Origin of the sequence: uncultured Cetobacterium sp., assembly GCF_945952365.1 — a bacterium.
Lineage (GTDB): Bacteria > Fusobacteriota > Fusobacteriia > Fusobacteriales > Fusobacteriaceae > Cetobacterium_A.
Genome location: NZ_CAMFHX010000001.1, coordinates 1 through 57,671 on the forward strand (window position 1 = coordinate 1; position 57,671 = coordinate 57,671).

55 protein-coding genes, 3 tRNA genes, 1 other RNA gene and 1 riboswitch (1 of these 60 running past the window's edge) are annotated in these 57,671 nt (G+C 30.3%); of the genes, 13 read left to right on the forward strand and 46 right to left on the reverse strand.

Going from position 1 to position 57,671, the window contains the following annotated elements:
- The 4 genes from phnX to Q0O83_RS00020 form a co-directional block, all read left to right on the forward strand.
- On the forward strand, positions 1 to 707 hold a 707-nt coding region (gene phnX, locus Q0O83_RS00005), incomplete at its 5' end, for a phosphonoacetaldehyde hydrolase (RefSeq protein WP_294092813.1).
- Positions 707 to 2,062 (forward strand): aspartate aminotransferase family protein, encoded by a 1,356-nt coding sequence (locus tag Q0O83_RS00010; RefSeq protein WP_294092815.1) that lies wholly within the window; start codon positions 707 to 709, stop codon positions 2,060 to 2,062. The genes phnX and Q0O83_RS00010, both read left to right, overlap by 1 nt.
- Positions 2,055 to 3,167, forward strand: coding sequence for a 2-aminoethylphosphonate--pyruvate transaminase (locus Q0O83_RS00015; protein ID WP_294092816.1), 1,113 nt, complete (start codon positions 2,055 to 2,057; stop codon positions 3,165 to 3,167). Before Q0O83_RS00010 ends, Q0O83_RS00015 begins: the two co-directional genes overlap by 8 nt.
- Entirely contained in the window at positions 3,133 to 3,939 is an 807-nt protein-coding gene (locus tag Q0O83_RS00020) for a DeoR/GlpR family DNA-binding transcription regulator (protein ID WP_294092817.1), read from the forward strand. Before Q0O83_RS00015 ends, Q0O83_RS00020 begins: the two co-directional genes overlap by 35 nt.
- Before the next feature lie 96 nt (positions 3,940 to 4,035).
- On the opposite strand, the gene Q0O83_RS00025 is transcribed toward Q0O83_RS00020, so the two are convergent.
- The 5 genes from Q0O83_RS00025 to proC all read right to left on the reverse strand — a co-directional run bounded on the left by Q0O83_RS00025 (position 4,036) and on the right by proC (position 6,648).
- Positions 4,036 to 4,111, reverse strand: a tRNA-Lys gene (locus tag Q0O83_RS00025).
- A 12-nt stretch (positions 4,112 to 4,123) separates the two neighbouring features.
- Positions 4,124 to 4,199, reverse strand: a tRNA-Met gene (locus Q0O83_RS00030).
- Between the two features lie 17 nt (positions 4,200 to 4,216).
- Positions 4,217 to 4,304 (reverse strand) — tRNA-Leu (locus Q0O83_RS00035).
- Positions 4,305 to 4,415: 111 nt separating this feature from the next.
- Positions 4,416 to 5,351 carry an SAM-dependent methyltransferase gene (locus tag Q0O83_RS00040; protein WP_294092821.1) on the reverse strand — a complete coding sequence of 312 codons (936 nt, stop codon included), beginning with the start codon at positions 5,349 to 5,351 and terminating at the stop codon, positions 4,416 to 4,418.
- Positions 5,352 to 5,847: 496 nt separating this feature from the next.
- Entirely contained in the window at positions 5,848 to 6,648 is an 801-nt protein-coding gene (gene proC / locus Q0O83_RS00045) for a pyrroline-5-carboxylate reductase (RefSeq protein ID WP_294092823.1), read from the reverse strand.
- A gap of 116 nt (positions 6,649 to 6,764) precedes the next feature.
- On the opposite strand from proC, the gene rd reads away from it, so the two are divergent.
- Positions 6,765 to 6,923 carry a rubredoxin gene (gene rd / locus Q0O83_RS00050; RefSeq protein ID WP_294092826.1) on the forward strand — a complete coding sequence of 53 codons (159 nt, stop codon included), beginning with the start codon at positions 6,765 to 6,767 and terminating at the stop codon, positions 6,921 to 6,923.
- A gap of 64 nt (positions 6,924 to 6,987) precedes the next feature.
- Positions 6,988 to 8,640: a hydroxylamine reductase gene (gene hcp / locus Q0O83_RS00055; RefSeq protein WP_294092828.1), complete on the forward strand. Its 1,653-nt coding sequence runs from the start codon at positions 6,988 to 6,990 to the stop codon at positions 8,638 to 8,640.
- Between the two features lie 75 nt (positions 8,641 to 8,715).
- Here the strand turns inward: hcp and Q0O83_RS00060 are convergent, their stop codons facing one another.
- From Q0O83_RS00060 to treR, 9 genes are all read right to left on the reverse strand, one after another.
- A complete protein-coding gene (locus Q0O83_RS00060; RefSeq protein ID WP_294092831.1) occupies positions 8,716 to 9,930 on the reverse strand; it encodes a PTS transporter subunit EIIB in 1,215 nt (404 codons plus the stop codon).
- Between the two features lie 16 nt (positions 9,931 to 9,946).
- Positions 9,947 to 10,984 (reverse strand): OmpG porin family protein, encoded by a 1,038-nt coding sequence (locus tag Q0O83_RS00065; RefSeq protein ID WP_294092834.1) that lies wholly within the window; start codon positions 10,982 to 10,984, stop codon positions 9,947 to 9,949.
- 26 nt (positions 10,985 to 11,010) lie between these two features.
- Complete coding sequence (gene pgmB / locus Q0O83_RS00070; RefSeq protein ID WP_294092837.1) at positions 11,011 to 11,664, reverse strand: beta-phosphoglucomutase; 654 nt, start codon at positions 11,662 to 11,664, stop codon at positions 11,011 to 11,013.
- A gap of 23 nt (positions 11,665 to 11,687) precedes the next feature.
- Positions 11,688 to 14,018: a glycosyl hydrolase family 65 protein gene (locus Q0O83_RS00075; RefSeq protein ID WP_294092840.1), complete on the reverse strand. Its 2,331-nt coding sequence runs from the start codon at positions 14,016 to 14,018 to the stop codon at positions 11,688 to 11,690.
- Between the two features lie 86 nt (positions 14,019 to 14,104).
- A complete protein-coding gene (locus Q0O83_RS00080; RefSeq protein WP_294092843.1) occupies positions 14,105 to 14,929 on the reverse strand; it encodes a carbohydrate ABC transporter permease in 825 nt (274 codons plus the stop codon).
- A gap of 2 nt (positions 14,930 to 14,931) precedes the next feature.
- Positions 14,932 to 15,816 (reverse strand): sugar ABC transporter permease, encoded by an 885-nt coding sequence (locus Q0O83_RS00085; RefSeq protein WP_294092846.1) that lies wholly within the window; start codon positions 15,814 to 15,816, stop codon positions 14,932 to 14,934.
- A 12-nt stretch (positions 15,817 to 15,828) separates the two neighbouring features.
- Positions 15,829 to 17,073, reverse strand: coding sequence for an ABC transporter substrate-binding protein (locus Q0O83_RS00090; RefSeq protein ID WP_294092848.1), 1,245 nt, complete (start codon positions 17,071 to 17,073; stop codon positions 15,829 to 15,831).
- Positions 17,074 to 17,144: 71 nt separating this feature from the next.
- The gene (locus Q0O83_RS00095; RefSeq protein ID WP_294092851.1) at positions 17,145 to 18,125 is read right to left on the reverse strand and encodes a LacI family DNA-binding transcriptional regulator; all 981 of its coding nucleotides are present in this window, start codon (positions 18,123 to 18,125) and stop codon (positions 17,145 to 17,147) included.
- Between the two features lie 84 nt (positions 18,126 to 18,209).
- Positions 18,210 to 18,920 (reverse strand): trehalose operon repressor, encoded by a 711-nt coding sequence (gene treR / locus Q0O83_RS00100; protein ID WP_294092854.1) that lies wholly within the window; start codon positions 18,918 to 18,920, stop codon positions 18,210 to 18,212.
- 173 nt (positions 18,921 to 19,093) lie between these two features.
- Here treR and treP point away from each other — a divergent pair, with 173 nt between their 5' ends.
- The gene (treP, locus tag Q0O83_RS00105; RefSeq protein ID WP_294092857.1) at positions 19,094 to 20,518 is read left to right on the forward strand and encodes a PTS system trehalose-specific EIIBC component; all 1,425 of its coding nucleotides are present in this window, start codon (positions 19,094 to 19,096) and stop codon (positions 20,516 to 20,518) included.
- Positions 20,519 to 20,536: 18 nt separating this feature from the next.
- Positions 20,537 to 22,210 carry an alpha,alpha-phosphotrehalase gene (treC, locus tag Q0O83_RS00110; RefSeq protein WP_294092859.1) on the forward strand — a complete coding sequence of 558 codons (1,674 nt, stop codon included), beginning with the start codon at positions 20,537 to 20,539 and terminating at the stop codon, positions 22,208 to 22,210.
- An 11-nt stretch (positions 22,211 to 22,221) separates the two neighbouring features.
- Here the strand turns inward: treC and Q0O83_RS00115 are convergent, their stop codons facing one another.
- Positions 22,222 to 22,959 carry a DUF305 domain-containing protein gene (locus tag Q0O83_RS00115; protein ID WP_294092862.1) on the reverse strand — a complete coding sequence of 246 codons (738 nt, stop codon included), beginning with the start codon at positions 22,957 to 22,959 and terminating at the stop codon, positions 22,222 to 22,224.
- 173 nt (positions 22,960 to 23,132) lie between these two features.
- On the opposite strand from Q0O83_RS00115, the gene Q0O83_RS00120 reads away from it, so the two are divergent.
- Positions 23,133 to 23,948 (forward strand): ZIP family metal transporter, encoded by an 816-nt coding sequence (locus Q0O83_RS00120; RefSeq protein ID WP_294092864.1) that lies wholly within the window; start codon positions 23,133 to 23,135, stop codon positions 23,946 to 23,948.
- Between the two features lie 33 nt (positions 23,949 to 23,981).
- Here Q0O83_RS00120 and Q0O83_RS00125 read toward each other — a convergent pair whose 3' ends face one another.
- The 4 genes from Q0O83_RS00125 to Q0O83_RS00140 all read right to left on the reverse strand — a co-directional run bounded on the left by Q0O83_RS00125 (position 23,982) and on the right by Q0O83_RS00140 (position 28,712).
- Positions 23,982 to 24,638 carry a hypothetical protein gene (locus Q0O83_RS00125; RefSeq protein WP_294092867.1) on the reverse strand — a complete coding sequence of 219 codons (657 nt, stop codon included), beginning with the start codon at positions 24,636 to 24,638 and terminating at the stop codon, positions 23,982 to 23,984.
- A 78-nt stretch (positions 24,639 to 24,716) separates the two neighbouring features.
- Entirely contained in the window at positions 24,717 to 25,886 is a 1,170-nt protein-coding gene (locus tag Q0O83_RS00130; RefSeq protein WP_294092869.1) for an amidohydrolase, read from the reverse strand.
- A 9-nt stretch (positions 25,887 to 25,895) separates the two neighbouring features.
- The gene (gene lysA / locus Q0O83_RS00135) at positions 25,896 to 27,206 is read right to left on the reverse strand and encodes a diaminopimelate decarboxylase (protein ID WP_294092871.1); all 1,311 of its coding nucleotides are present in this window, start codon (positions 27,204 to 27,206) and stop codon (positions 25,896 to 25,898) included.
- Positions 27,207 to 27,242: 36 nt separating this feature from the next.
- Positions 27,243 to 28,712, reverse strand: a complete 1,470-nt coding sequence (locus tag Q0O83_RS00140; RefSeq protein WP_294092872.1) for an amino acid carrier protein — start codon at positions 28,710 to 28,712, stop codon at positions 27,243 to 27,245.
- Between the two features lie 81 nt (positions 28,713 to 28,793).
- Positions 28,794 to 28,967, reverse strand: a riboswitch (Lysine riboswitch).
- A 130-nt stretch (positions 28,968 to 29,097) separates the two neighbouring features.
- Between Q0O83_RS00140 and Q0O83_RS00145 the strand changes: the two genes are divergently transcribed.
- The 3 genes from Q0O83_RS00145 (at position 29,098) to Q0O83_RS00155 (ending at position 33,597) form a co-directional block, all read left to right on the forward strand.
- Complete coding sequence (locus Q0O83_RS00145) at positions 29,098 to 30,234, forward strand: M20 family metallopeptidase (protein WP_294092873.1); 1,137 nt, start codon at positions 29,098 to 29,100, stop codon at positions 30,232 to 30,234.
- A 122-nt stretch (positions 30,235 to 30,356) separates the two neighbouring features.
- A complete protein-coding gene (locus Q0O83_RS00150) occupies positions 30,357 to 32,063 on the forward strand; it encodes an ABC transporter ATP-binding protein (protein WP_294092875.1) in 1,707 nt (568 codons plus the stop codon).
- Between the two features lie 31 nt (positions 32,064 to 32,094).
- Entirely contained in the window at positions 32,095 to 33,597 is a 1,503-nt protein-coding gene (locus Q0O83_RS00155; RefSeq protein WP_294092877.1) for an ABC transporter substrate-binding protein, read from the forward strand.
- A gap of 3 nt (positions 33,598 to 33,600) precedes the next feature.
- Here the strand turns inward: Q0O83_RS00155 and Q0O83_RS00160 are convergent, their stop codons facing one another.
- The 4 genes from Q0O83_RS00160 to Q0O83_RS00175 are packed head-to-tail and all read right to left on the reverse strand — an operon-like array spanning position 33,601 to position 35,462.
- Positions 33,601 to 34,092: a thioredoxin family protein gene (locus tag Q0O83_RS00160; RefSeq protein WP_294092880.1), complete on the reverse strand. Its 492-nt coding sequence runs from the start codon at positions 34,090 to 34,092 to the stop codon at positions 33,601 to 33,603.
- 28 nt (positions 34,093 to 34,120) lie between these two features.
- Positions 34,121 to 34,318, reverse strand: a complete 198-nt coding sequence (locus tag Q0O83_RS00165) for a hypothetical protein (RefSeq protein ID WP_294092882.1) — start codon at positions 34,316 to 34,318, stop codon at positions 34,121 to 34,123.
- 8 nt (positions 34,319 to 34,326) lie between these two features.
- Positions 34,327 to 34,992 carry a YoaK family protein gene (locus Q0O83_RS00170; protein WP_294092884.1) on the reverse strand — a complete coding sequence of 222 codons (666 nt, stop codon included), beginning with the start codon at positions 34,990 to 34,992 and terminating at the stop codon, positions 34,327 to 34,329.
- Between the two features lie 14 nt (positions 34,993 to 35,006).
- Positions 35,007 to 35,462, reverse strand: coding sequence for a YhcH/YjgK/YiaL family protein (locus tag Q0O83_RS00175; protein WP_294092886.1), 456 nt, complete (start codon positions 35,460 to 35,462; stop codon positions 35,007 to 35,009).
- Positions 35,463 to 35,611: 149 nt separating this feature from the next.
- On the opposite strand from Q0O83_RS00175, the gene lepA reads away from it, so the two are divergent.
- On the forward strand, positions 35,612 to 37,414 hold the full coding sequence (lepA, locus tag Q0O83_RS00180; protein ID WP_294092888.1) for a translation elongation factor 4: 1,803 nt from the start codon (positions 35,612 to 35,614) through the stop codon (positions 37,412 to 37,414).
- A 126-nt stretch (positions 37,415 to 37,540) separates the two neighbouring features.
- Here lepA and rpmA read toward each other — a convergent pair whose 3' ends face one another.
- From rpmA to smc, 23 genes are all read right to left on the reverse strand, one after another.
- The gene (gene rpmA, locus Q0O83_RS00185; RefSeq protein WP_023049937.1) at positions 37,541 to 37,831 is read right to left on the reverse strand and encodes a 50S ribosomal protein L27; all 291 of its coding nucleotides are present in this window, start codon (positions 37,829 to 37,831) and stop codon (positions 37,541 to 37,543) included.
- Positions 37,832 to 38,167 carry a ribosomal-processing cysteine protease Prp gene (locus Q0O83_RS00190; protein WP_294092891.1) on the reverse strand — a complete coding sequence of 112 codons (336 nt, stop codon included), beginning with the start codon at positions 38,165 to 38,167 and terminating at the stop codon, positions 37,832 to 37,834.
- Positions 38,168 to 38,174: 7 nt separating this feature from the next.
- Positions 38,175 to 38,486: a 50S ribosomal protein L21 gene (rplU, locus tag Q0O83_RS00195; protein WP_047381508.1), complete on the reverse strand. Its 312-nt coding sequence runs from the start codon at positions 38,484 to 38,486 to the stop codon at positions 38,175 to 38,177.
- A gap of 108 nt (positions 38,487 to 38,594) precedes the next feature.
- On the reverse strand, positions 38,595 to 39,359 hold the full coding sequence (locus tag Q0O83_RS00200; protein ID WP_294092893.1) for a hypothetical protein: 765 nt from the start codon (positions 39,357 to 39,359) through the stop codon (positions 38,595 to 38,597).
- A gap of 79 nt (positions 39,360 to 39,438) precedes the next feature.
- Positions 39,439 to 39,776: RNase P RNA component class A (rnpB, locus tag Q0O83_RS00205), an RNA gene on the reverse strand.
- Positions 39,773 to 40,336 (reverse strand): hypothetical protein, encoded by a 564-nt coding sequence (locus Q0O83_RS00210; RefSeq protein ID WP_294092895.1) that lies wholly within the window; start codon positions 40,334 to 40,336, stop codon positions 39,773 to 39,775. Before Q0O83_RS00210 ends, rnpB begins: the two co-directional genes overlap by 4 nt.
- Before the next feature lie 13 nt (positions 40,337 to 40,349).
- Complete coding sequence (locus tag Q0O83_RS00215; RefSeq protein ID WP_294092897.1) at positions 40,350 to 41,138, reverse strand: Nif3-like dinuclear metal center hexameric protein; 789 nt, start codon at positions 41,136 to 41,138, stop codon at positions 40,350 to 40,352.
- On the reverse strand, positions 41,135 to 41,971 hold the full coding sequence (locus tag Q0O83_RS00220; RefSeq protein WP_294092899.1) for a sigma-70 family RNA polymerase sigma factor: 837 nt from the start codon (positions 41,969 to 41,971) through the stop codon (positions 41,135 to 41,137). The genes Q0O83_RS00215 and Q0O83_RS00220 overlap by 4 nt, the downstream gene beginning before the upstream one ends.
- Before the next feature lie 56 nt (positions 41,972 to 42,027).
- On the reverse strand, positions 42,028 to 43,263 hold the full coding sequence (gene rpoD, locus Q0O83_RS00225; RefSeq protein WP_294092901.1) for an RNA polymerase sigma factor RpoD: 1,236 nt from the start codon (positions 43,261 to 43,263) through the stop codon (positions 42,028 to 42,030).
- A gap of 43 nt (positions 43,264 to 43,306) precedes the next feature.
- Positions 43,307 to 45,088, reverse strand: coding sequence for a DNA primase (gene dnaG / locus Q0O83_RS00230; protein ID WP_294092903.1), 1,782 nt, complete (start codon positions 45,086 to 45,088; stop codon positions 43,307 to 43,309).
- 157 nt (positions 45,089 to 45,245) lie between these two features.
- Positions 45,246 to 46,994, reverse strand: coding sequence for a peptidylprolyl isomerase (locus Q0O83_RS00235; protein WP_294092907.1), 1,749 nt, complete (start codon positions 46,992 to 46,994; stop codon positions 45,246 to 45,248).
- Between the two features lie 31 nt (positions 46,995 to 47,025).
- Positions 47,026 to 48,411: a sigma-54 dependent transcriptional regulator gene (locus tag Q0O83_RS00240; RefSeq protein WP_294092911.1), complete on the reverse strand. Its 1,386-nt coding sequence runs from the start codon at positions 48,409 to 48,411 to the stop codon at positions 47,026 to 47,028.
- A 159-nt stretch (positions 48,412 to 48,570) separates the two neighbouring features.
- Positions 48,571 to 49,179, reverse strand: coding sequence for a TetR/AcrR family transcriptional regulator (locus Q0O83_RS00245; protein ID WP_294092913.1), 609 nt, complete (start codon positions 49,177 to 49,179; stop codon positions 48,571 to 48,573).
- A gap of 21 nt (positions 49,180 to 49,200) precedes the next feature.
- Positions 49,201 to 50,229: a M50 family metallopeptidase gene (locus Q0O83_RS00250; RefSeq protein WP_294092915.1), complete on the reverse strand. Its 1,029-nt coding sequence runs from the start codon at positions 50,227 to 50,229 to the stop codon at positions 49,201 to 49,203.
- A gap of 11 nt (positions 50,230 to 50,240) precedes the next feature.
- Positions 50,241 to 50,927, reverse strand: a complete 687-nt coding sequence (locus Q0O83_RS00255) for a deoxynucleoside kinase (protein WP_294092917.1) — start codon at positions 50,925 to 50,927, stop codon at positions 50,241 to 50,243.
- Positions 50,914 to 52,068, reverse strand: a complete 1,155-nt coding sequence (dxr, locus tag Q0O83_RS00260; protein WP_294092918.1) for a 1-deoxy-D-xylulose-5-phosphate reductoisomerase — start codon at positions 52,066 to 52,068, stop codon at positions 50,914 to 50,916. Before dxr ends, Q0O83_RS00255 begins: the two co-directional genes overlap by 14 nt.
- Positions 52,069 to 52,136: 68 nt before the next feature.
- Entirely contained in the window at positions 52,137 to 52,949 is an 813-nt protein-coding gene (locus Q0O83_RS00265) for a phosphatidate cytidylyltransferase (protein WP_294092919.1), read from the reverse strand.
- A complete protein-coding gene (locus Q0O83_RS00270; RefSeq protein WP_294092920.1) occupies positions 52,950 to 53,636 on the reverse strand; it encodes an isoprenyl transferase in 687 nt (228 codons plus the stop codon).
- A gap of 111 nt (positions 53,637 to 53,747) precedes the next feature.
- The gene (gene nadD / locus Q0O83_RS00275; RefSeq protein WP_294092921.1) at positions 53,748 to 54,314 is read right to left on the reverse strand and encodes a nicotinate-nucleotide adenylyltransferase; all 567 of its coding nucleotides are present in this window, start codon (positions 54,312 to 54,314) and stop codon (positions 53,748 to 53,750) included.
- Positions 54,315 to 54,767, reverse strand: a complete 453-nt coding sequence (locus Q0O83_RS00280; RefSeq protein ID WP_294092922.1) for a PTS sugar transporter subunit IIA — start codon at positions 54,765 to 54,767, stop codon at positions 54,315 to 54,317. It abuts the gene before it with no gap.
- A 12-nt stretch (positions 54,768 to 54,779) separates the two neighbouring features.
- Positions 54,780 to 55,490, reverse strand: a complete 711-nt coding sequence (locus Q0O83_RS00285) for a hypothetical protein (protein ID WP_294092923.1) — start codon at positions 55,488 to 55,490, stop codon at positions 54,780 to 54,782.
- Positions 55,480 to 56,496, reverse strand: a complete 1,017-nt coding sequence (gene lpxK, locus Q0O83_RS00290) for a tetraacyldisaccharide 4'-kinase (protein WP_294092925.1) — start codon at positions 56,494 to 56,496, stop codon at positions 55,480 to 55,482. The genes Q0O83_RS00285 and lpxK overlap by 11 nt, the downstream gene beginning before the upstream one ends.
- Positions 56,497 to 56,511: 15 nt before the next feature.
- Positions 56,512 to 57,671 carry the end of a chromosome segregation protein SMC gene (smc, locus tag Q0O83_RS00295; RefSeq protein ID WP_294092927.1) on the reverse strand. 2,356 nt of this gene lie beyond the right edge of the window, so only the last 1,160 of its 3,516 coding nucleotides appear in the window; the start codon falls outside the window, past its right edge — the gene reads right to left on this strand; it ends in the stop codon at positions 56,512 to 56,514.

Below are 57,671 nucleotides of genomic sequence, written 5' to 3' on the forward strand. Positions count from 1 at the left end.
AAAATGGAATCGAAATCACTTACGAAGAAGCTAGAAAACCTATGGGAATGTTAAAGATAGATCATATTAAAGCACTATTAAAAATGGAGAGAATACATGCTTTATGGTTAGAGAAATTTAATAGAGAATACACAATGGATGATATCAACTCTTTATATGAAAGATTTGAAGAGGTTCTATTCGCTTCACTAGAAAACTTTGGTGAACCAGTTCCTGGAATGTTAGAACTTCAAGCTGAATTAAGAGCTAGAAAAATCAAAATTGGAAGTACTACAGGATATACAAAGGAGATGTTAGATATCGTTGCTCCAAAAGCAAAAGAGTTTGGTTACTGTCCTGACTTTAGAATCACATCAACTGAAGTTCCTGCAGGAAGACCATACCCATATATGATTTTCCAAAACATGATAACTTTAGCTATTCCAAATAGAAACTCTGTTATAAAAATTGGAGATACTACTGTTGATATGAAAGAGGGAAAAAACGCTGGGGTTTGGGCTGTTGGAATCTTAAAAGGTGGAAGTGAGTTAGGTCTTTCTAAACAAGAAGTAGAATCTATGGATAGCACTGAACTAAAAAAATTAATGGATGCTGCTGCAAAAAGATTATATGCAGCTGGAGCTGACTATATCGTTGAAGAAGTTGGAGATTTACCACATATAATTGATGTTATAAATGCTAGAATGAATGCTGAAGAGGTTATCTAATGAACAAAATTACATCTGAAGGAGATATCAATACCTCTCAGAACCGTAAAAAGTGGCAAGAAAAAAATATAGATTTTGAAACTAACAATGTTCTTAGAGATGATGAAGAGATTTTTCTTCATCAATCTCTTTCAACACCATGCTTAAATGTTTTAAAAAAATCAAAAGGGATATACTTAGAGGATATCTCTGGAAAAATATATATGGATTTTCATGGAAATAATGTCCACCAAGTTGGATTTGGAAATGAAGATGTCAAAAAGGCTATCATCGATGAGATGGAAACTCTTCCATTCTCGCCAAGAAGATATACGAATAACTCAGCTATAACCTTGGCTCAAAAGCTTGCTGATAAAACAAATGGTGTTTTAAATAAAGTTCTGTTCTCGCCAGGTGCAACATCTTCTATCGGAATGGCTATGAAACTAGCAAGACTTGTAACTAAAAAAGATGGGTTCCTTTCTTTCTGGGATTCTTTTCACGGAGCATCTATTGATGCAATCTCTTTGGGTGGAACAGCACATTTTAGAAATGGTATCGGTGGACTTTTAGCTGGATGTGAGCATCTAGTTCCATACAACTCTTACAGACCCATGTTTGATGAAGATACTTTTTTAAACATCTTAGATTACACTTTAGAAAAGCATGGAGATATAGCAGCATTTTTTATGGAAACAATCAGAAATACAGAGGTAGAGATTCCTTCATACAAACTTATGAGAGGAATAAGAGATATCTGTTCTAAGCACAACACTCTTTTAGTTTTAGATGAAACTGCTATAGCTATGGGAAGAACAGGAAAGTTCTTTGCTTTTGAGCACTACGATATCGAGCCTGATATGGTTGTTATTGGAAAAGGCCTTGGAGGAGGGATATTTCCAATCTCAGCTCTTTTGACAAAAGATGAATTCAACATTGGACAATACACATCTTTAGGACACTACACTCATGAGAAATCATCAGTTGGATGTGCTGCTGCTAATGCAGCAATTGATTTTATTGATAGTAATAAGATTTTAGAAAAAACATCTGAGATGGAGAAATTCCTTTTAGAGAGATTGAATACACTAAAAGATAGATATAAGATTATTGGTGATGTGAGAGCAATTGGATTGCTATTTGCAGTAGAGCTTGTTAGAGATAGAAGTACTAAAGAAAAAGCTGACTCTGAAGCGGATAGGATTCTTTATAGTTGCCTTCACTCTGGGCTTAGCTTTAAAGTTTCTGGTGGAATTTTAACTCTATCACCACCACTTATTATAGAAAAACCTGAATTGAAAAAAGCTCTAGAGATTCTTGAAGAGAGCATAAAAATTGAAAATACAAAACTTTTTGGAGGAAATAACAATGAATAACAACAATTTAACAGATAGACCATACATCCTTTTAACACCAGGACCTTTAACGACATCTTCTGGAGTTAGATCAGCTATGCTTAAAGACTGGTGCACTTGGGATAACGAATACAACTCTTTAGTTCAAGATATGAGAAAAAGAGTTTTAGATGTAGCTGAAGCTGGAGATGACTACACTATGATTCCTATGCAAGGAAGTGGAACTTTCTCTGTTGAGGCTGTTTTAACTTCAACTGTTGGAGATAATGAAAAGATTTTAATTCTTTCTAACGGTGCTTATGGAGACAGAATGAAAACTATCTGTGATGTAGCTAGAGTTAAAAATACTATCTATAAAATTGAGCAAACTGAAACTTATGATTTAGCACACTTAGAGGCTATTTTAAAAGAGGATTCAGAGATTACTCACGTTGCTGTTGTTCACTGTGAAACTACATCAGGAATCTTAAATCCAATTAAAGTGATTGGAGAGATTGTAAAAAAATACAATAAAACTTTTATCGTAGATGCTATGTCAAGTTTCGGTGGAATTCACTTTAACGTACCTGAGCACAAAATTGATTTCCTAATCAGTTCAGCTAATAAATGTATTCAAGGAGTTCCTGGATTTGGATTTATCGTAGCTAAGAAATCTGAACTATTAAAGTGTGAAGGAAAAGCTCGTTCTCACTCTTTAGATATCTTTGACCAATGGAAAGTTATGGAAAGTGGAAATGGGAAATGGAGATTCACTTCACCAACTCACGTTGTTAGAGCATTCTATCAAGCTCTATTAGAGTTAGAAGCAGAAGGAGGAGTAAAAGCTAGAGAGGCAAGATATAAAGAGAACCAAGATAAACTTGTTAAAGGAATGGCTAATTTAGGATTTGATGCTATTATATCTTTAGAGCAACAGTCACCTATTATAACTACATTCTATGCTCCTAATCATCCTGAGTATAAGTTTGAAACTTTCTATTCAAAGCTAAAAGAACACGGATTTGTTATCTATCCTGGGAAATTAACTAAAGAGGAAAGCTTTAGAATTGGAAATATTGGAGAGGTTTACTCAACAGATATTGAAACTTTAATTGACTCTATCAAAAAATCTATGTTCTGGAGATAAGCTTATGCTGATGAATCAACGTAGACAACATATTTTAGAGGAGTTAAATCAAAAGAATATCGTTTATGTAAAAGAGTTATCAGAAAAATACAGTGTTACTATGGAAACTATTCGAAAAGATTTAGAGGATATTGTAGCTGAAAATATGGATATACAAAAAGTTTATGGGGGAGCTATCAAAAGCTCCTCTGTAGACGAAAGTTACTCTATAAGAGAGGAGCTTTTCTCCACTGAGAAAGATCTGCTTGGAAAAAAAGCTGCTGATCTTATCCAAGATGGTGATTGTATCTTTTTAGATGCTGGAACTACTGTTACAAAACTTATTCCTCATTTAAAAACTAAAAAAAATCTAAAAATTGTAACTGTTTCCTTAGCAGCTCTTATTGAGTTTACTAAAATTTTCAGTAACACAGAAAATACTCATAGAATTTTCTTTATGGGAGGAGAAGTAAAATTTAACCTTCTTTCAACTTCTGGAACAAAAGTTGCACTATCAATTGGAGATTACTTCTTCAATAAAGCTTTTTTAACTTTAGATGGTGTATCTCTTGAAAAAGGTATCACATCTCACAACTGTGATGAAGCACATGTGACAGCAGAAGTTTTAAAACATTGTTCTGAAAATATCTTTATGATTACAGAGGAGAAGTTTAATTCTACAAAGTTTTACAAAGTTTGTAATTTAGACTCTGTTGATACAATAATTGCTAGTAATCCTGATCATGATTTTTTAAAGAAAATCTCTAAAAACTTTAATATTAAAATCTATTAAACTTCTTAATAACTTTTACATCATTTGTAGAAGTTATTTTTTATTATATTTTTAAGTAAAAAAAAAGATGTATCTCTACATCTTAAAATTTTCTATTGGTGCGTCATACTGGGCTCGAACCAGTGACAACACGATTAAAAGTCGTGTGCTCTACCATCTGAGCTAATGACGCATCTGTGTGTTTTGGTGGCGGGGGCTGGATTCGAACCAACGACCTTCGGGTTATGAGCCCGACGAGCTGCCAACTGCTCTACCCCGCGATATTTGTAAGTTTAAGTGGTGCCTGGGGCCGGAATCGAACCGGCACGCTATCAGATAGCTCGGGATTTTAAGTCCCGTGCGTCTACCTATTCCGCCACCCAGGCTTCATAGTTAAGGTTGTTTTTCAACTTCCTCTGCGCTACATAAATATATTACCACAACTTATAAAAAAAGTCAACAAGTTTTTTTACATTATTTTAACATTAGTTTACTTTCTACTCTGCAACAACTATAAATCTTTTAAACTTACCCTTTGGCACTATACATCTGTGTTGTATTTTAAATCCACTTTGCTCGAGAATTAAATCATGATTTTCAAAAGATATTAAAACTATTCTACGTGAAATTCTTCTCGCTGTTTCTATTATTTTTCTCTGTTCACCTACAGATATATGACTAAAAAGTCCATATGGTATATCAACTATAGAGCTGTCATAACTTTTCTTAATATTATGCATATCATCATTTACAACAATTGGATTAAAACCATAAAACTCTAAATTTATATTTGCATTCTTTGCAATTTGCTTATTTATTTCATAGCCTTCTATTAAATAACCTGCATCTAAAGCTTCAACTAAAGTTGTTCCAACTCCACAGCATGGATCGATAATTGTTTTATCTTTAGAACCACCATTTGCTATGTTTACAACAGCCTTAGCTACTTTAACTCCTAAGGAATTTGAATATGAACAAGGTTTATTATCATGTGAGTGCCACTTATAATCATTTTTATTATCAATTCCAAATAACCATTTATCCTCGACTTTGGTTATTCCAAAGCTAAACTCTGGATTTTTAAAATTATGACACCCTTGAATATTATTAGATATATTTTTTATTATAGCTAATCTCTCATCGTAAGAGATATTATTTTCATTATTTAATCTTACATACTCTAATTTAAAATTATTATAAACAGTTTTATCTTTTATAATCTCTTCTAAAATCTCTTCAACACTATCTTTTTCATAGATAATCTCTAAACGAGTTTTTATAAATGGACTATTTGATGGATTGAACTCTATATCTGAAAATAGCATCTTCTCTTCCAGTTCTTTTCCAAAAACTACTTTCATCTCTAAATGACAAAGCTCCTCTTCAGCTGTTGGATAATTCACTATATACATATATTTTGGAAATTTTTTCATATATCACATTCCTTTATTTTTTATTAATATAACAATAAAATATAGCATATAAAAAAGAGTAATACAAAATAAAAATAAAATAATTAAATTTTCAAACTTTTTTCCATACAAAAACCGTCTAAAAATTATAATAATAGTTAGAAGAGATTTAAAAAGTATTTAAAGGGTTTCAAGTTTCAACTGTTTAAAGTTTTAAAAAAGCCATCACACAGTTTCAAAGATGTTCAAAAGTTATATAATTATAAAAAGTATAATAATTTATAGTAAAATGTATAATGTTTTCGTGATGAAAAAAAAATAAAAACAAATCGTGAAATTGTAAATCTAACTATTATGTGAGAAATAGATTTAAAGTTAGTAAAGTGTTTTTAAGTTTTAAAGAAGTGTTTTACAAGTTTTAAGGTTATTTAAACGTGAAAAGATTCAATTTTTAAAAGATTTATATGTTTTATGAAGTAGAGGGATTCGTGATGGTGCCCTCTACTTTTTATTTACTTTACGAATTCATTTTCTTTGATTTTTCCATACAATTTCTCATGGCTTTAATTATGGCGTTTCTAAATCCATTTTCCTCTAAAGTTGTAACTGCTTCTATTGTCGTTCCTCCGGGTGAACATACCATATCTTTTAAAGCCCCTGGATGCATTTCTGTTTCTAAAACCATCTTGGCACTTCCTAAAACAGCTTGTGCTGCTAACCTATATGCTTTATCTCTTGAAATCCCACCCAACACTGCTGCATCAGCCATGGCTTCAATAAACATATATACATAAGCTGGTGATGATCCTGTTGTTGCTACTACTGCATCCATCTCTTTTTCTTCAACTTTTTCTACGAGACCAAAGCACTTCAAAATGTTTTTGATTTCATTTTCCTCTATTAAACTTATATTTTCTCCGATACAGTAAGCTGTAACTCCCTCTCCTACCATAGCTGGAGTATTTGGCATTGTTCTTACTACTTTTACATTTTTTCCAAACATATCCTCTAACTCTTTTAAAGAGTACCCCGGTGTAATACTTACTACTACTTTATCTTCATCTGTATAATTTTTTATTTCATCAATGACTTTTGAATATATATTTGGTTTAACTCCTAAAAATACAATATCACAATTTTTTACTAACTCTATGTTGCTTTCAGAAACATTTATACTCAACAATTTCCCTAACTCTATCAACTTTTCCATATCTCTTCCACTCACGTAAATACTTGAAGACATTACATCATTTTTTAGCATTCCCTTTATCATGGCTTTTACCATATTCCCCGCTCCAATAAAACCTACTTTTTTCATAATTTCCTCCACTTTTTCTGAATATTCAATCTATTATAACAAATTTTTAAAAGGAAAAACTATCTAATTTTTGTAAAAAAAATCAATTGAATTTAATTAACTTGAGGAGGTTTTTTATGGAAAAGTGGAGATGTAATGTTTGTAACTGGATTTATGACCCTGAAACTGGAGATCCTGATAATGGTGTAGCTCCTAAAACTCATTGGGAGGATGTTCCAGAAGATTGGGTTTGTCCTATTTGTGGGGTTGGAAAAGACGAGTTTGAAAAAGAATAGATATTTGCTGAGGTCTATAAGTACCTCAGCTTTTTCATGTAAAAATATATTCTAGGAGGTTTTTATGTCAATGTTTTGTTATCAATGCCAAGAGACTGCAATGAACAAAGGATGTACTATAAGAGGGGTTTGTGGAAAAGCTCCAGATACTGCTAAGCTTCAAGATTTATTAATACATACAGCTAAAACAGTATCAGCTTATGTTGAATTACTACACGATAAAACTTCTATTTGTAACAGCTTACACCGTTGGGTTGTAAATGCACTTTTTGTAACTATCACAAATGCTAATTTTAATGATAGTGCTATTATTAAAGAGATTGAAATAGGAGAGATGTATCGAGCTGCTCTTCAAGTTGAACTTGCAAATCACGATATCTCTATTCCTGAAAAATTTGCAAAATATATAAATTGTCCCACTAACACAAACTCTAACGAATCACTTCTAGAATATGCTGAAAAAGTTGGTGTTCTTAGAACAGAAAATGATGATATCAGATCTTTAAGAGAAACTATTATTTATGGAATTAAAGGAATGACTGCATATATTGAGCACGCTTTTAATCTTGGGAAAGAAAACTTTAAAATCTATAGATTCATAGAGGAAACTCTAGCCAATGTTGACGATGACTCTTTAGGTGTAGATGGTTTAGTTCAAATGGTTTTAAATGTTGGAAAAGTTGGAGTGGATGCTATGGCTCTTTTAGATGAAGCTAATACATCTACTTATGGACATCCCGAAATTACAAAAGTTAATCTTGGTGTAAGAAATAATCCTGGAATTTTAATCTCTGGTCATGATTTGAAAGATTTAGAGATGTTACTTGAACAAACTCGTGGAACAGGAGTAGATGTTTATACTCATTCTGAAATGTTACCTGGGATAGCTTATCCATTCTTTAAAAAATATGACAATCTTGTTGGAAACTACGGTGGCTCTTGGTGGCATCAAACAAAAGAGTTTATAGATTTCAACGGCCCTATTCTATTTACAAGTAACTGCTTAGTTCCTCCTAGAGGTTCTATTGCAAACTATTTAGAAAGAGTTTACACTACAAATTCTGCTGGTATGGATGGATGTAAACATATTACAGTTAATGAGCACGGAAAAAAAGATTTCAGTGAAATTATAGAGGCTGCTAAAAATTGCAAACCTCCTGTTGAGCTGGAAAAAGGTGAGATTATCACTGGATTTGCACACAACCAAGTTTTAGCTCTTGCTGATAAGGTTATTGAAGCTGTTAAATCTGGAGCTATTAGAAAGTTTTATGTAATGGGTGGATGTGATGCTCGAATGCAAGATAGAAAATATTATACCGAGTTTGCTGCTGCTCTTCCTAAAGATACCGTAATTCTAACTGCGGGATGTGCTAAATTTAGATATAATAAATTGGATTTAGGAGATATCGGTGGAATACCAAGAGTTTTAGACGCTGGGCAGTGTAACGACTCTTACTCTTTAGCTGTTATAGCTTTAAAATTAAAAGAAGCTTTTGGTTTGGATGATGTGAATAAACTTCCAATTGTATTCAATATAGCTTGGTATGAGCAGAAAGCTGTTTTAGTTCTTCTTTCTCTTTTATATCTTGGATTTAAAAATGTACATGTTGGACCTACTATCCCCGCATTTTTAAGCCCTAATGTTCTTAATGTTTTAATCGATAACTTTGGTCTTGGAACTATAAGTAACGTTGAAGAGGATTTGAAAAACTTCTAATCTAAATTAATAAAATAACAAAATCCCTCTATCTAATGATAGAGGGATTTTTAATACCTTATCTAGTTTCCTAATCTATCTACTACTTCTTTTACTTATGAAGCCTAGCAAGAATCCAGTTAAGATTGTTACTAATATAGCTAAAAGAAACCCTCTTAAAAAACTTCTATCTACTACAAAAAGTGCAGGTAATCCTCCAGGACCTATCCCCATAGATTTTATTTTATAAATACCAGTTATAAAACATCCTATTCCTGAAGAGATTAAAGTTGCGTGAAATTTATTTTTACTTTTCAAGTTTACTTCATACATCGCCGGTTCTGTTATTCCTATATAAGCCAAGAGTGCTGCATGGAACTCTTTAAAAGATATTCCTAAAGCTACAGAACCTTGGGCTATATTTGAAATAACTATCATAGGCCATAAAAATGTTCCACCAGCAGCTAATATCAATTGTAAATCTACAAACAGTAAAATATGATGTAATCCCTTCTTCACTAGAACTGCGTAGCTAATACCAAACAGAAAAGCTAAAATTGGATAATATTTCCATATAAAAATGTAATCAATAAACTTTAGAATTTCTTTTAAAAATATATCTAAAATTGGATATAATAAAATGTCAACTATTCCAACGGATAAAAGCAACGATAATCCAGGTACCAAAAGAATTTTAAATGGATCCTTGATCATTTTATCTAAAAGTTCCTCTATTTTCATCAAAATTAAAAATCCTGCAATTAATAATATCAAATTCTCCGTTTTATTTAGAGTTACCATTATTATTCCAAACATTAAACCAATCAAAGGATTTCTATTTTTATATTTAAAAAGTGAATATCCCAACGGCACAGGGAAATATTTTATTAAAATACCCTTTAAAAGGTTTAAGTAAAAAATATCTTTTATATAGTAAATCTTACTAGCTATTAAAAGCATTCCTGTTAAAAGAATCCAAGGAATCATAGGTAAAAACATCTCAGAAAAAAAAGTCATCTTACTTCTTTTCTTTAAATTATCTTCTTTTGATTTTTGTTCGTCACTATTTTCATTATTCAACCTATTAGAAAGCTCTATAAAAACTGTTTTAACTTTAACTCCAACAATAATCTGAATATTCTTACCATTTACTACAACACCTTTTGCAAGAGTAAAACTATTCAATTGTTTATCATTAACTAATCTAGGATCTTTAACTTCAATACGTAATCTTGTCATACAGTGATTTAAACTTTTTATATTATTTTTATCACCTAAAATTTTTAATAAATCATTTATCTGATTCTCCATACCAATCTCCTAGTTTTTAAAAACTATATTGTAATCCCAACATAACTAATGTTATATCAATATCTTTCTTTGATTTTTTCTGTTCCTCTCTTTTATAACTAACTTCTCCAATCATTTTTAAAGATTCTGTTAAAGTTTTATTTCCAGAGACTCCAAATTTCGTATTATTATTTCTTCCACCATCATTATTTTTATATGGTCCTATCTCTCCCCAAAGAGATAGCCCTAAACCTACACTTTCAAAGTTTCTCCAAATGTATGGCTTAAAAAACCTTTCTCTTTCAGAAAATTTTTCATTTGAAGTTTGTCCCCATTTTAAGAAATAATTAACTCCAAAACCTATATTATGTGTTAGCTTATATCCAAAGCCAGGTTCTAATTCTAAAAATTCATAGTCATCATACCCACCTTTAAATTCTCTACCAACTAAAGTGTAATAATTTAAAGACAATTTATCACTAAGCTTATAGTATACCGACGGTTTTAATTTTATAGCATCTCTATTATCAATACTCTCTGATGTATATATAAATTCAAAAGCCCCTATTCCTTTTTCATTATTAAAAGCTCTCTGATATCTTGGAACAACTTCTATAATTGTATTTTGTGGACTAGCACTTCTATCCCACATTTTTGATTTAAAATATTGCTCTTTAGCAACATGATAAAACAGTGACCAGTTATTATAGTCTTTATGCCTTAGGCTTCCTTCAGAAAGTACAAATTTTACTTTTCCCTCATTTATATCTTTTGAAAGTTCTTCAACCTCAATTTTAGCTCCTATAAATCCTGTTAATTTTAATTCTGTTGGAATATCTTTTCCTTTTCTTAAAGCCGAATTTTCATCTTTTAACTTTTTAAGCTCATTTTCTAACTCGAAAAATCTTATTTCATTTTCATTATATTTTTTTACTGCTGAGTCCCCACCCTCTTTTTGTAAAATAATAGAATCTTCATTTGCCAAGCTGATAGGAGAATTCACCTCTGCTATAGCTTGGCTCTTGATTAAAATTAAAGATAAAATACCCAATATTATTTTTGAATTCTTTTTCATTCTTATCTCCCCGTTTTACTATTTCATTACTTCGTTAATTTTTTAATTACAAAATCTAAATCTATTTCATACATACCTTTAAATACTACATCTGCTGCACCTAAAGTTTCAATTGATCCAAGACCTATTACTTTCATCCCTGCTATCTTTCCAGCTTCAACTCCCGCTGCAGCATCCTCTAAAACAACACACTCTTTAGCTCTACATCCAATACTCCCTGCTGCATGTATAAAAACATCTGGAGCTGGTTTACTATTTTCAACAGAGTTTCCATCTGAAATATTATCAAATAAATCTTTTGCTTCTAATCTTGTTAAAACTAAGTTAGCATTTTTACTAGCTGAAGCTATCGAAGTTTTATATCCTTTATCTCTTAATTCAGTTAAGAACTCTTTTACTCCAGGTAATAAATCTTTTGGTGTAATGCTTCCTAAACTATTTATATAATTTGTATTTTTTAAATTAGCCAATCTATTTTTCTCTTCAAAAGATAAGTCTACTTCATTATAATCTAAAATAATTTGTAATGAATCTAGTCTAGAAACTCCTCTTAATTTTTCGTTTATCTCTCTTGTAAACTTCCAGTTGTTATCATCTGCTAATTTTTTCCATGCTAAATAGTGATACTCAGCTGTATCAGTTATAACTCCATCTAAATCAAATACAAAACCTTTTATCATTTTAATCTCCCTTCATCTATTAATTAGTATTTTATTTCAATTTTTTTATCTAAAATATACTCTGTTCCATAAACTGTAAACTTAATCTTTTCATCTGAATCAGAATTTTTAACTACTGTTAATAAATTTTTATCTACTTTAATAGTTAAATTAACTCCATGCCAATTTAATGGGAATATAACTTCATTCCAATTTTCAGGTAATTTTGGATCTATTCTCAACTCTCCACCTAACATTCTAACTCCTGAGAATCCATTTACAATACACTGCCAAATTCCACCAAGAGAAGCAGCATGAATTCCATGATCTGAAGTTTTCATATTAGGTCCTAAATCTATTTCTGAAGCTCTTCTAAATAAATCATACGCCATTTCTTTGTCATTCATATCACTTGCCAAAACACAATGAGTTGATAAACTTAATGATGAGTCATGTAGAGTCTTTGGCTCGTAGTAATTCCAATTTGCTCTTTTTACATCTGTGCTAAATCTATTTTCTAAAAGATAGAATAAAACCATCATATCTGCTTGTTTTGAAACTTGAATTTCATTTACTTGATCTAAGCTATAATCTTTAAATAAAGATCCAACATGCTCTTGATTTTTATATTTTGTTAAATCTATAATCTCTTTTGATAAATAAGTATCATCTTGAGGAATTACAGAATCTTCTTTTCTTGGCTCAGGTAAATAAATTTTAACTACCTTATCCTTCCAAACTTTTAAATTAGAATCTAGCTCTAACTTTTTATTTAAAATATTGAATAACTCTGGTTTTTCTGATTTTATTTTAGAATAATATTCTATTGCTAAATTTAAGTTCCAATGAGCCATATAGTTAGTAAATGCGTTATTATTTACATGTTCTTTATACTCATCAGGCCCTATTACATTATTTATATGGTACTCTTTCTTTTCCTCATTCCACTCCAATCTACTAGCCCAGAATATAGCTGTATCAAATAGAATTTCAAATCCATAGTTCTCCATAAACTCTTCATCTTTTGTTACCATATAATATTGCCAAAGCGCATATGCCACATCACAAGTTATATGTTGCTCTATAAACCCAGACCAAATTTTTGTAGCTTTTCCTGTTACAATATCTACAGCTCCCCATACAGGTGTAACCTCTCCATCATCTTTCCAAGCAGATTCCCAAGGAAACATAGCCCCCATATAACCATTATCATTAGCTTTTCTTCTTGCTCCTCCTAGAGTTTCAAATCTATACTTAGCTAAAGATCTTGCTATCTCTGGCATAGTGTAAGTGAAGAATGGCATGATAAATAGTTCTGTATCCCAGAAAGAATGACCTTTATATCCTTCACCAGAAAGACCTTTTGCTCCAACTCCCATTCTAGAGTCATGAGCAGGTGTCATTACTATTAAGTGATATTGAGCAAATCTAATTGCTAATTGATCAAATTCAACTTCTGAATCTATTTTTATATCCATAGCTGCCCATTTTTTATTCCATTCAGTTTTACTTTTTTCTAAAAGAGTTTCAAAGCCCTCTTTTTCAAAATTTTCTAATTGATTTAAAGCATAAATTCTAATATCTTTTAACTCTTTTCCATCATGAACTAAATCTCGAGTTGTATTTACCGTTGAAATTTTCTCTAATTTAAACTCTTCTCCAGCTTTTACATCTAACTTGTAAATTACATTTACTTTTCTTCTATCCATATTCAAATCTGGATCTATTTCAATTTCATCTCCATTTAAAGATAATTTATGAGTAGTCATTTGAACAAAATCAATTTTACTATTTGTAGTTTTAGAGAGCATCTCAATAAACTTTTTATTATATATCCTCTTTTCTCCTTCATGGAAATGCTGTGCTCCACTGTTACTAACCTGCCCATTTATTCCAGAAGTAATTGATACAGTAGCCTCTGCATTTAAAGGTGTTATACAAACTTCTATAGCCATTAAATTTAAATCTTTTAATGAAACAAATCTTCTAGATATAAAATGGTATTCAATACCCTTAAATATCCAATTAAATTCTCTTATAATTACTCCAGATTTTAAATTTAAATCCCTTGAGTAATTTTTGATTTCACCTTTTTCTAAATCCAATCTTTCACCATTTAAATTTATATCTAGCTGTGTGAAATCTGGTATATTTGGTAACTCAGTAACTTCATTTTCATCAAATTTATTAAAAGTTCCACTTACAAAGTGATTTCTAATCTCTTTTAAATATTTCTCCTCCGTAGCACTTCTAACTCCCATATATCCATTTCCTAAACACATAATTGCTTCACACTTACCTAAGTTATTACTGTTAAAACTATCCTCTGATACAATCCAGTTTTTTAAATCCTCTGTACCTTTGTTGTAATTCATCAAAATAATCACTCCTCTATTTAGTTAAACGTTTAAGTTGTTTTTTATTTAAAAAGGAGATTTCTCTCCTTTTATAATTTTTTTTATTACTCTTTCGAACCTGAATTTGCTATTCCAGCTATAAAATGTTTTTGAAATATTATAAAAATCAAAATTGCTGGTATTGATAGTAACATTACTCCTGCTAAAACTTGATCCCAAAATTGGAAGTACTGCCCATAGAAAGAGTTCAATCCTACAGGTAATGTATACATGCTTTGTTTTCTTCCAATCAAAGTTGGCCATAAAAAACTATTCCAATTTCCTGTGAAACTAAGAATAAATTGCGTTGATAAAGCAGATTTTGAAACAGGTAATATCACTTTAAAAAATATTCCAAACCTACTTAAACCATCTATATACCCAGCTTCTTCTAAATCTTTTGGAATCCCCATAAAAAATTGTCTCATTAAAAAGATATTAAAAAAATTAAACATAAATGGAATTGTCAGTCCATAGTATGAGTTTATCCAACCTAAGTTTACCAATATTATATACGTTGGAACCATAACTACTTGCCCAGGTATCATCATCATACCCAATATTGCAACAAATATTGATTTTTTTCCTGGAAACTCTATTCTTGCAAGAGCATAACCCGCCATTGAGTTAAATAATATATTTCCAGCTGTTACCAATCCTGCAACTACAATACTATTCAATAACCATGTAACAAATGGAAAATTTTTAAATATATAACTATAATTTTTAAAAGATAATTGACTAAATGGTATATTAAATGTATTTACATCTGTCGTAGGTTTTAAAGATGTTATAAAACTCCATATAAATGGAAATATCGATATTGCACCATAAAAAACCACAATTGAAACCATTGATATTTTTAAAATTTTTTCTAGTGTTTTTTTCATTATTAATCACTTTCCTTAAATAAGAACTTTTGAATCATCGTTAATGTAAAAATTATTCCAAATAATACAAAGGCTATTGCAGAAGCATATCCCATTTTAAAATCACGGAATCCAGAATTAAATAGATATAACACAACTGTTGATGTTGAATCTAATGGTCCGCCTGTTCCCCCTGATATAACGTAAGCTTGATCAAAAACTTGAAGAGTTCCTATAAATGATACAACTAAATTAAAGAAAAGTACGTGTTTTAATTGTGGTAGTGTTACATATAGAAATTGTTCAAATTTTGATGCTCCATCAATCTCTGCTGCTTCATATAAAGAAGGAGATATTCCTTGTAAACCAGCTAAAAATATAACCATGTAAATTCCAACAGATGACCAAACTGCTAAAGACATCATTGAAGGTAAAGCAAACGCTGGACTATTGAACCAACCAATTGGTTCAACTCCAAAAAGTCCCAAAAATTTATTCAATAATCCATCTGTTTTATATAAGAATAAAAACATAATTGATACTGCAACTGCTGATGTCACTGTTGGAATGTAATATATCGTTCTTAAAAGTCCTTTGTTTCTTATCTTAGAATTACAAATTATTGCTAATCCTAAAGCTATAATTAGTTGAGTTGGAACAACACCTAACGAATAAATAACTGTATTTTTTAAAGATTTAAAAAATATCTCATCTTTAAATACTTCTTTATAATTATTTAAACCTACCCAAGGAGCAGAAAACATTCCTTGACTATCTAATAACGAATATTCTTTAAATGAAAGTATTAACGACATTCCAGCAGGAATTAGAAAAAATACAACTGCTAAAATAAAAACTGGTAGAATGAATAACCATCCATAAATTTTATCGAATTTTTTATCAACCATAATTCCCTCTCTTTACTTTGCTTTTTCAGCATAATCATCTAGTATTTTTTTTATATCTATATTATATTTTCCATTAACATAGTTTATATAAATTATTTCATTTGCTTTTCCTAATTCATTAGCTACTTTTAAGCCTTTTTTTCCAAAGTTATATGCCCTTCCAAAAGGGGACATTTCTATCATAGCTTCTTTTGTTGGATGAAGCTTTATAAATTCATCATTGAGTGATTTTCTTGTTGGTAATCCAAGACCACTTTCAACCATTAACATTTGTGCTTCTTTTCCAGTCATAAATTTTATAAACTCTACTGCTTCTTTTGGATGTTTTGTATTTCTTCCCATCGAATAAGCAACTGAGAATAACATTGTTCCCTCTTCTTTTCCCATAGGAATTTTAGCTAAGCCATAATTTAAATTTGGTGCTGCGGTTGTTAAATATGGTATCATCCATCCGCCTTCTATTGTCATGGCAACTTTTTCTCTTGCAAAAGCATCTCCATTCCAACCTTCACCCATAGCTCTTGGTTCTCTCACATATCCATCTTTTATTAAATTATAAAAATATTTTAATCCTTCAACAGCTACATCTAAATTAAAAATAACTCTTCCATTTTCATTGTCAAATACATCCCCTCCATTTTGAAGTATAAATGTTGCAGTTCTTTCTCCTGCAGTTATACTAGACATTGGATACATAAAATTTTTCCCTAATTCTCCTGCTTCGCCTACTGATTTTAATTTTTGAAAAGCTATTAACCATTCTTCCCAATTTCTTGGTACTGAAGATATCTCTGCTTTTTCAAACATATCTTTATTATAAGCTAATACAAGGGGATTGTAATCCTTTGGCAATCCATATACTTTTCCATCTTCTGAAAAACCTTCTAAAAGATTATTATTAAAATCTTTCAAATCTTCTACATCTAAATATTCATTCAAAGGCAAAATTGCTTTTTTATCAATATACATCGGAGCAACTGCGGAATCAATGTAAAATACATCTGATTCAATTCTCGCTGCTATATTTGTTTGTAATACCTGATTGTAATCCCCGGTTACAACCTCTTTTGTCACTTTTATGTTTGGATATCTCTCTTCAAACATTAGTATTTGTCTATCAACTAAAGCTGTTTCCTCTGGTGAACTCCCCCAAACCGAAACCGATAGATTTACTTTTTCCTCTGTGCTCTCTACTCTTTTTCCACAACTAGCAATTAAAATAGTGGTCAACAGTAACAAAACTTTTTTTAACTTCATTTTACCCTCCCAAGATAAAAACTAAACTTAATTTAGTTAAACGTTTAATCAAGTGTTTATTTTTTTAGGGATTACAGTTTTTTAACTGAATCCCTTTTTATTAACTCTGGTTTTATCTTTACATTTTTTCCAAAAGAACTGTCTGTAATCAATTTTAACATCTGCTTTGCAATCTCTGATTTATTATGTGCCACTGTAGATAAGCCTGGTTTTATTATTTCACCTATAGGTATATTGTCAAATCCTATAATAGAAACCTTATCAGGAATATCTATATTTTTTTCATTAAAATACTCTATTGCACCTAAAGCCATCAAGTCACTAAATGCAAATATAGCACTAACCCCTTTCGAATATAATTCCATTGCGCCTTTGTATCCACTCTCTTTTGAAAAGTCACCTTCATAAACTTCTATATTGTTTCCAATTAAAGAGTTAGTAAATGTATATAATCTTTCAATTGAAACTTGAGCTTTAAAATGTCCTGTTATTACACCAATTTTTTTGTGATTCATCTCTCTTAAAAAAGATGTAACTTCAAGAACACCTGATTCATTGTCGGTTTTTACAGAATTTACATTTCCTCCAATACTTGTATCAAAAACTACAACTGGAAAGCTTTTATTTTCTCTTAACTCATTTATTTGTGGATCATCTAATTTCAATCCAAGAATAATTGCTCCTGCAACATTTTCTGATAAGCATAAATCTATATAACTTTTTTTCTCATCGGTATCTTCAACTGAAAAAACTAGAATATTATAATCTATTTTATGTGATTCATTTATTAAATACCTAAATATTTCATTATCTAAAAAAGAAAATCTCATATCTTCAATTTTTCTACTTAAAATAAATAATGCAATTTTATTTGTACGTTTTTGAACTAAATTTTTTGCAATCAGATTTGGAGTATATCCCATCTCTTTTGCTGCTTCTTTTACTCTTTCTCTTAAATCTTCACTTACACCAGAGAGATTATTTAGGGCTTTTGAGACAGCAGCTGTTGAAATATTTAATTTTTTAGCGATATCTTTTATTGTTACTCTCAACTTACTCTCCTGTGTTAATCGTTTAATCTGTATTGATAATAACATCTATTGTTTTAAAAGTCAACTCTTTTGTATTTATATTTTTTATCTTTTAGCAAAACTACTAAAAACAAATTTATCTGTTCTATGATGAGATTCAGTATACTCAAAAAGAAGTCCATTTTCTAAATATCCAAAATTTTTAACAATAGCAACTAAACTATTTCCATTTAAATCTAAATATTTTTGATCATCTTTGGTCGTACTTTCAATAGATATAATCTTTTGTGTTCCATTAATTTTTAAACCTTTTGTCTTCTCTAAAAATTCATAGATAGAATCCATTGCAATAGAAACTGTTAATCCATCAACGACTTCTTTTAAGAAATAGTTATCATCTAAAATTACTTTTTCGTTATTTATCTCTCTAATTCTAATCATATGATAGACCTCTTCACCAATTAAAAAATGGGTTTTTTTACTAATCTCTTCATCTACAATTAAACTTTCAAATACAGGAACTGTAGTTTTATAATTAAGTCCATTTTTTAAAGAAGCCTCTTTAAAACTTTCAGTTCCTCCTAGTAAAAAATTAACAGGAATTTTTTTTATAACAAAAACTCCTTTTCCATGAACAGAGCTTAAATATCCATTGCTTGATAAAAGTTCGATAGCTTTTCTAACAGTATTTCTACTAACTGAAAAAATATCTTTCAATTGATTTTCAGAAGGGATTTTCTCTTCAGGAGGATAAGTTCCGTTATCAATATTTTCTTTAATAAAATTATATATCTCTAAATATCTACTTTTTGCCATTTTAACTCCCAAAATTTATAATAGTTGTATTTAAAAACTATTATATCAAAAAAAATATATTATACAAAAATTTTTAACTTGTTTAAACAAGTTGTTGACAAAAGAATGAAAATTTAATATTATATGTTCAATAAGAGATTGAAATATTGTTTTTTTAAATCATGGAGGGTAATATGGGAAAATATGAGAGGGAATCAAAAGAGATTTTGGAATTAATCGGTGGAAAAAATAATATAATTAGTGCAACACATTGTATAACTAGATTGAGATTGATTTTAAAAGATGAAACTTTGGTAGAAAAAACAAAGTTAGAAAATTTATCGTTAGTAAAGGGTTCTTTTTCAACATCTGGACAATTTCAAATAATAATAGGAAATGCAGTTAAAGATTTGTATAAAGATTTTCTTACTGTTGCAGAAATATCTGAAGCTACAAAAGATGAAGTTAAAGTAGCTGCTAATCAAAAGATGGGGAGACTTCAAAAAGTTGTAGGTGGTTTTGCAGAGATATTTACACCATTGCTTCCTGTAATAATTACAGGTGGATTGATTTTAGGTTTTAGAAATATAATTGGAGATTTAGCTATTTTTGGAGATGGGACTCAGACATTAACAAGTCTAAATCCAAAGTTAGCAGAACTACATAGTTTTTTATGGATTTTAGGTGAAGCTATATTTCACTTTTTACCAGTTGGGGTGACTTGGTCTACGGTAAAAAAATATGGTGGAACCGAGATATTAGGGATTGTATTGGGAATTACCTTAGTTTCTCCTCAACTTATGAATGCTTATGGATATGCAACTGCAGCTGCAATAAATGCAGTTCCTTTCTGGGATTTTGGATTTTTAACTATAGAGAAAGTAGGTTATCAAGCTCAAGTTATACCAGCTATGTTAGCCGGGATATTTATGGCAAAGATGGAGATATATTTGAAAAAGTATTTTTCAGAAATTTTAAAAATGATATTACTTCCATTTTTAGTTTTACTGACAACATTAATTTTATCATATTTAGTCATAGGTCCAATATCACGTGAATTGGGAAATTATATAGCAGCGATATTTAACGTTCTTTTAACTGGGCCATTTAGAGTGTTTGGAGCAATTTTATTTGGAATGTTTTATGCTCCTCTAGTTATAACAGGTGTTCATCACACTTTCTTAGCTGTCGATTTACAATTGATTGCTCAAGGAGGAACAATGATCTGGCCAATGATTGCGCTAAGCAATATTGCTCAAGGTTCAGCGGCGGTAACGATGATGTTTTTAAATAGAAAAGATGAAAAATTAAAATCACTATCTTTATCATCTGCAATTTCAGCTTGGTTAGGTGTAACAGAACCAGCTCTATTTGGAGTAAATTTAAGATTTATGTATCCATTTTATGGAGCTTTAATAGGTTCAGCTTTAGCAGCAGTATATTCAACTTTAACAGGAGTTTTAGCAAACTCTATTGGTATTGGAGGATTGCCCGCATTTTTAGCAATTCAACCAAAGTTTTGGATTAACTATATTATAGCTATGTTAATAGCTTTTATAGTACCGATTATAGCAACGTACGTTTTAAATAAAAGTAATTTAATAAAAAATAAAAAGTAAAAATAAAGTGAGGAAAATATGTTAAAAAAAGATTGGTGGAAAAGTTCAAGTGTTTATCAAATATATCCAAAAAGTTTTTGTGATAGTAATGGAGATGGAATTGGTGATATAAAAGGTATTATCAGCAAGTTGGATTATATAAAATCTTTAGGTGTTGATGTTATATGGACAACTCCAATGTATGTTTCACCAATGATGGATAATGGATACGATATAGCAGATTATTATAATATTAATCCGATTTTTGGAAATATGAACGATTTTGAAGAGTTATTAAAAGAAACACATAAAAGAGGAATGAAGTTAATAATGGATATGGTTATTAATCACACTTCAATTGAAAATTTCTGGTTTAAAGAAGCTTTGAAAGGTCCAGAAAACAGATATCATAATTATTATATCTGGAAAGATGGTGAACCAAATACACCCCCAACTAATTGGAACTCAAAATTTGGTGGAAATGCTTGGGAATTTGTAGAGTCGCTAGGTAAATATTATCTTCATCTTTTTGATGTGACTCAAGCTGATCTTAATTGGGAAAATCCTGAGTTAAGAAAAGATATCTATAAGATGATAAATTTTTGGCTAGAAAAAGGTGTTGATGGATTTAGGTTAGATGTTATAAATCTAATCTCTAAAGAACAAAGTTTTTTAAATGATGATTATAAAACTGCAACTTCTGACGGTAGGAAATTTTATACAGATGGGCCAAGAGTACATGAATTTTTAAAGGAGTTAACAGCTAATACTTTTGGAAAGCACCCAGGAAGTTTGACTGTAGGAGAGATGTCATCAACAACAATTCCTCATTGCATTGAATACACAAAACCAGAGAATGAAGAGTTATCGATGGTGTTTAATTTCCATCACTTAAAAGTTGATTATCCAAATGGAGATAAGTGGGCTTTAGGAAAAATGGATTTTGCTGCACTGAAGGAGTTATTATTTAAGTGGCAACTAGAGATGCAAAAAGGAGATGGATGGAGTGCTGTTTTTTGGTGTAACCACGATCAGCCAAGAATAGTTTCAAGATTTGGAAGTGAAAAGTATTTAAAAGAATCTGCAAAGATGCTAGCAACAGCAATACATATGCTAAGAGGAACACCGTATATTTATCAAGGTGAGGAGATAGGAATGATAAATCCTCATTTTGAAACTATTGAAGAGTATAGAGATGTTGAATCTTTAAACAACTACAAAATACTTCTTCAAAAAGGAAAAACAGTAGAAGAAGCAATAGCGATTTTAGATCAAAAATCAAGAGATAATAGCAGAACTCCAGTTCAATGGACTAACTCATTGAATGCTGGTTTTTCAAAAGGAACATCATGGATAGATATTTCAAAAAATTATGAAGATATCAATGTAGATAATAGTTTGAATGATTTAGATTCAGTATTTTATTACTATAAAAAATTGATTGAATTGAGAAAAAATTACAAAGTTATATCTCATGGAATATTCGCTCCAATGTATGAAAATAACTCTAAAATTTTTGGATATACTCGTCAATTAAATGATGAAAAGCTTTTAGTAGTAAATAATTTTTATGAAGCCGAAACTGAAATTGAGATTCCCGAGGAGTTTGTAGGAAAAACAGTTTTAATAGGAAATTATAAAGAGACTCTTTTAACAAATAAAATTTTAAAATTAAGAGCTTATGAATCAATTGTAATTTTATCAAAAGCATAAAAAAGCAGGAACTAACCTCCTGCTTTTTCTCTATTTTTCAATAATATTTCAATCTCTTTTATCTCCTCTTCTTGAGCTAGTAAAATTTTCTGTGCTAATTTAATCAACTCCTGATTACTACCATATTTTAAGTATTCCTTAGCCATCTCTAAAGCTATCTCATGATGTGGTATCATCGACCTCAAATAATATTCACTTATATCTTCAGAGTTATTCCCAAGTGAATTATAAAAATCTACATTCATTTTCTCCATATTTATATTTTGTATTTTTTTTAAAAATTCTGTATTTTCATTTCCTCTTAACTCGCCCTCTTCTAAAAGAGTTTGCATCATTTCAACCTCTTTCTTTTGAACTTCTATAATCCTTTCAGCTAACTCTTTAATCTTTCCGTCTACGGTATATTTTAAAACGCCAATACTCGATACTATCGCTGCCTCATGATGTGGTATCATATAAATCACAAAGTTATTCCCTACATCATTTGTTAAAAATATTTGAGAACTAGTCGACATCATTAAACTATGTGCATATTCATCATACTCTTTATATCCTCTAAAATTTTCTGGAACAACCTTTTCTATTGGTGTCAACACACTATAAATTTTTTCCTCTGACTCTAATCTATACTTTCTTTCTTTTTGTATTTTTGATATCTCTTTTACTCCATCTCCGTAAGAGTTTATAGATACTGTTGAAAAAAGAGCTGCAATTCCTACCATTATATTTATATTTTTAAAATCAATCATTTTTTTCCTCCTGTAGTAACGGTGTGTAACGTATTATTATAAATAACTCTATAAATTCCTTTTAATAAAAGGGAAATTTATAGCTATATAGTACAATTAAGTATATAATAAACAAAAGACTTAAAATACAAATTAAGTATACAATTTATTCTACAGTTAACAGGAGGTTTTTTATGCTTGAATATTTAAAGGAATTGAATCCTATTTTATTAGCTTTTTTAGCTACTTTTTTTACATACTTTGTTACTATGCTTGGTTCTGCTATGGTTTTTTTCTTTAAAACTATAAACCAAAAAGTTTTAAACGGAATGCTTGGGTTTGCTTCTGGAGTAATGATTGCAGCTTCATTTTGGTCACTACTTAACCCTGCTATTGAGCTGGCAATAGAGATTGGTCTTCCTGGATGGAAACCAGCTTTAATCGGTTTTCTTTTAGGAGGTGGCTTTCTTTGGTGTGTTGACAAATTTCTGCCTCATCTTCACTTAAATAAAGAAACATCTGAAGCAGAAGGAATTAAAACAAAACTAAGACGAAGTGTTCTTTTAGTTCTAGCAATCACTCTTCACAATATTCCAGAGGGGCTTGCTGTTGGGGTAGCTTTTGGTGCACTCTCTGTAACAGGAAGTGATTCTAGTACTTTAATTTCTGCTATCACTCTTGCTCTTGGAATTGGACTTCAAAACTTCCCAGAAGGAGCTGCTGTTTCTATTCCTCTTAGAAGAGATGGTATGAGTAGATGGAAAGCTTTTCTGTATGGCCAAGCATCTGGGATAGTTGAACCTATCGCAGGTGTTTTAGGAGCTATTTTTGTTATTAAAATGACATCTTTACTTCCGTATGCTCTTGCTTTTGCTGCTGGTGCTATGATATATGTTGTTGCTGAAGAGCTTATTCCAACAGCAAAAGAGGTTAAAAATGATGACTCTGGTACTATTGGTGTTATGTTCGGTTTTGCACTTATGATGTTTTTAGATGTAGCTCTTGGATAGTAATTTATAATACAAAAAATGTGAAATGGAGTTCTACTGAACTCCATTTCTTTTTTTCTCTACTTGCATTATTATCACTGTCACTTTATTTGTATATTTAGATAGCTCGTTATAGTCATTCTCTACTTGCTCCCAGTTTGGATTTGGTAGTTCTATCTCTGCTGATATTTTACCGCTAATCTCCTCCATACGAGCAATCTCTTTTGCTGTCATACCTTTTTTTATCGCTTCCATAATCTCGCTTTCATCCACAGGATTAGCTGGTATATCCTGATCTAAAAACATATCTGAAACCATTTCGCTATTCATCTCTTGCTCAAAGTTAGGCTCACTTTTCTCTAACCCACCCTCTTTTAATGTTCTCATCATATTTACAGAAACCTTATTTGTATAAACTGAAAGTTCATTGTATAATCTTTCTACCTTTACCCAATCTGGATTCTCTTTTGCAACTTCTGAATCAACTATCTCACCTATCTCATTCATCTTCTCCATTATATCTGGATCAGATTCTAAACTCCCCATCACACTTATTATAAACTCTTCATTTCCCACATCAGATACAGAAACATTTTGAATAACTGGTGTACTATTTTCATTGTTTGGTTCATTGACTGACTCATTTAATATTTCAGCAGAAAAAGATACTAATGAAACAATTAAACTTAATACAATTAAAATCTTTTTCATAGTTTTTCTCCTTTTAACTTTATATTCTCTAAGATATATTACTAAAAGAATTCTCTTTTTCTTTGATTTTTTAAAATTTTATTTTGTATTATAAATATTTAAAATCTGCATCATTACACCATTTAAAATCGCTTCTTCATCTATATCAAAATTTCCATTATGAGCTGGTACAACTATATTTTTATCTGAGTTTCTAATTCCTATTGTAAAAAATGCACCCTCTGTTTTTTCAATGAAATATGAAAAATCTTCAACACCCATATTAGCTACCTTTTTTTCATGGATACTCTCTTCTCCAAATAACTCTATTGCACTTTTTTTAATAATCTCTACATTTTTATCATGATTTATCAAAGCGGTATATCCAGGTTCTATCTCAATTTTTCCCTCTCCACCAAAAGCTAACGGAATTCCTTCTACTACCTCTTTTATTCTTTTTTTCATTCTCTCTCTAACTTCAGGATTTAAAGTTCTCAATGTCCCTTTCAGCTCAATCTCGTTTGCAACAATATTCCCAGCTGTTCCGCCATTTATTGTTCCAATTGTAATTACACCACTTTCTCTAGCATCTAAATTTCTACTTACTATACTTTGAAGTGCTATAACCACATGAGAAGCTATAAGAAGTGCATCCACTCCTCGGCTTGGGTATGCTCCATGACAACTCGTCCCACTAATTTTAATTTTCAAAGTATCTGATGAAGCATTCATAGCTCCATACTTAATTCCAACTTTACCTATATCTATTGTGTCATCTACATGTAATCCATAAACAGCATTCACGCCATCTAAAGCTCCATCCTCTATCATTGGTTTTGCTCCACCAACAGTCTCTTCGGCTGGTTGAAATATTAATCTAAGGTTCACAGGAGGTTTTGTTTTTGTTTCATAAAAATATTTTGCAACTCCTAATACCACAGTTGTGTGTACATCATGACCACAAGCATGGCAAACACCTTTAATTTTAGATGAATACTCTGTTGTTTTCATATCTAAAATAGGTAGTGCATCTATATCTCCTCTTAACGCTATTGTAATATTTGAGTTCTCTCCTGCTATATCAGCTATAACCCCCGTATTGAATGAGGTTCTGTAAGGTATTTCCAGCTCTTTTAAATATTCACATATCTTATCATGAGTTCGATATTCTTGAGTTCCTAATTCTGGATGTTTATGAAAATCTCTTCTCACTTCAATTAACCAATCTTTTATTTTATCTGCTTCAAACTTTAACTTCTGTATATCCATTTTTTCTCCCTAAATACTTTCAATTAAATCGAAATCATTTTTTATTAAATCTTCGTAACTTTCTCTTTTTGAAACCAAATAGCTCTTTCCATCTTTTACAAAAACTACAGCTGGTGTTAAAGCTTTATTATAATTACTGCTCATTGAATGTCCATAAGCTCCTGTGCAACTAACTAATACTAAATCGCCCTCTGAACACTTTCCTAACTTTGTATTCTTAGCTATTATATCCCCTGATTCACAACATTTTCCAGCTATTGTTACTAACTCTTTTTTACTTTCATTTAACCTATTGGCAACAACACTTTCATATTTAGCACTATACAAAGCTGGTCTGATATTATCAGTCATTCCCCCATCTATAAAGACATATTTTTCTCCACCAAAAGTTTTCTTCTCTCCTCCAACTGTGTATAGAGTACTTCCTGCTGCTGCAACTATTGAACGCCCTGGTTCTATTATCACATTCTCAACTGATAAGTTTTCTGCTAGTAGATTCTCCTCTAAAGAGATAATAATTTTTTTCATCATCTTTTTTAAATCAGCATCTGTGTCCTCTTCAGTATACCTAACTCCGAATCCTCCACCGATATTTATTTCTGGAATTTTAATATCTAACTTCTCTGAAACTTTTTTTGTAAATTGAACCATTGTTTTTACACCTTCACAAAAAGCAAGTTCGTCAAAAATCTGTGAACCTATATGGCAATGAAAGCCTAAAAAATTCAGCTCTTTCTTTTCAACAATATCTTTTACAATATTTTCTATCTCTTTATCAAAAATTGATTCTCCAAACTTTGAAGTATGCTTTGCTGTTTTTATATATTCATGAGTGTGTGCATCTATTCCAATATTTAGCCTCAACATAACATCCATCTTTTTTCCTACTCTTTTACAAATCTGAGCTACTTTTTCAGCTTCAAATCTGTTGTCTAAAATTATACTTCCTATCTCACGTTCTACACACATATTCAGCTCTTCTAAAGATTTATTGTTTCCATGCATATGAACTCTTTTTGAAGGAAATCCAGATGAAAGAATTGTGTATAACTCTCCTGCTGAAACAGCATCTATATGTAACCCCTCTCTATTTATAACTTGAGCCATTCCTTTTGAAAGATACGCTTTAGAAGCATACACAACAGTTGTATTAAATTTTTCACTTTTAAATGAGTTTTTTATATCTCTAATTTTCTTTTGTAGTAACTCTAAATCATATATATACAAAGGTGTTCCAAAATCTTCTTTTAATTTTTTTACTGAAATACCACCTATTTCTAAAACACCATCTACATTTTTCATACTTCCTAAAAACTTCATCCCACTCCTCCTATTCAGTACAATTTATAAATTAACTTATTGATTTAATTCATACTCTTTTAATGATTTTTCTGCAAAATTAAATCCTAATAATATTAATGGTACATTTATAAATACCATAACTAAATTTGTAAAATCACTTATTACCCAAATATTATCTAACTCTAATCCCGACCAAACACACATAACCCCAAATGGAATAAATATCAGAGACGATATCAGTTTCATTGAGATTAAAAATATCTTTTTTCTGCATATCTCAGTTGCCGATATATCTATAAATGCAATCATTCCTAGTATAGTCGAAAATGCAAACATCCCATAGCACAGAGAAACTATAAATTGAATAATTCCATTTAGTGATGCTGGTGATAGTACCTTTAATGATTCTATAAAATATCCTAACTTATCACTTCTTAAAACCTCAAAGTTATGAGTATCTAAATTCCATATACTTGCTATAATTACTAAAAAACCTGAAATTGTACAGATTACAAATGTATCTATAAAAACTCCAAACTGTTGAACAAACCCTTGTTCTACTGGATGCTTTGCATCTGCTGCCGCTGCTGCCATAGTTACTGTTCCTTGTCCTGCTTCATTTGACATCAACCCTCTTTTTATTCCCTGTTGTAAGGCTATACCTATTGAACCTCCGAATAAAGCTGATGGACTAAAAGCTCCTTTAAAAACAGCTGAAAAGAAATATGGAACTTTATCTAAATTCAAAGCTATCAAGAATAAAGCCACTCCAAAATATAATACTGCCATTATTGGTACTATAAAATCCGTTACTGCTGCAACTCTTTTTATTCCACCAAAAATTATTCCAAAGGTAAATATAATTATAGATATTCCTATAACTATATAGACGTTATCTGTTCTAGTATAAGCTGCTCCTGTAATCTGACCTGCTAAGCTTCCAAATGCTGTAAACATATGGAAAACTTGTGATGGAAGAGTAAATAGAGCATAAAAGATATACGATCCTGCTATTACTACCCCTGCTAACTTACTATTATTTAAAAGTTTTCTTCCATAATATGCTATTCCTCCTACATAATCATCCTCATTTTTTTCTTTAAATATCTGTGCAAGTGTTGCTTCAACAAAACTTGTCGCCATTCCGAAGAATGCACTCACCCACATCCAAAATAGTGCTCCTGGTCCTCCTGCTAATACCGCTCCTGTAACACCCATTATATTTCCAGGACCTATTCTTGTTGCACTACTCAATAAAAATGCCGCCATTGGAGATATCCCAACTTGGTTGCTACTCTTATTTTTTAAAATCTGTAAACTTTTCTTAAAATATCTTATTTGAACAAATTTTAATCTCATCGTGAAATACATCCCACATCCCATTAACAATAATATTGCTAATGTAAAGTTTCCTATTAAAGGGATATTTTTGTAAAACTCAAAATTTCTTGGAAACTCCCATAAAAAATCGGTCACTGGACCTAAAAAGCTAAAAACTTCATTCACTCTACTTAACTGTAACATTCTCTCCGCTCCTTTTTAAATAAAAAAACTGCCCCATAAAAATAAAATAGGCAGTTTTTTGTAAATTTTATAATATTACAAATAACGGATAGCACAACATTAGATATACTAATGACAGTTATATAGATATTATCTATATACCCAATAAAAGTTTTTGACATAACCTTTATTTCGGCAAACTTCCCTTTCATTTAGTTTCAGTGCTCTGTCTAGCTCTACTAACTTACTCTTGTCGCTTGCGCCTCTACCTTAAAATTCTCTTAAATTGAATGAATAGTAACATTTTAAAAAATAAAATGCAAGTTTTTTTATATTTTTTTTAATTCGTGACAAATTTTATAAATTATGATATTAATTTAACTATAAATTTTTGGGGAGTGATTTTATGTTAAACAATCTTAATACACATCGTAATTATCTTCATACAATACCTGAAATAGCACTACATGAATTTAAAACTTCTGAGTATATTAGAAAAGTTTTAGATGAGGAATGTGTTGAGTATCATTCTATTGGAACGAGTACTGTAGCTTTTATTCCTGGTACAATTGATTCTTGTTTGGCTTTCAGAGCTGATATAGATGCTTTGCCTTTAAAAGAGGAGAGTAACAATCCATTTAAATCTAAAGTTGATGGTATGATGCACGCTTGCGGACATGACGGTCATGCTGCAATGCTTTTAACATTTATCCAGGAGATAAAAAAGTTAATAAACTCAGGTGTTAAATTACAAAAATCTTTAGTTTTCATATTTCAAGCTGGAGAAGAAGGAGCGGGTGGGGCTCGTTTTATTGTTGCTGATGATTATTACAAATCTAAGAAAATCGAAGCTATTTTTGCACTTCATGTTTATCCTGAAATTAAAGTTGGAGAGTTCGCTGTTAAATCTGGATGCGTTTCTCTTCAAAATATAAATTTAGATATCACTTTAAATGGTAAAGGGTGTCATGGTGCTCAACCACACAAAGGAGTTGATTCAATTCTAATCGGTGCTAAACTTGTAGAAGCATACCAATCTATAAAATCTAGAAACATTCCATCATATGAGCATTTCCTTCTGACTATAGGGGCTTTCCATGCTGGAACAGTTCGGAATATTATTCCTGGCAGTGTGAATATGCTTGGAACAATTAGATTAGAAAATATATCTTTAATTCCATTTATAAAAGAAAGAATGGAAAAAATAAACTCTGGTTTTGAAACTGCTTTTGATGTAGATATCAATATGTATTTTGAACCGTTTTATCCTCCTGTTATCAATGACAAAAAACTATTTGAACACGCTCTTCATGTATTAGATGGAAAAACTGTTTTTACTGATATCTCTTTAAGTGGGTCAGAAGATTTTTCATTCTACTCTCAAAATGGAACCCCAGGACTTCTAGCTCTTGTTGGTGTTAGAGATGAAGAAAACGGATATGTTTGTGCTCTTCATAACAATAGATTTGATTTTGATAACAAAGCTTTAACACATGGTGTAGAATATTTTTTAAATATTTTAAAAGAATTTAAATGTATATAATTATAACGAGTTCTTCGGAACTCTTTTTTTATTGTGGATTATTTTAATATTCTTTGACTTTTATATACTTTTCTTTTAAAATTATATTGTGTAATAAAATTACTAAATATTGGAGGTTTTAAATGTTAAAAAAATTTATAAGTTACTATAAACCTTATAAAAAACTATTTTTTTTAGATTTACTTGCTGCTATAACAGTTTCAGCCTGTGATTTAATATACCCTATGCTGAGTAGAGCTGCTGTAAATAACTATATTCCAAATAAAAACTATAGAGCTATTGTCACTTTAGGTGTAACTCTTTTAGGAATATACTTTATCAAGCTTGTTTGTAATTTCTTTATGAATTACTGGGGACATGTTGTTGGAGTTAGAATGCAGGGGGATATGAGAAGAGATGTCTATGCTAAACTTCAAAACTTTCCTATCAAATACTTTGATAACACTGCGACTGGAAGTATCATGTCGAGAATTGTAAACGACCTACAGGAGGTTTCAGAGTTAGCTCACCATGGTCCTGAAGATCTATTTATATCTATTATCATGATCTTAGGGTCATTCTTCTTACTTCTAAATATTAATATCCCTTTAACACTAATTGTATTCTCTGTTATACCGTTTATTGTCTGGTTCACGCTAAATAGAAGACAAAAGATGACAGATGCTTTCTCTGAAACTCGTGAAAAAATTGGAGCTATTAACTCAACTTTACAAAACAGTATCAGTGGAATTAGAGTTTCAAAAGCTTTTGTCAACAAAGAAGAGGAGCTACAAAAATTTAAAAAAAGTAATATTGAATTTAAAAAAGCTCGTGAAGGAGCCTATAAAGTTATGGCTGAATATGTTTCAGGGATGACATTCTTCACTGATATGTTAGATTATCTTGTTTTAGTTTTCGGAGCAATTTTTACATATCAAGGTAAAATTAATTTCGGTGACTTCTTAGCTTATCTACTTTACATTAGAATTTTTAGTCAACCTATCAAAAGGTTAGTTGGTTTTGTTGAACAATATCAAAATGGAATGAGTGGATTTAAACGTTTCAAAGAGATGCTAGATGAGGATATCGAAAAAGATTCTTCTAATGCAACAAACTTAGAAAATGTAAAAGGTGAAATCTCTTTTGAAAATATATATTTCAGTCATGATGAGAAAAACATTTTAAAGAATTTCTCTTTAAATATAAAAGCTGGTGAAAAGTTAGCTCTTGTTGGTCCATCAGGTGGAGGTAAAACAACTATTTGTAATCTGATTCCTAGATTCTATGATATCAACAGTGGAGATATTAAAATTGATTCTAAAAGTATATATGATTTTAAAATTGATTCACTGAGACAAAGTATTGGAATTGTTCAGCAAGATCCATTCCTATTTACAGGTACAATTAGAGAAAATCTAGTAATTGGTAAGCCTGAAGCTACAGATGAAGAGATTATCGACGCTGCTAGAAAAGCTAATATTCACGACTTTATTGAAACTCTTCCAAATGGATATGATACTGAAGTTGGTGAAAGAGGTGTTAAATTATCTGGTGGTCAAAAACAAAGAATTGCAATTGGTAGAATTTTCCTTAAAAATCCACCTATTCTAATTCTTGATGAAGCTACATCAGCTTTAGACAACATTACAGAACAACTTATCCAAGAGTCACTAGATGAACTTTCTAAAAATCGTACAACTATTGTTGTGGCGCATAGATTATCAACTATTAAAAATGCAGATACAATAGTTGTTTTAAAGGATGATGGAATTGTTGAAAAAGGAAATCATGAAGAACTGATAAACAATAAAGGTTTCTATTACAATCTACATCTTGGAATCTTACAATAATAATTTTATTTAATCTTTAGGGGAGGATTTGATGAACAAACTTTTTACTTTATTATTTATTTTAAATATTTTATATTTTAATATAAATACTTTTTCAAATGAAAAAAATAATATTATAGTTGCCCAAGGTTCAAAGCCTAAATCTTTAGATCCACATACTTTCAACGAGTTTCCAACTTTAGGAATAACCGAGCATATATTTAATACTTTAGTAACTCTTGATGACAAGGGAGTTCCAACTCCTGAGTTAGCTGAATCTTTTGAATATATATCACCAACAGAGATTCTTTTTACAATTAGAAAAGATGTTAAGTTTCATAACGAAGAGATTATGAATGTTGATGACGTTATATTTAGTTTAGAAAGAATGCTTCAAAAACCTGGAAGTAGAGTTATCTTAAAAGATATCAAGAGTGTTGATAAAACAAAAGATGAAAAAGTTCTTATAACTCTAAAAGAACCATCTGCTCCTTTTTTAGCAAATTTAACTCTGCCTATAGCTGCGATTATGAATAAAAAATATGTCGAATCTGGAAACAACGTTGCTTTAAAACCTTTAGGAACAGGGCCATATATGGTAACAAACTGGGGAGATGGGGACAAAATTGTAATGTCTAGTTTTAAAGATTACTTCAAAGGAGCTCCTAAAAATAGCGGTCTTACTTTTAAAATTATAACTGAAAATACTAGCCGTTTAGCTGCTTTAGAAACTGGTGAAGTAGATGTTATCTACGCAATATCTCCTATCGATTTTAATATCGTAGAAAAAAGTCCTGAATTAAATCTTTTACACAAAACCACAACTACAACTGAACTTATGGTTCTAAATGTTACAAAAGATGGGTTAGATAATGAAAATATTAGAAAAGCAATTCACATGGCTATTGATAAAGAGGGTATTTTAGAGGCTATTTTCCTTAATAGAGGCTCTGTAGCAACTTCACCTATAAATCCTAACATCTTTGGTAGTTCACAAGATTTGACACCTTTTAATAGAGATATTGAAACTGCTCAAAACATTATCAAATCTGAAAAAAAAGTTCCACCTCTTAAAATATGGACTAGTGAAAATATTGTAAGAGTTCAAATAGCTCAAATTATACAAGCTAATTTAAAAGAGATTGGAATTGAATCTACTATTGAAATTGTTGAATGGGGAACTTTCTTAAAGAGAACTTCAGAAGGAGCACATGATATTTTACTTACAACTTGGATTTTAGGAGTAAGTGATATCGATACTGTTGTAAGTACTCTCTTCCACTCTAACTCTATTGGTGCAGAGGGAAATCGTTCATTTTATAACAATCCTGAGTTAGATGCTAAAATTGATCTTGCTCGTTCTACTATAGATTCAGAAAAAAGAAAACTATACTATAAAGAGATTCAAGAGATTATTTTAAAAGATAACCCTGTAGTTCCCTTAGTCTATAAAATAGATGGAATTGGAATTAGTAAAAAAATTGAAAACTTTAATTATAATAAAGCAAGTATGAGAAACTACTATGAAGATATGAAAAAAGTAGATGCTAAATAGCATCTACTTTTTTGTTATCATACCTATTAAATCTTTTACAGTCTCTTTCAGATACTGTCCTTTTAAATAATCCATTTTTACATCTTCGTAGACATGTTTTTTTATCTCTTTAGGTCTTTCTACAAAAATATCTCCACAAACCTCATACTCTTCACTTAAAGGAACAATAAACGGAACTTTAAACTCCTCTATTTCCATTAAAGGTTTTAAAAATTTTTCACCTCTAGCTTTAGTTATTACAGCCATATCAAAATTTGGATTTAACTCACAAAACTTTTTTAACACTGTCACATTCAATTGAAAATCCATACACCAAGGCTCTCCTGCAACTAAAAAATTTATTTTCTTCTCAATATTTTTTACAGTCTCAACCTCTTCTTTAGCCATTTCTATTCTTGAATAATTTTTAGGAATTCTATCTCTTTCACTTTTAATTCCAGTTCCCATAAAAGCATCAAAATTCATTCCCGCAGAATACAGAGTTTTTATATCCACTTGTCCACCTCACTATAAGTATCTTTTACTATCTATTTAGCATTTTACAGTTTTTATATTCATTTTTAGCTCCTGATTTATAAGTACACGTTCCTGTTAAAAGTTTACACTTTATCGACATGTAATCTTCTCCTACTAGCATTCCTATTGAGTGCTCACATTCAAGAGTTGGATATTTTTCAATTACCTCTTTTTTTTCATCTTCTGTTATAAAATACTTCTCCATCTTTTCTCCTACCTTTTCGTTTTATAATATCTATCTCTTAATAAAAAATAGTAAATACCACTCAAAACATATGCTAATGACATGTAATTTAATACATTTCTACCTAAATATTTTAATCCTAAACCGACTAATAATCCTCCAGTTATAAAAGAAAGAATATTTATAGCATAATATTTCATCTTCCACATTATCTCTCTATTACCTCTTAAATAGTGACCAATAACGACACCTAAGTCAGTAACTGTTCCAGACATATGAGTAGTTCTAATTACCATTCCTTTATAACGTATAAATAAACCATTTTGTAATCCTAAAGAAAAAGCAAGAACAAATGCAAATATAATTTTATCATAAAGATATATATCTATAATCTTCAATAAAATACCAATAAATATGAAGGTATCTCCATATCTCTTTTTAAGTTCAAAATCTCTACCCGACCCTATCATAATACCAGAAACTATCGCTCCACTGAAAAACGAAACCACTAAACCTAGCATTATTTTAAGGTGGGGTATGTTTGAGTAAGCTAAGTCCGTAGAGATTCTAGTTACACTTCCTGTTATATGGCTTACTGTTAAAGAGAATTGTAAAATTGCAAATGCATTCATCCCTCCACCTAAAAGTGCTAATAAACTAATCCATAAAAACAGTTTTTTATTAATTTGCTCCATCTCTACCCTTCTTCTTAGTATTTTATTTTAAATACTACTTTCTTTAATTCTGTTGGTTCATTATTTTTTGCAATTAATGGCATATGAGGCTCATCTGGGAATACTACTAAGAAATTATCCTTAGTCATATTCATTCTGTACTCCTCTACACCTTCTAAAACTCCAAAATCTGACTCTTCATTAAACTCACTTTTCTCTTTTAGCGAATCTTTTAATGAATATCCGATTCCCTCTTCTCCTTCGATTACAACATGTATATCAATATATTTTTTATGACATTCAAAGAAGCACTCTTCTAAAATCTTAGTTTTACACTCTTGAAGGTTAAAAAATACATTGTCACCGTCTATTTCATTTTTTCCTAAAACCCCGTTTTTATAACTTCCATTCTCAATAGCTTCTATTGCTGCATCTAAACCTTGAGAAATTCCCTTATAAAATTTTAATTCATTTAATTGTCCAAAGATCATCTTTAATAATCCCCCTTAATTTTTTTTAATGTACTTTAATAATATTCCAAAATCCTTTATAAAGTCAAGCTATTATTTAATTTAGATTGATTTTTTTTGATAATTCTTTTATAATATAGTGTGAAGAAATATATTTAGAGGAGGATATTGTGTTACAAAAATTTAAAAGAAACTTTTCAATTATAGCACATATAGATCACGGTAAATCTACTGTAGCTGATAGACTACTTCAAGCTACTGGAACAGTTACTGAGAGAGAAATGAAAGAACAGCTACTAGACTCAATGGAGCTAGAAAGAGAAAAAGGAATTACGATAAAAGCTCAAGCGGTTACTTTAAAATATAAAGCAAAAGATGGTAATGATTATGAATTAAACTTAATTGATACTCCAGGTCACGTTGACTTTATATACGAGGTATCTCGTTCTTTATCAGCATGTGAAGGAGCACTACTTGTTGTAGATGCTGCTCAAGGTGTTGAGGCTCAAACTCTTGCTAACGTTTACTTAGCATTAGAAAACAATCTTGATATCGTACCTGTTATCAACAAGATTGACTTACCTGCTGCTGATGTAGATAAGGTAAAAAATGAAATTGAGGATATTATTGGATTACCTGCTGACGATGCAGTTTTAGTTTCAGCTAAAGCTGGTATTGGTATTGAGGATTTATTAGAGGCAATTGTAGAGAGAGTTCCTGCTCCTACATTCGACGAAGAAGCTCCATTAAAAGCTATGATCTTCGATTCACTATTTGACGACTACCGTGGAGTTATAACTTATGTTAAAGTTCTTGATGGATGTATCAAAAAAGGTGACAAAATCAAAATTTGGTCAACTGGAAAAGAGTTTGACATTCTTGAGTGTGGAATCTTCGCTCCTACTAAGAAAGAACAACCTGAATTAAGCTCTGGATCAGTTGGATATATCATAACTGGTATCAAAACAATTCAAGATACACAAGTTGGAGATACTATAACTCATGCTAAAAGACCTTGTCTTGAGCCATTAGAAGGATTTAGACCAGCTCAATCAATGGTATTTGCTGGATTATATCCTCTATCTACAGATGATTATGAAGATTTAAGAGAAGCTTTAGAAAAACTTCAATTAAATGATGCTTCATTAACATTTGTTCCTGAGACATCTCTTGCTCTAGGATTTGGATTCAGATGTGGATTCTTAGGATTATTACATATGGAAATTATTGTAGAAAGACTTAGAAGAGAGTATGATATAGATTTAATCTCTACATCTCCATCAGTTGAGTATAGAATCACTCCAGAAGCTAAAGAAACTTATGTTATTGATAACCCTTGTGATTTCCCAGAAGGTGGAAAATCTAAGTTCATAATTGAAGAACCATACATAAAAGGAAGTATTCTTACTCCTAAAGATTATGTTGGAAACGTTATGGAACTTTGCCAAGAAAAAAGAGGAACATATATCGATATGAAATATATCGATGACAATAGAACTATGGTAATTTATGAGTTACCACTAGCAGAGATTGTAATTGATTTCTATGATAAATTAAAATCAAGAACAAAAGGTTATGCATCATTTGAATATGAGATGATCGGATATAAAGAAGCTTCACTTGTTAAAGTAGATATTCTTGTTTCTGGAAATCCTGTGGATGCGTTCTCGTTCATCGCTCATACTGATCATGCTGCTTCTAGAGGAAGAGCAATCTGTGAGAAATTAAAAGAGATCATTCCTAGACAACAGTTCGAAGTACCTATTCAAGCTGCTTTAGGAGCTAAGATTATAGCTAGAGAAACTATCAAAGCATATAGAAAGAACGTTCTTGCTAAGTGTTATGGTGGAGATATCTCAAGAAAGAAGAAACTTTTAGAGAAGCAAAAAGAAGGAAAGAAGAGAATGAAACAAATTGGAAACGTTGAGATTCCACAAGAGGCATTCGTATCTGTACTTAAACTTAACGATTAATAAAATTAAACGGGTTTTTAAAAGACCCGTTTTTTTATTTCTAAATTTTTTTATACTATTTTCTCTTTTAAAATATTTGGATATGAAAAAAAGAAGAGATTTTTAAATCTCTTCTTTAAAAGAATCTTAGTTAGCTTTTTCAGCGTAAACTGAAACTTGCTTCTTGTCTCTTCCTAATCTCTCGAACTTTACGTATCCATCGATTAATGCGAATAGAGTATGATCTTTTCCACATCCCATGTTGTTTCCAGCGTGGAATTTGTTTCCTCTTTGTCTAACGATGATGTTTCCAGCTTTTACAACTTCTCCATCATACTTTTTAACTCCAAGGTAATTTGGATTAGAATCTCTTCCGTTCTTAACAGAACCTTGTCCTTTTTTCTTCGCAAATAATTGTATATTTAATGTAAATAGCATCTAAATTTCCTCCTTCTCTACAAGCTTTATGTGTTTAGGATAACCCTTAGATAGTTCTTTCAACATTAATACCATTGTATCTAATAATACATGAACTTCTTTTTCCTTATGAGAAAATTCCATTCCTCTCATATCAACGTCTAAGTACCCATCAGAGTCAATTTCAAATTTTGGAGTAATATCCAAAACCTCTTGCAATCCTCCTAAAGGAAACTGCATTGCCATCGAAATTGCTGCACAAACAATATCATGTCCATACTCTGCATATTCTGCATGACCATTGGCTCTGTATCTAACTACTTTGCCACTTTTTTTAAATACTTCAATCTTTGTCATAAATTAATTATGCATTGATTGCTGTAACTTTGATCTCAGTGAAAAGTTGTCTATGACCTTTCTTTCTGTGATATCCAGTTTTTGGCTTGTATTTGAAGTTAACAACTTTTGCTCCTTTACCTTGAGCTACAACCTCTGCTACTACTTTAGCACCTTCAACAACAGGAGTTCCAACTTTAACCTCTCCATTGTTTGATACTAAAAGAACATCCGTTAATTCTACAGTTGTGTTAACTTCAGCATTTAGTTTTTCAACTCTTAATACTTCACCTACTGCAACTTTGTACTGTTTTCCTCCAGTTTTTATAACTGCGTACATTCTAACACCTCCAAAAGTATAAAGATCGCTAGATTCGGTTGCTGACGACCTTATCCAAGCTTAATCTACTGTATATATTATCATTTTTTTTATTGTTTGTCAACTAATTTATTTATGCCATTCTTGTGAAGTTGGCGATCCATTTCTAAAAATAGTAACTTTTTCTAATTCACCTTTTTGTGTGAAATATCTCCATTCTCCATTTGCTAATCCGTTTGCTAGTCTTCCTTTTTCTCTAACTTGACCGTTATCCCAGTAAGCTATCCATTCTCCATTTCCACCTTTAAAATCTTCTTGATAAATCATATTACCCTTAGTATCATACCAACTCATTGGACCTGAAACTCTTCCACCTGAATATGTTATCTTTGAACGAATTTTTCCATTGTTTCTATAGTATGTTTCTTGAACTCCATTTCTAACTCCATCTACATACGGTTCTCTCATTCCAACTCTACCTGCTTCTGAATACCAGATTTTATATCCATTTAGTTTTCCATCTTTGTACTCTTCAAGATAGTGTTTATGTACACCTACAACCGCTGCAAATGATCCTGTAAATGGTGTTGTCGAAGAACCATTATATGCCAATTTATTTCTTACTTGTTTTTTTGCTATATTCACTTGATCTATTCCATTTAACTTTACTTCTGTCACAGCATTTTCAGCTATGGCTACATTTTGCCCTGTATGTATTATATCTGTTTGAGGTATAAATTGCCCTTCTGACATTGTAGATATCGTTACATCATGAGCTTCTCTCGAAACTGTTGGCAACAAAATACGTTCCTCTTCACTTTGCTTTTTTTCTAAAGGAGTACAACCGATTAATGTTAATAATATTACACCTACTACAAGTTTCATTTTTTTCATATTATACTTCTCCTAATAAGATTTTTTATAAAAAATAAAGCCAAGGAATTTGTTAAAATTTCTTGACTCTTTTCTTTTTTTTAATAGGCATTAAATAAGCCGGGTTTTGTATTAATTAATCATTTATCTAGAGCTATAATTGCTTATAGCTTCAAGCAACTTACCCTGAGAGAGGACGAGCAGCCCCTGTTTCTCTCCTATTTAGTCTTGCTCCAAAGGGGGTTTACCTAGCTTCTTTAGTCTCCTAAAGAACTGGTGGTCTCTTACACCACCGTTTCACCCTTACTACACGAAGTAGCGGTCCATTTTCTGTGGCACTTTCCTTAAAGTTTCCTTTAGTAGCCGTTAGCTACCCTTTTGCTCTATGGAGCCCGGACTTTCCTCTTGCTAATGCAAGCGATTAACTCTAATACCTATTGTTTATTAAATTTGTATTTTCTCTTTTTTCTTTTTACCTGTATTATTCTAATAGATAATACTAAAATTGTCAACACAATTCCTAAAAATACCTTACTACCTAGTGAAAACTGTTCTAAATCTTTACTATCCTCTTCATTTTCAGATGCGTTTACAAACACATCTTGTAATCCCTCTATTAGAGTTGTTGCAACAGTAGCTTCATCTTTTTCTGTTACAGTCTCCTCTACATTCGTTAAAAGTAGTGATAAATCTGAAGATATTTCATCAGGATTTAAATCCTGAGATATTTTTAATTGAACTTTTAAAACACCATTTTCATTCTCTTTATTTTTTATTAAATTTACAATCACTGTTTTTTCTTGTTCTTCAGCTTCAAATCCTTCGTTATCTTCTAATGTATTTAAATACAATTTTTTTCCAGTTTCTTTTTGAAAAGTCTGAACTAAATTTGATAAATTAGTTTTACTCTCTTCTGAAAAAACATTTCTATAATCATTTATTTTCCCAAGGACCAAAGTCGAAAGAAATAATGCACCTAATGTTACTTTTTTTAGCATCCCTATGTTCTCCTTACATTTTTTCAAAAATTGGGCCATCGTTAAAGATTGTTATCTCTATTTCAAACTCTTTCGTTAATACGTCTTCTAATAAATTTGAAAAAACCCATTCACTTTCAAAATGTCCAATATCAATTAGACTAAAGTTTTCCTCTTTTGCATCCATAGCTTCATGATATTTTACATCTCCTGTAATTAGAACTCCAGCACCCAATTTTTTAGCTTTTCTCCAGTACGATGCTCCAGAACCACTTACTAAAGCTATTTTTTTAATACCTTTTATCTCGTTTGCTTTCACTACAGTTATACTATCTAACCCTAGCTTTTCTTTCAATATTTCTGACAATTTTTCAATTGACAAAACTTCATTCAGCTTATAGATTCTACCTATTCCATATTCTATTCCATTTTTTTCCGAAGAGTCTAAAATTTTTCCATCCTTCAATCCTAAAATAGTTTCTCCTAAAAAATCATTTAATCCTGATTTTGAAGAATCTAAATTAGTGTGCATTGAATAAACCGAAATTTTATTTTCTATTAATCTTATAATTTTTTTTCCTGTTAAAGTATCACCAGTAATATTTTTTAAAGGTTTAAATATCATTGGATGATGAGTTATAATTAAGTTAGCTCCTATTTCTATAGCCTTATCAATTACCTTTTCTGTTATATCTAAAGATAGCAGTACTCTTTCCACCTCTGAATCTCTTTTTCCTACTAACAATCCGACATTATCCCACTCTTCTGCTAAATATTTCGGAAATTTCTCTTCTAAAAAATTTATAAGTTTACTTAGTTTCATATCTTTAAGGTTCTTCCTCCTCCTAAAGATATCTTAGTTAAAGCCCCCTCAAATAGTTGCTCTCCCTCTCCTCTTTTTAAATCTAAAGCATTTTCAATTTCAAATAATGACTCTCTTTTATCTCCAACTAATCCATAGTATCTTTTTAATATCTCTTCCTCTGTATGAGATATTTTCTTTGGTACAGATGTGTAATCTAATTCTTGAAGTTCATTTATTTTTTCCTCTATAATCTCAGATCTTTCCTCTGCTGGAATAGCTTCAACCTCTTCATCCTCTTCTAATGCAGCTACTATCTCATGCTCAAGAACTTCCTCTTTTCTCTTTAAGAAATATCCTTTATACATATGCTTTTCTGTTTCTACTTTTTCATCTATAAATAGTAACATCTCTCTTCTAATCCATAATTTAAGATACTCTAATAAATCTCCATTTGATGGTCTATATTCATCTAAAGCTTTAATTATTCCAATACTTCCCTCTTGCATTAAATCTAAGTAATCTATTCCAGCTACTAAATAGTCAAATGCTATATTTGCAACCTCTCTTAAATTTCCCTCTGTTAAAGTATGAATACTTTCCTCTTCATCTAAAGTTTCTAATAATTTTTCAATCTCTTCTTTTTGTAAATGTTGAATGTAAGATATCTCTTCTAAATACTCTCCTACAATTCCTTCTACAACATAGTTGTTATCTTCAACTTTCTCTTCTTTTCTAACATCTATATTATCAATTTCTAATTTTAATCCAGGATTATCTTTTAAAAACTTTATAAAATCTTTCTCTTCAATACAATTAGTTAATATCTCTTTTTCAAATACTCTTACTTTCATTTTTTCCCCTTTATCTTAATTAATATAAAATGGGGGCATAACTCTCCCCCATATTTTTATACTTTAAAATCTTCTAATTTTTTTCTTCTACTTGGATGTCTTAATTTTCTAAGTGCTTTTACTTCGATTTGTCTGATTCTCTCTCTTGTTACTTTAAAGATTTTTCCAACCTCTTCTAAAGTTTTTGGAGCACCATCATTTAATCCATATCTGAAGATTAAAACTTGCTCTTCTCTGCTACTTAAAGTTTTTAAAACGTCATTTAACTGTTCTCTAAGTAGAGTTCTATTTGTTAATTCATATGGATTTTGCATTTTGTTATCCTCTACGAAATCTCCTAATTCACTATCCTCTTCACTTCCTACTGGAGTTTCTAATGATATAGGATCTTGGTTCATCTCTTGGATACTCTTAATTTTGTCAACTTCCATACCTAATCTGTCTCCTAAAACTTCTGGAGTAGCATCTTTTCCTGTTTCTTGAAGGTATATTCTAGCTTCTTTCTTTATTTTATTTATAGTTTCAATCATATGAACTGGTATACGGATTGTTCTTCCTTGATCAGCTATAGCTCTTGTTATAGCTTGTCTAATCCACCAAGTTGCATAAGTTGAGAATTTATATCCTTTACTGTATTCAAACTTCTCAACAGCTTTCATCAGTCCGATATTTCCTTCTTGTATTAAATCAAGAAGCTTTAATCCTCTATTAGTATGCTTTTTAGCAATACTTACAACTAGTCTTAAGTTTGCCTCTATCAGTTGTTGTTGAGAGAATTCATCCCCCTCTAAAGCTGCTTTTGCATATCCTAACTCTTCTTCATGTGTTAATAATGGAATCTGCCCTATCTCTCTTAAATACATCTTTATAGGTTCATCAACTTCCATCTCACCAGTGATACTAAACAAATCATCATTTACTAAATCGTCTTCACTAACTTCCTCTATCTCATCTGGATTAAATCCAAAATCTTCAGAGTAATCTTTTACCTTATCGTCATCCTCATCATCATCCTCAAGTTCAACAACAGGTCTCTTTATTATTGGAGTTATAATTTTTTTTGTATCTTTTTTATCTTCTTCTTTTCTTTTAGGACTTTCTTGCTTTTTTGCAGGTGTACCAGAAACAATTTTAATTCCTTGTTCTGTCATACCATTTATTAAAAACTCTATTCTTTCGGGCGGGAAATCTGCACTTAATTCACTATTAATCTCTTCATAGCTTATTACTTTATTTTCCATCGCCTTTCTTAATAAAGCTAAAACCTTTTCATTTTTTATAAACTCCTTCATTAGTTGAAGCCTCCTCTATTGAATAAAATTATCTTTCAAAATTTTAGGCATTGATACTTTTAAACTCTACATACAATGCTCGAAGGTCATTGAACTCTATTTGCTGTTTCAATTTATCTTCTATTTTTTTTAACTGAATATGCTTTAAAAGGTTAACTCTCTCTTTTAAAGACTCTTTTAGTTCTAGTATAAACCATGACATAAAAATAATTTGGAATCCTTTTTCTACATCTAATTTACTTGAAAAATCATCTATAGAAAGCAAGGAAATATTTACCAACTCCTTTTCTTCTTCTTGGGTTAGATTTCCTGTTAAAATTATATCTTTAATTATATTAGTACTTTTTTGATTATTTTCTAATAAAAACTCAATATATTGGAAAATTTTATTTCCTAAACTGCTATTAATTTTTTTATTTCTAAAATCATTAAAATACTCATTTTCAGAAAGAATTAATGCTAGAGTTAATTTTTCTAGATTACATAGACCTTTTTCGTCTAAATCTTTAGTTTCCTCTTTTTTTTTGTAAGTATTTTTTATTCTCTTTTTATTACTTGTTACTAAAATTGATTTCAATATATCTATATCGATATTTAATGATTTTGCTAATTTATCCATATATAAACTTTTTTCAAGATCGTTTTCTAAGCATTGAAAAAATTCTTTAAATCTATTTATAAAATTCTGTTTAGACATATGATCATCTAAACTATATTCAGAAGAATATCTGCTATATAAGTAATCGAAAGCTTCTAATGACTCTTTAACAACTTTTAAAAATGCTTCCTTTCCAAATTTCTTTAAATAGTCATCTGGATCTTTTGCATCTTTATAAACTAAAACTCTTATATTAAAGCCTTCTGATTTTAAAATCATTATTGCTCTTTCTGTTGCTTTTTGACCCGCTTCATCCATATCAAAAGATAAAATTACATTACTTGTATATTTTTTTAATAGTTGCCCTTGCTCCTCTGTTAAAGCAGTTCCTAATGGTGCTAATGCTACATCAAAACCATATGAATGTGCTGATAAAACATCCATATATCCTTCCATTAAAATAGAATAACTTTTCTTTTTTATATTACTACCTTTTTGAATGAATCCATATAGATTTCGTCCTTTGCTAAATATTGGTGTTTCTTGAGAATTGATATACTTAGGGATCTCTTTACTGTCCTCTAAGGATCTTCCACCAAAGGCTATTACCTTTCCCGCGACTGAATATATCGGAAATATTATTCTATTTCTAAAAGAGTCATATATTCCCTTTTCACTCTCTTTAGCAAGACCTAAATCAAATATTTTCTGTTTTAAAAATCCTTTTGTTATAAGATAATCATAAAGCCCTGTCCATAAATTTGGTGCATAACCTATCCCGTTATCTTTTATTAACTTTGGATTTATCTTTCTTTTTGATAGATACTCTAATGCGTCTCTAGCCGTATTCTTAAATATCTCCTCTTTGTAGTAATTATGAGCTGCTTCCATAATATCATAGTACTCTTTATTTTCATTAACTTTACTATTTCCTACTTTTTTTATTGGGATATTATATTTCTTTGCTAATTCCTCTATTGCTTCAACAAAAGATATTTTTTTATACTCTGAGTAAAATTTTATAGGATTACCACCTGCGCCACAAACAAAGCACTTACAAATATTTTTGCTTGGACTTACTACAAATGATGGATTGTTATCTTGATGAAATGGGCACAGACCTTTATAGTTAGCCCCTGTTTTTTTTAAGTCTACAACCTCTCCTACAACATCTTCAATATGTAATTGTTGTAACAATAAATCAATATCTTCTGATTTGTATTTCATTAATATTCTCCCAATCTTTTAAGGTTTTATGAGTAAATAATATTTAAGAGCAAACCGCTCTATCCTAAATTATATTATATTTCTAGTAAATATGCAATTTTTTTTTAATAAAAAAGAAAGAAAAAGAAGGATTTTAAAAATCCTTCTTTAAACTTTTCTAATTTTCTGTAACTTTTGTGCTTAACTCTATCTCTTTTAATGCTTCTTGAGCTTTTGCATTTATATAATCTGATTTAACTTGCTCTTCATATTCTGAGAACTCAGCTTTTTTCTCATCTATCTGAGAATCTTTTCTATAGATTATATAATCTTTTTGATCCTTTATAAATCCAACTTTATTTAGTTCAGATCCATAAACTGATTTTGCTAACTCTTCATTATATCCTAATCCAGGAATATATCCCTCTTCTGTAATTCCATCTATTTTTTCAGAGAACACAACTGCTGCTTCATTTTTTAAATCTGCAAAAGTTATTGTTTTATTAGTTAAATCTGCTACAATTTGAGAAACTTGCTCTAATTTAGATGCCAATGTCTCTTCAGAAGGTTCTGGAATTATTAAAATATGGCTTGCTGTAACTGTATCATCCGCTTCATTCTTCTCTTGAACAAAGATTAAATGATATCCAAATTGAGTCTTAACAACTTCAGGATAAATCTCTCCTGCTTTTCCTGTAAAAGCTGCATCTTCAAACGGCTTTACCATATCTCCCTTTTTAAACGTTCCTAACGATCCCCCAGCTGGTCCACTTGGTCCATCTGAATTTTCTTTAGCCATTTTAGCAAAGTTTTCAGGTGTTAATTTTTTCAACAACTCCTCTGCCTTTACTTTTGCGACTTGATCGTCCCCTTCTGTTGCTTCTACTTTTAAAATAGCTATATCTGCTGTAGCACTTTTTTGTATGTCATAGTTTAGTCTGTTTTCTTCAAAAAACTCTTTTAAATCATCTTCTGTATATTTTACATCTGACTTTAATTGAGTATAAAGTTCTTTTACTGAATTTGCAACTTGTAAATCTAAAGGTAATCCAGCTTCTGGTTTTATCCCTTTAGCCTCTGCTGATTTTAAAAGTTTTATTTCAGATTCGATAGAAGTTTTAGCTAACTCTTTAGCTTCATCTACCTCTCCTTTTGTCATAGCTAAGCTATTTAAAACTCTTTTTGCATACTCTACATTAGTTACTTTAATTCCATCAAATTCAAACTCTTCTTTTTCTATATAGTTATCAAATGATCTATCTAAATCCTCTAATTTCATATCTGCTCTTGCTTTCGTCATCTCTTTTGCATAGATTTCAGCAGCTTTTTGTGCTTTTAAACCTTGCTCAATCTGAGCTTGAACATTTTCTAAAGGTTGACCTTGGAACATTGTATATTTGTAATCTGCATAATTATCGGCAATCTCTTCTGTAGTTACCTTAACCTCTGCTCCAATCATTTCAGAAACTTTTTGTAAAATTAAGTTTTCTTTTATCTCTTTTTCTAAAGTCTTTGTTGTATAACCTTGACTTAAAAGAGCATTTTTGAATTGATCCTTATCTGGGAAAGCTGCTTTTATTCCATTCATCTGTTCATTTATTTCTGAACTAGAAACCTTTACTTTTAGTTTATCTCCCATATCTAATAAAAGATTTCTATTTATTACTTCATTAAAAGCTATAACATTCATTGTTTCAGAATCTATTGTTGGTCCTAAATATCTCTTATAGTTTTCAGACATTATAGCCATAGATCTCTGAGCTTCCATCATTGTAACTTTTTTACCATTTAGTTTAAAAGCTAATTGTGAATTTGGTGAACCATTTCTAAATGATGTTGCAAATCCAGCTATCAATGTGATGAAAAACAGTATTGTTACTACCCAGATAACTGGTTTCATATTTTTTCTAAACTTTCTAATTGCCATTTTTTAACCCCTCCGAAAATTTTGTAAAATATTATTTTGTATCTAATCCGTACTTTCTTATTTTCTCATAAAGAGTTGTTCTTCCAATTCCTAAAAGTTTAGAAGTCTCTTGCTTGTTCCATCTTGTCTTTTGTAAAGCCATAGCTATTACAACTTTCTCAACTTCGTCTAAAGCGTAGATCTCTTGCTCTAATATATTTTTTAAAGGTCCTACTCCAATTACAGTTTTATTTTCTACTGTATCAGATTTCATTTTAATCTCTAAAGGTAAATCTTCTACATCGATACTTCTATCGTTACATAAAATTACCATTCTTTCGATCATATTCTTTAATTCTCTAATGTTTCCAGGGTATGAATATTCCATTAAATATTTCATAGCGTCTCCTGAAATTACAGGAATCTCTCTTCTTAAATCTTTTACTATTTTATTTAAGAAGTAGTTTGCTAACATAGGAATGTCATCTTTTCTATCTCTTAAAGGTGGAACTTCAATTGGGAAAGCAGTTAATCTATGGTATAAATCTTTTCTGAATTTACCTTTTTCAGTTTCCTCTTTTAAATCTCTATTTGTTGAAACGATAAATCTTACATCAACTCTTCTAGATTTATTTCCTCCAACTCTTCTGAATTCACCGTATTCGATAACTCTTAAAACTTTAGCTTGAGCTTTTAAATCCATAGCTGAAATCTCGTCTAAGAATACAGTTCCTCCATCAGCTTCCTCTAAAATTCCTTTTTTGCTGCTTGTTGCTCCTAAGAAAGCTCCTCTTTCATATCCGAATAACTCTCTTTCAATTAAATCTTCTGGTAATGAAGCACAAGATATTGTGATATAATTTTCTTTTCTTCTATCACTTCTCTTAAATATCTCTTTAGCGATTAGCTCTTTTCCAACTCCATTTTCTCCAGTGATTAAAACTGTTAAATCACTTTCTGCAACTTTTTCAATTAGGTTTTTAACCTCTTTAACTCTTGTAGATTGTCCGATGATTTCATTCTCATCTTCGCTATCTGAAAGTTTCTCTTCTAGCTTTCTTTTTTCTTTTACTATCTCTAAGTTTCTTAGAGCTGGTATCATTATTCTGTTCATCTCTTTAACATCTACTGGCTTTAATAAGTAGTTGTAAATATCCGCTTCTTTCATCTCTTGAATTAAAGCTTCATTTTCTTCATCTAATAATCCTATTACTACGAAGTCCTTACCTATTCCATTTAATTTTCTTTTTGCTTCTGAGAAGTTGAACCAAGTTAGGTATTCATCTAATAATACCACATCAAAGTCACTCTCTCTTAACATATCTAACGCATCTAACAGGTTATTAAATGTAATTATTTCATAAACTTCTGACAAAGATTTTCTTACTTGCTTTAACGTTTCTTTTCTTTCTGAAACTACTAATATCGATTTTTTCATTTTTCCTCCTATTTTCTATTTTCGTTAACAATGTATTATAATTGATATTTTGTTATTTTTCAAGACTTTTTTGAAATTTTCTGTTCTAGATTATTTCAAAGAGTTTCACTCTAAACATTAGTTCTATTTTTTCAGCTTTTTTCCTTCTTTTTATATAATCTATTTTACTATTGATTTTAAGAACATATCATAATACATCTCTATCTCTTTATCTATATCAAGAGTTGCATATTTTTCTACCATTTTTTTATAACTTTCTTCATTTGTAACTTCAATTCCAGTCTGTGTTATTAAATATAACAGTAAAGCTGTTAAAGATGAACTTAACATCGTTCTTATTTTTTCAATCTGATTTTTATACTCATCTTTTATATAATCTTTATTTTTTATTAAAAATTCACTAAAAATTATATCTCTTTTCATATATTCATCATAAGTTAAATTTATCTCACCATTTTCATAAATTTTAGCAAATAAAAACAGATTGTATCTATCATCTCTTAAGCTTAATCTTCTTCTTATTATCATTTTTAATTTTTCTTCAAATGGAATATCTAAATCTCCAACTTCTTTTAAAAACTCTCTTCTACTTATAACTGAGTTGTCCATTATCTCTTGTAGTAACTCTTCTTTACTTTTAAAATAATAGTAAAATCCACCTTTAGCCATCTCTAATACATTTGCTATATCCTCTATTTTTGTATTTCTTATTCCATTTGCAGCAAATAAAATCGTTGCTGTTCTTTTTATACGATCTCTTTTAGTCACAATATCACGTCCTTATTTCAATTATAATTTAAAAATATTAAATATATCGTTAGCAGTCGCAAATATTATAAGTCCAAATAGTAGTAACATTCCAGCAGTATGAACTCTTTCTTCTAGTTTTTTATCAACTTTTATTCCTACTAACTCTAAAATTACAAATATTATTCTTCCACCATCTAAAGCAGGGAAAGGTAATAAATTAAATATTCCAACATTTACAGATAAAATTGCTAAAAGCCATACTAAAATTCCTGAGCTTTGACTTCTACTAGCATCTCCTACAACTTTAACTATTCCAACAGGACCACTTATATCTTTGGCTTTAACTTTACCAGTTAAAAGCATCTTAACTCCACCTAAAGTATCTTCAAATACACCTACAAATATTTTCGAAGCTTGCTTTACTCCTTCAACCAGTCCAAATCTTTCAAAAGTATACTCTGGAACTATTCCCATTATTGGGGCTCTATCTTCACTTACTTTTGTTAAAGGAACTTGTAATGTTAAATCCTGACCTGCTCTTTCAACTATCACATCTAAAATCTCTTTTTTTTCAGAATCTTTTGCAATAGTTTCACCAATATCAGACCAATTAACTATTTTTACTCCATCTATCTCTTTTATTACATCCTTCTCTTTCAAAACAGTTGAAGCTTTAACATCTTTTATTATACTTCCAACAACTGGGTTTGTATTTTGAACTCCTTTTCCAGACATGAAAGTAGCTCCTAATATTACTGTAAATGCCAGTAGGAAATTCATAAATACTCCTGCAAATAAAACCGTAAATCTTGCAATCGGAGATTTACTATTAAATCCATTTTCAACTTTACTATCCACTTCCATTCCATCAATATTAACAAAACCACCAATCGGTATTATTCTTATTGAATATAACGTTCTTCCAGTGTAATAAGAGTATAACTCTGGTCCCATTCCGATTGAAAACTCTGAAACAGGCATTCTAAAAAATCTAGCTGCTAAAAAATGTCCTAACTCATGTATAAATATTATAACTCCTAGTAGCAATAGCGCTATTATTATATCCATTTTTCCTCCTGTTATAAAGTTTTCATTACAAGACTATATATCTCATCTGAAATCTCTTCAATTGTTTTTAATCTTCCATCTTCAACACATTTTATCTCAGACCAAGAATATTTTTTTGAAACTTCACACGCATTAGCATGAGATTTTTTTAGATACTCCTCATCTTTTTCATGAATATCTTTTTTTGCTTCACCAGTAATTTTATTTTTTCTTTCTGCCATTAATTTTTGAGCCATATCCGTTGGCATATTTAAAAATATAACTAAATCTGGTTTTGGAATCTCCATTTTGTTGTATTCTAAATCCTCTAACCAATCTAAGTATGACTCTTTATCTTTTACATTTTCTATTTTAGAAGCTTGATGAACCATATTTGATGTTGTATATCTATCTGTTACAATTACTCCACCCTCATTATAAAAAATACCCCAATCCTTTTTAAATGAAGCATATCTATCAATAGCGTACATCGTTGAAACTGGATATGGATTTACTGCTGTTGCATCTGTTCCAAACTCTCCTGCTAAATACATCTTCACTGGTTCACAAGCTGGACTTTCATAATTTGGAAATGATATCTTTCTAATTTTTTCAACTTTTTCTGATAATCTCTCAAACAATAAAGCTGTTTGAGTTTCCTTTCCACTTGAATCTGTTCCCTCTATAACTATTAATCTTCCTTTTTTAATCTCTTGCATAATTACTATAAACCCACTTTCTTGTTTCTTTATCTACATCTTTTATTACTTCTAACGAATCTATCTCTTTTACTTCATGTTGCTGCATAGCTTTTTCTATTATTTCATAAATCTCTAAGAATTTTATCTTACCTTTTAAAAATAGTTCAACCGCAACTTCATTTGCTGAATTGAAAACACAAGGCATTGTTTTTCCAGTTCTACCCGCTTTAAATGCTAAATCTACACCTTTGAAAACTTCACTATCTACTTCATCAAAAGTTAACTCTTTCAGTTTTCTTAGATTCAATCTTTCTAACTCTGAACTAGCCTCTCTTTTAGGATATGTAAAAGCATATTGAATTGGTAACTTCATATCAGGAACACCTATTTGAGCAATTATAGAGCTATCTTCAAACTCAACCATCGAGTGAATAATACTCTGTGGATGAACCAAAACCTCTATATTGTCATAATCTATATTAAACAGCATATGTGCTTCAATAACTTCTAATCCTTTATTTACTAATGTTGATGAATCTATTGTTATTTTTCTTCCCATAGACCAGTTTGGATGTTTTAAAGCTTGTTCCACAGTAACATCTTTTAATTCCTCTAACTTTTTCCCTCTAAATGTTCCACCACTAGCTGTTATAATTAAAGTTTTAACCTCGTCCTTAGAACTTCCTTGCATACTTTGGAAAAGTGCTGAGTGCTCACTATCAACTGGAATTATCTCAGCTTTAGGATAATCTTTTAAAAGTTTATTTATATATTCTCCCGCTGCAACCATTGTCTCTTTATTTGCAAGAGCTATTCTCTTCTCTTTTTTTATAGCTTCGACTGTAGCTTCAATCCCAACAGCTCCACTTATTGCAGTTAAAACTATATCAGCTTCGTCTAAAGCTCCCATAGTTTTCAATCCTTCATCTCCAAAATAAATAATTTTTTCAGGATATATACTTTCTAACTCTTTTGCTTTATTTTCATCACCTATACAAATATATTTTGGATTAAATTTTTCAATCTGCTCTTTTAACAGTTCAAAATTTGAATATCCAGATATTCCTAAAACATTGAACTCCTCTTTTTTTGCTTCTATAACCTTTAAAGCACTTGTTCCTATGCTTCCCGTAGAACCTAAAATAGTTATATTTTTCATACTCTACTCCTCTTAAATCGTTTGTTTTCTAAAAAAATGGTAGCTTTTTTAATAAGCTACCCTATTTTTTAAATAAGTTTTAATAAATAATACACCGTTGGAACTACAAATAACATACTGTCAAATCTATCCAAAATTCCACCATGTTCTCCTAATAATCTTCCTGAATCTTTAACCTTAAACTCTCTTTTGAACATAGATTCTCCTAAATCACCTATTTGAGCTACAATACTTATAAGGAATCCAACTAATAAAACCATTACTGTACTAACATCTGCTCCAAAGATATTGAAATATTTATTTATTAAATAAATTGTCAGCATTGTAAAAACAGTTCCTCCTATAGATCCTTCTATAGATTTTTTAGGACTTATTGAACTAAAACCTCTTTTAAATATCTTTCTACCAATTCCCATTCCTACAAAGTATGCAAACGAGTCACAAACCCAAACTAAAATTTGAATTGATAAAAGCCACTTTCCGCCATTAGGGAGATAGTTCATCAATAGTAAATGTGAGAATAAACCAGAAACATAAACTACTCCTAAAACAGTTATTCCTATATCTCTACTCGAATTTTCTACTTTATTTTGTAAAACTTTTTTTCCAATCAATATTATAGTCAACATCGTCAAAGGCATAAGTATTAGTGTTGTATCATTTGCATTTGAAAAATAAATTATATTTGGAATTGCCAATCCTGCAAAGTATCCTAAGTTTACATCTGCTTTTTTTCCACCAATCTCTGCCATCTTATAGAATTCAAACAATCCAACTAAAATAACAAAGTTTACAAACAGTAATAGTAAAAACCCTCCCTTTAATAACATCGTCATTAAAAGTGGTATTCCTACCAAAGCTACTAATATTCTATTTAACATCTATTTTACTCCTCCAAAACGCCTATCTCTTTTTTGATAACTTTCTATTGCTTTTATTAGCTCGGCTTTATCAAAGTCTGGCCAATAAGTATCTGTTACATATATTTCAGAATAGGCTATCTGCCACAATAAAAAATTAGAAATTCTTATCTCTCCACTTGTTCTTATCAGCAACTCTGGATCTGGTAATTGATTGTATAAATATTTTTCTACAGTTTCCTCTGTTATATTTTCCTCTTTATTTTCTACAATTTTTTTAATAGCATCAACTAACTCAGCTCTTCCTCCATAGTTAAACGCTATATTCAAAGTTATTCCAGTGTTTCCTTTTGTCGCTTCCTCTAGCTTTTTAATCTCATTTAAAAGATCCTCACTAACGCCCTCTTTTCTTCCTGAAACTATGAATTTTACATTGTTTCTCATCAACAATCTCTTCTCATTTTTTAAATAAGTTTTAAAAAGAAACATCAATGTATCTACTTCCTCTTTAGCTCTTTTCCAATTCTCTGTAGAAAATGCATAAACTGTTAGATATTTCACTCCTAATTCCCCACAAGATGTCAATATCTTCCTTAATGTATCTGCTCCAGCTTTATGTCCATATGTTCTAGGCATTCCTTTAGATTTTGCCCAACGACCATTTCCATCCATAATAATTGCTATATGATTTGGTACTAATAAACTCATCTTTTATCTCCTCTCAATAAATCAATAAATTTTACCATATTTAGAACATTTTTTCCATAAAAAAAATGGCCTTTAAGTGAACAAAAGAGGTAGTTTTTATGCTACCTCTTTTTACTTCATATATAATTTATTGTTTTTTATAAACTCCTCAATCTCTTTTGGAACCATATTTTCTATACTATAACCTGACATTACAGCTTTTCTAAGTTCAGTTGATGAAAAGTTTAAAAACTTATTTTTTATATGTATAATATTTTGATTTTTTATTGTTGTTGTATAACCTTTTCTTTGTAAAATTACAACTTTAGACAGTTTTAAAATCTCTTCATAGTTTTTCCACTTTTGAAAATAAGCACCTGAATCCTCTCCAATAATTTCAAAGTACTCAGAATTAGGATACATTTTTATAACTTCTAAAAGTGTATCATAAGTATAACATACCTCTTTTGAATTAATTTCAATATCAGATATCTCTATTTGAACTTCATTTCTAAACGCAATTTTACACATCTCTAACCTTAGCTTTCCATCTAATAAAGAGTTTTCTCTATGAGATGGATTACCAACAGGGATTATCAGTAGTTTATCTAATTTTAACTTTTTTAAAATAAATTTTGCTATATATATGTGCCCATTGTGAATGGGATTAAAGCTTCCGCCATATATACCTATTTTCATCTATCCAATCTCCGCAATCGCTTCTATTAAACACTCTGTTGTCGTACTCTCTAAAATACTCTCTCTTGTTCTCTTATCTCTAAAAATACGTGATAACGAAGATAATAACTCCAAGTATTTTTTACTTTCACCTTTTGGTGCTCCAACCAATATAACTATTTTGACTTTTTCATTATCTAAAGAGTTGAAATCTACTGGTTGCTTTAAAAGCCCAACTGATACTACAATATCTTGTACAGCTTCTGTTCTAGCATGAGGAATTGCAACACCCATACCTATCCCTGTTGTTCCGACTTTCTCTCTTTCTAAAACCTCTTCATAAAATTTATCTCTATCTAATATAAGCTTGCTATTTTCAGCCATATTGAATACTAATTTTTTCAATATTTCATCTTTTGAAACAGACTTATTGTCTAAAATGTTAATCATTTTTATATTAAAATAATTTAACACCTAATGCCCCCTTTAAAGTTTTATACTTTTTAAAATTTCACTTTCTATTTCTGAACAATTTTTAACTTTAGCCTTCGCAGAGCTTTCATTTAAAACTCCAATATACTTTTTGATGTTTTTATACTCATAACTCTCTAAAACTTTTTTATATGCAACAAGTGCTAATGACTCATTTGGAATAGCTTCTAATGTCTCATTTTCCTCTGCATTTTCTAAAAGATATAAATCATATCTTTGTTTTGTAAAATAGCTTATTACTAAATACCCTATTTCATCAATCCAACCTATTGTATTCATAATCTCTCTCATAGATAAAGCCATAAGAGGTTTCATTGATGAAGGATTATCCATTAAAGATAAGTTAAATAAAGCTTTTAAGAACTCCTCTTTATCTCTTAAAGCTAACTCTTTTGCATATCTTTTTGAAAACTCAATCTCACCCTTTATAACTAATTTAACAAAGTTTTCTTTCAATTTTTCGATAGAGATATTTGATAATCTTTCAATCTTCTTTTCTTTCTCTCTCTCAACTTTGTTACACTCTTTTTCTAAAGTTGCATTAAATATTTCATCATCTTTACAAAATGCCATTGCTGGTATTGTAAAGTTCATATTTTTTCTGCTAATAACACCCTCAGTGTCTATTGTTAAATATGCTCTTTTATCAAGAATTTCTGCATTTTCAACAACTTTTGTAACTCTTTTTTCTATTCTATCTTTCATTACTTTCACCAAATCCTTCTAAACTATTATCTTCTAACATTGTAAACTCTATTTTAAGAACAAATAAATTTTCTATATTTAAGTCCTTCGGTATTTTTACTAAATCTTTTTCTGTTGTTATTATAAAATCTGCATCCATTGCTGCTGCTCTTCTTTTTATAACTTCAAAGTCTCTCTCTTTAAAATCGTGATGATCCATAAAGTCAACTCTCTCGATATATTCTGGATTTAAAGAGATAACTGTCTTTTCAAAATTAAGTGGGTTTGCTAATCCTGAGAAAAGTAATACTCTTTTTCCAGCTACCCAAAATAATGGTTTTGCATTTCCTTTTACATCACAGAGAGATGTCACTCCATGCTTTGCTACTGAAACTGGTTTTTTAAATTTAACTTTTAAAAATCTTTTTATTGTTTCTAGTTCACTTTCTGATATCAAATCTGATTTTGTTATTATAAACTCACTAGCTCTCTCTCCACCCGTTTGAAAGTCCTCTCTTAAAGTACCTTTAGGTAGTAAAGCTCCCCAACCAAATGGATTTGTTGCGTCAATTAAAACTATATCTCTGTCTCTTTTTAGCTTTCTATGTTGGAAACCATCATCTAATATGATTGTGTCCACACCAAATTTTTCTACTGCTAATTTGCAAGCTGTGTATCTATCTTTTCCTACTATAACAGGAACTTTTAAGTTTAAAGCGTGAATATATGGCTCATCTCCACTCTCTTTTGAGCTTACTAATATTTTTTTTCCATCACTTACAATTAATGGATCAACCTTTCTTTTTCCTCTATATCCCCTTGATACTATCGCAACTTTTCTCTCCATTTTCAGAAGTTTTCTTGCAAAGAATTGAACTGCTGGAGTTTTTCCAGTCCCTCCAACAGTTATATTCCCTATGCATAAAATATCAACATCTGGTATCTCATTGATTTTAAGATACCTTTTATCGTAAAGCCAATTTCGTATTGAGGTTATTAAAAAATATATATACGATAAAAGTTTCATCTTTTCCTCTCTTCTCTAAATTTTAACTTGAACCAATTTAGAAATTCCTATTTTTTTATTCATTGTCACTCCATATAGAGAATCTGATGCTTTCATAGTTTCTTTATTATGTGTTATTAAAATAAATTGAGATCTATCAGTAAACTCTTTTAATTTTCCAATTAATTTTCTAGTATTTTTTTCATCTAAAGCTGCTTCTATCTCATCTAAGAATGTGAATGGACTTGGCTTATACATAAATATTGCCATAATGAAAGCTATTGCTACCATTGATTTTTCTCCACCCGACAGCAATGATAGTGCTTGTCTCTTTTTATTTTTATACTTCACAGATATTTCAACTCCACAGTTTGCAAAATCCTCTCCATTATGAAGAGAAAGTTTCCCTTCTGAATTATCTAAAGTTTCTACACACATCTCATTGAAGTTTGTATTTATCTCCTCGTAAGCTTCATAGAATTTTTCCTCTATTGTTTCATCAATCTCTTTAATTAATAGAGATAAACTTTTCTCTCCCTTAACTAAATCCTCTCTTTGAAGGTCAATGAACTTATATTTGTTATCTAACTCTTTAAACTCTTCAATTGAAAGAAGATTTACAGAATCAAAGCTTTTCAATTTCAACTCTAACTCTCTTACTCTAACTCTCGAAGTCTTTATCTCCTCTTCATTCAATAGATGAATCTCTACCTCTAAGAGCTCTTCTAATTGAGTTGATATCTCCTCTATCTCTTTTGAAATTCTCTCTTTTCTTTCTAATTCTCTATTTAAAATCTCTTTCTCTTTAAATAAAGTTGATTCAATCTCTCTAGATGACTTCATTAACTCTTTAGATTTCTCCTCTAAAGCATGATCCTCTTTTCTCATCTCTTTTAACTCTGCATTTTCATTTTCAAACTTTACATTTTTATTCTTTATCTCATCTATTATAGTATGAGCCTTTTCTTCTAATTTTTCAAGTTCTTTTTTTATTTCTGATAAAATATTTAAAACTTTTTGTTTTTTATCTAAAATTTCATTTTGCTCATGCTTCTCTCTAGATTCTTCTCTTTCTATTTGAACAAATCTATCTTTACTGTTTAAATATAAAATTCTTATATCTGAGAATTGATTTTTAAGTTCATTTATTTCAGAATTTAAATTTTGAATAGCAATATTTTCACTGTCTAATTCAT

Bases quoted from the DNA above. Each gene is read 5' to 3' on its own strand.
- Q0O83_RS00220 (WP_294092899.1), bottom strand. From the start codon at position 41,971: ATGAAAGTAAGAGTATTTGAAAAAGAGATATTAACTAATTGTATTGAA.
- Q0O83_RS00115 (WP_294092862.1), bottom strand. From the start codon at position 22,959: ATGATTGATTTTAAAAATATAAATATAATGGTAGGAATTGCAGCTCTT.
- Q0O83_RS00270 (WP_294092920.1), bottom strand. From the start codon at position 53,636: ATGAGTTTATTAGTACCAAATCATATAGCAATTATTATGGATGGAAAT.
- Q0O83_RS00010 (WP_294092815.1), top strand. From the start codon at position 707: ATGAACAAAATTACATCTGAAGGAGATATCAATACCTCTCAGAACCGT.
- Q0O83_RS00215 (WP_294092897.1), bottom strand. From the start codon at position 41,138: ATGAAACTAAGTAAACTTATAAATTTTTTAGAAGAGAAATTTCCGAAA.
- lpxK (WP_294092925.1), bottom strand. From the start codon at position 56,496: ATGAAACTTTTATCGTATATATATTTTTTAATAACCTCAATACGAAAT.
- Q0O83_RS00190 (WP_294092891.1), bottom strand. From the start codon at position 38,167: ATGACAAAGATTGAAGTATTTAAAAAAAGTGGCAAAGTAGTTAGATAC.
- Q0O83_RS00165 (WP_294092882.1), bottom strand. From the start codon at position 34,318: ATGGAGAAGTATTTTATAACAGAAGATGAAAAAAAAGAGGTAATTGAA.
- rd (WP_294092826.1), top strand. From the start codon at position 6,765: ATGGAAAAGTGGAGATGTAATGTTTGTAACTGGATTTATGACCCTGAA.
- dnaG (WP_294092903.1), bottom strand. From the start codon at position 45,088: ATGAAATACAAATCAGAAGATATTGATTTATTGTTACAACAATTACAT.
- pgmB (WP_294092837.1), bottom strand. From the start codon at position 11,664: ATGATAAAAGGTTTTGTATTTGATTTAGATGGAGTTATAACTGATACA.
- Q0O83_RS00150 (WP_294092875.1), top strand. From the start codon at position 30,357: ATGTTAAAAAAATTTATAAGTTACTATAAACCTTATAAAAAACTATTT.
- treC (WP_294092859.1), top strand. From the start codon at position 20,537: ATGTTAAAAAAAGATTGGTGGAAAAGTTCAAGTGTTTATCAAATATAT.
- rpoD (WP_294092901.1), bottom strand. From the start codon at position 43,263: ATGAAGGAGTTTATAAAAAATGAAAAGGTTTTAGCTTTATTAAGAAAG.
- Q0O83_RS00250 (WP_294092915.1), bottom strand. From the start codon at position 50,229: ATGGATATAATAATAGCGCTATTGCTACTAGGAGTTATAATATTTATA.
- Q0O83_RS00200 (WP_294092893.1), bottom strand. From the start codon at position 39,359: ATGAAAAAAATGAAACTTGTAGTAGGTGTAATATTATTAACATTAATC.
- rplU (WP_047381508.1), bottom strand. From the start codon at position 38,486: ATGTACGCAGTTATAAAAACTGGAGGAAAACAGTACAAAGTTGCAGTA.
- Q0O83_RS00065 (WP_294092834.1), bottom strand. From the start codon at position 10,984: ATGAAAAAGAATTCAAAAATAATATTGGGTATTTTATCTTTAATTTTA.
- nadD (WP_294092921.1), bottom strand. From the start codon at position 54,314: ATGAAAATAGGTATATATGGCGGAAGCTTTAATCCCATTCACAATGGG.
- lysA (WP_294092871.1), bottom strand. From the start codon at position 27,206: ATGAAGTTTTTAGGAAGTATGAAAAATGTAGATGGTGTTTTAGAAATA.
- Q0O83_RS00125 (WP_294092867.1), bottom strand. From the start codon at position 24,638: ATGAAAAAGATTTTAATTGTATTAAGTTTAATTGTTTCATTAGTATCT.
- Q0O83_RS00015 (WP_294092816.1), top strand. From the start codon at position 2,055: ATGAATAACAACAATTTAACAGATAGACCATACATCCTTTTAACACCA.
- rpmA (WP_023049937.1), bottom strand. From the start codon at position 37,831: ATGCTATTTACATTAAATATACAATTATTTGCGAAGAAAAAAGGACAA.
- proC (WP_294092823.1), bottom strand. From the start codon at position 6,648: ATGAAAAAAGTAGGTTTTATTGGAGCGGGGAATATGGTAAAAGCCATG.
- Q0O83_RS00170 (WP_294092884.1), bottom strand. From the start codon at position 34,992: ATGGAGCAAATTAATAAAAAACTGTTTTTATGGATTAGTTTATTAGCA.
- Q0O83_RS00120 (WP_294092864.1), top strand. From the start codon at position 23,133: ATGCTTGAATATTTAAAGGAATTGAATCCTATTTTATTAGCTTTTTTA.
- Q0O83_RS00060 (WP_294092831.1), bottom strand. From the start codon at position 9,930: ATGGAGAATCAGATAAATGATTTATTAAAAATTTTAGGTGATAAAAAT.
- Q0O83_RS00155 (WP_294092877.1), top strand. From the start codon at position 32,095: ATGAACAAACTTTTTACTTTATTATTTATTTTAAATATTTTATATTTT.
- treR (WP_294092854.1), bottom strand. From the start codon at position 18,920: ATGGCAAAAAGTAGATATTTAGAGATATATAATTTTATTAAAGAAAAT.
- treP (WP_294092857.1), top strand. From the start codon at position 19,094: ATGGGAAAATATGAGAGGGAATCAAAAGAGATTTTGGAATTAATCGGT.
- hcp (WP_294092828.1), top strand. From the start codon at position 6,988: ATGTCAATGTTTTGTTATCAATGCCAAGAGACTGCAATGAACAAAGGA.
- Q0O83_RS00130 (WP_294092869.1), bottom strand. From the start codon at position 25,886: ATGGATATACAGAAGTTAAAGTTTGAAGCAGATAAAATAAAAGATTGG.
- Q0O83_RS00285 (WP_294092923.1), bottom strand. From the start codon at position 55,490: ATGAAAGATAGAATAGAAAAAAGAGTTACAAAAGTTGTTGAAAATGCA.
- Q0O83_RS00240 (WP_294092911.1), bottom strand. From the start codon at position 48,411: ATGAAAAAATCGATATTAGTAGTTTCAGAAAGAAAAGAAACGTTAAAG.
- Q0O83_RS00090 (WP_294092848.1), bottom strand. From the start codon at position 17,073: ATGAAGTTAAAAAAAGTTTTGTTACTGTTGACCACTATTTTAATTGCT.
- Q0O83_RS00085 (WP_294092846.1), bottom strand. From the start codon at position 15,816: ATGGTTGATAAAAAATTCGATAAAATTTATGGATGGTTATTCATTCTA.
- Q0O83_RS00140 (WP_294092872.1), bottom strand. From the start codon at position 28,712: ATGTTACAGTTAAGTAGAGTGAATGAAGTTTTTAGCTTTTTAGGTCCA.
- Q0O83_RS00040 (WP_294092821.1), bottom strand. From the start codon at position 5,351: ATGAAAAAATTTCCAAAATATATGTATATAGTGAATTATCCAACAGCT.
- Q0O83_RS00175 (WP_294092886.1), bottom strand. From the start codon at position 35,462: ATGATCTTTGGACAATTAAATGAATTAAAATTTTATAAGGGAATTTCT.
- Q0O83_RS00265 (WP_294092919.1), bottom strand. From the start codon at position 52,949: ATGTTAAATAGAATATTAGTAGCTTTGGTAGGAATACCACTTTTAATG.
- dxr (WP_294092918.1), bottom strand. From the start codon at position 52,068: ATGAAAAATATAACTATTTTAGGTTCTACGGGAAGCATAGGAACAAGT.
- Q0O83_RS00145 (WP_294092873.1), top strand. From the start codon at position 29,098: ATGTTAAACAATCTTAATACACATCGTAATTATCTTCATACAATACCT.
- Q0O83_RS00075 (WP_294092840.1), bottom strand. From the start codon at position 14,018: ATGAATTACAACAAAGGTACAGAGGATTTAAAAAACTGGATTGTATCA.
- Q0O83_RS00255 (WP_294092917.1), bottom strand. From the start codon at position 50,927: ATGCAAGAGATTAAAAAAGGAAGATTAATAGTTATAGAGGGAACAGAT.
- Q0O83_RS00080 (WP_294092843.1), bottom strand. From the start codon at position 14,929: ATGAAAAAAACACTAGAAAAAATTTTAAAAATATCAATGGTTTCAATT.
- Q0O83_RS00210 (WP_294092895.1), bottom strand. From the start codon at position 40,336: ATGCTAAAAAAAGTAACATTAGGTGCATTATTTCTTTCGACTTTGGTC.
- Q0O83_RS00235 (WP_294092907.1), bottom strand. From the start codon at position 46,994: ATGGCAATTAGAAAGTTTAGAAAAAATATGAAACCAGTTATCTGGGTA.